This is a genomic window from Promicromonospora sp. NPDC050249 (assembly GCF_040656015.1).
In the GTDB taxonomy this organism is placed as follows: Bacteria; Actinomycetota; Actinomycetes; order Actinomycetales; family Cellulomonadaceae; genus Promicromonospora.
The window spans coordinates 1-55584 of sequence record NZ_JBFAKY010000035.1 but is presented as its reverse complement, the minus strand read 5'-3'; the positions used below and the strand labels follow the sequence as shown (position 1 = coordinate 55584).

The window sequence follows — 55584 nt, the reverse complement described above, 5'->3', positions numbered from 1 at the left end:
GCGCGGCGCCCAGCTGCCGCTGGCCGTGCCGAGGGTGCCGCTGCTGACCACGACCATCGACACCGACTTCACGTTCTGGTTCTCGAGCAACAGCGGTCTACGCACAGCAACACACCCGGCGTGGTACCTGTTTCCCTGGAGGACAGCCGTCAGAACGAGTCGACCAACGGCCCGCCCACAGCGAGCATCAGCCACGCCACGGCCGCCACATAGCCGATCACCAGGATGATGCCGCGGTTGCCGACTATCGCGTCCCGCAGGCCGGCGCCGACGGGGAGGTCACCGGACTGCACCCCCCGCACCAGCTGGAACCAGAGCAGCGGCCACATGATGGTCCACACGATCATGCAGGCCGGGCACAGCGCGACGATGACGTAGAAGCTGGTCGCCATCAGGAAGAACACGAGCGCCTGGCCCACCAGGGTCCCGACGAGCAGCGACACCCAGTACCAGCGGGGCAGTCGCGCGCCGACCAGCACCACGACACCCGTGGTGATGACGACGGGGAACGCCGCCAGACCCAGGTAGGGGTTCGGGAAGCCGAGCAGCGCGCCCTGCCACGAGTCCATGGCGGCTGTGCACGTGACGAACAGGTTGATGGTGCACGACGCCGTCCGCTCCGGCTCGACGAACGCCAGGTACTTCTCGATCGCCAGCCACATCGAGCCGGCGAACCCGATGCCGCCGAGCACCACCAGCAGCAGCCCGAGGGCCCGCCCGCTGAGCGGCGCAGGGCCTGGTACGGCAACGTCGTTCTGGTCGCTGATCGCACTGTCCGACGACGTCGTGGTCGCCCCGGTATCGGTCACGCGGCTAACGCTACCGGCCAAGTCTGGGACATTGCTGAAATCAAGGTCACTGAACTGTCTCCGCCGGCTGGTGGACGACCCGCTGCCGCCCGAACGCCAGGATCAGGGCGAGCCCGAGAACCGTGACCACTGCCCCGGCCCAGGCCGGGGCGAGGTAGCCCCAGCCCGCGTCGATCACGACGCCGCCGAGGAACGCTCCGGCGCCGTTGGCCACGTTGAGCCCGGCGTGGCACAGGGCCGCGCCGAGCGACGGTGCGCCGGGCGACAGGTCCATGAGCCGGGTCTGGAACGCGAGGCCCAGGATCTGCGACGTCACACCGAGCAGGAACAGCGAGGCCAGTGCGGGTACCACCCAGCCACCGGTCAGGGCGAACAGCACCAGCGAGGCGGCGGTCGTCGCGAAGCCGATCACTACTGCACGCAGCACACCTCGGTCGGCCAGCCGGCCGCCGATCTGCATGCCGACGGTCATCCCGACGCCGAACAGCGCGAGCACCCAGGGCACTGCCCCGCCGGGCAGGCCGGTCACGCCGGTCATCGTGGGAGCCACGTAGGTGTAGACCGCGAACATGCCGCCGAAGCCGATGGCGCCCGTCACGAACGCGAACCACAGGGGCACGTTCCGCAGCGTCGCCAGCTCGGTGCGCACCGAACGCCCGGGCCCCCCGGCGGCGGCCGGAACGAGACGCCACAGCCCGAGCAGGGTCGCGATGCCGAGCGCACCGATCAGCACGTAGGACGTGCGCCACCCGAAGGTCTGGCCGACCCAGGTGGACAGCGGGACGCCGACGATGTTCGCGATGGTCAGGCCCGTCATCATGGTCGCGACGGCACGGCCCCGCTGGGCGGGCCCCGCGACGGCGGCGCCCACCGCCGCACCGACGCCGAAGAAGGCGCCGTGCGGGAGGCCCGCGAGGAACCGGCCGACGACGAGCCAGCCGATGTCCGGTGCCGCAGCGGACAGCACGTTCGCGAGCGTGTAGGCGCCCATCAGCACGAGCAGCAGGCGCTTGCGCGACATGCGCGCCGCGGCGACGGTCAGCAGTGGCGCCCCGACGACGACGCCGAGCGCGTACGCCGTGATGGTGTGCCCCACCTGAGGGTCGGTCGCGCCGAGGTCGGCGCCGACGTCGGGCAGCAGGCCCATCGCCGCGAACTCGGTGGTACCGATGGTGAAGCCGCCGACGGCCAGCGCGACGAGCGCGGGCGCCGCGCGGCGCATCGAGCTCTTGCCGGACGTCTCGTCGGGAGCAGGCTGGGAGGGGCTGGTCGCCATGGGGTCTCCAGGAGTGTCGTATCGATTCGGGGGACCGTCGGCGACACCGGCGACGAGCAAGAGGGGGAACGGAGAGGAGACTACTCCTGCGTGACCCACACGCGGGAAGCCGCCAGCAGGCCGAGATCGGCCACCCGCTCGGACGCACCGGCCGGCTCGCCGGCCGCCTGCCACGACACGGCTACCGTGCCGGCGAACTCCCGTCGCGTCGTGACCTCGACCCGCATGTCCAGGTCCAGGCCGAGCTCTGCGAGATAGCGCAACGCCTCGGGGTCGGCGTCGGAGATGCGGGCCACCGTGCCGGCGTCACCGGCATGCATCGACGACAGGGGTACGGCGGAGGGCCGCACCACCGTGCCGTCGGCCGCCGGGATCGGGTCGCCGTGGGGATCGCGCGACGGGTTGCCCAGCCGGGCGGCCATGCGTTCGACGAAGACGTCGGAGACCGCGTGCTCTAGCACCTCTGCCTCGTCGTGCACCTCGTCCCACCCGTAACCGAGCTGGTCCACGAGGAAGGTCTCCAGGAGCCGGTGCCTGCGCACCATCACGAGGGCGAGACGGCGCCCGTCGTCGGTCAGGCGGATGGCGCCGTACCGCTCGTGCTCCAGCAGGCCCTGCCCGGACAGGCGGCGCACCGTCTCCGAGACTGTGGAGGCGCCCACACCCAGCCGGTCGGCGAGATGCTTGGTGGTCACCTTCTCGTCCGACCACTCCTGGGCAGACCACACCGCCTTCAGGTAGTCCTGGGCGACGGGCGTCAGCTCGGCCGGGTCGGTTGTGATCTCCACGCGCCAAGCCTAGTTGTCCTGGGCGGACGGCGACGGAGAGGACCCGATGCCGGACAGCACACCGCCGACGTCGTCGCCGGGAACCTCGTCGGGCAGCGGGACCGTTGGCGGGAACGGCTGCCGCTCGCCCACCACCGCCTCCCCCTCGGTGGTGACCTCGACCAGCTGCCAGTCCACGAAGTGCCGGCGCTCGGGGTCGAAACGCAGCACGGTCATCTCCGACGAGTCCCGCAGCGGCCCCACCGACGTGTTGCCCTTCGTCGCCCCGCCGGTGCTGGCGTTCACGTACCGCACGCCGTACCCCACGACGTCCGGCCCGATCCGCTTGTGCATGTGCCCGGAGATCTGGAACGGCACGCAGCCCGACTCCAGCGCCGCGTCACCCACCGCCGGCTGGTGGACCAGCAGCAGGTCGACACGGTCCTCCGCGGTGAACCCGCCGAGCCCCGGCTCCCCCGCCGCGTCGCACGCCACGTCCCGCAGGCGGTCGCCGGCCTCCTGGGGCGTCTCCTCACGCGCCATCACCGTCCCGCCACCGATCCGCGTCTCCAGCGGGTCCCGGTCGCCGAGGATGCGCACACCCTCCACTTCGACCACATCGCCGTCCAGCACGATCTGCCGGTTCGCGAGCTCCGTCGCGGTCGTCAGGCGGGAGTCGTGGTTGCCGTCCGCGACCACGAACGGGACCCCGTCGGGCACGGCGGACGCGAACGAGTCCACGCACACCGACTCCACGCTCGTACCGTTGATCGTCGTGTCCCCGGCATTCAGCATGACGTCCGGCCCCAGCCGGTCGGCCAGATCACGGATCAACGGCGTCATCCCCGTGTTGCAGTGCAGGTCCGAGACCAGCAGCAACGTCACGTAGTCGGTTCCCTCCGGAGTGGCTGACGCCGAGCCCGTCGGTACCGGACCGCCCTCCTCCGCCTCCTGCTGCTGCGCGACCCGCGCGTCCCACGCCTCGTTCAGCCGCTCCCGCGCCCCCGCGTAGAACACCTCGTTCGCCTGATATGTCTCGACCAGCTGGCCGCTGTACGTGTCGATGACGCCCGCCAGGCGGCCCGTGATGCGCGCACCCTCCAGCGCCGTCCCCGCGAACACCGGCGAAGCAGGCAGCGCGGCCCGCTCCTGGGGCCCGGCGCTCGCCGTGACGGTCGCGGCCACGAGCACCGCGACGAGCACCCCGCCGGTGATCTTCCCGGTGCGCGGTGCGAGCGTCCGGCCGAGCTCCCGGCGTCGGGCAGGCCCGAGCAGGGCCCGCAGGCCGAACCCGGCGGCGACCAGCACCACTGCCGCCACGCCCGCGCCACGGAGCGCGTCCCAGACCAGCGCCCACGTGACGGTCCGCACCGTCTGCTGCGGGCTGTCGAAGAACTGGAGATACCCGTCGAGGTCGCCCACGAGCGCGTCGAAGCTGGCGGTGTCCACCGCGGAGAGGTCGGCGGGGATCTCGTGCACGGTGATCCGCACGCCGAGCGTGAGCGGCAGCGGGGAGTCGGTGACGACGGTGCCGAGCGGACCGAGGTCCGCGACCAGTCTGTCGTCCGCTGTGACCGAGTACGTGGCCTCGTGCGGGCCGAGGCTCAGGTCTGCCTGCGCGGTGGTGATCCCGAACATGAGGGCCACCAGGGCTGCGGCTACGCCGGTCAGGGTCCAGCGCAGCCAGAGGGGCGGTTTGGTACGACTCATCGGCTCTACCTTGTCATGGGGTGCGTCCACCCGCGGCTTGCCTGGTGAACCGCTGTCCAGTGTCTCCGGCGGGTCGGTGTCTCCGGCGGGTCGGTGGCTGCGGCGGGTCGGTGGCTGCGGCGGGTCGGTGGGTCCGGCGGGTCGGTGGGTCCGGCGGGTCGGTGGGTCCGGCGGGTCGGTGGGTCCGGCGGGTCGGTGGGTCCGGCGGGTCGGTGGGTCGGTGGCGGAGGCGCCGGGCGGACTGCGGCGCCGAACCGCAAGTTGCTCGCCAATCGAGCCGTGTCCCAGCGCCGAACCGAAACTTGATGGTGTTCCCGGGCGCCGAACCGATGCGGACGAGTCACTGGGCACCCATATCGACTCAGAACCTGCGGTTCGGCATCCAACCTGACGATCAGCTTGCGGTTCGGGCATCCAACCTGACGATCAGCTTGCGGTTCGGCATCCAACCTGACGATCAGCTTGCGGTTCGGCGGCACCCGAAGGCGGCATCGACCGGCAACTTGCGGTTCGGCCGAGTTCGGCCGAGTTCGGCCGATTCCGGTGGCGGTCGGCGGCGGCCTCCACGATCAGCTTGCGGTTCGGCGGGTCGGTGACCGGTCTGCCGGGGACGGACGGCACGATGGCGCGGTGTTCACGCTCGAGTCCGTCTGGCGGCCGGCCGCACCTGTGGCACGGGTCTGGTCGGTGCTGGCCGACCCGCGGTTCACCTGGCCCGACTGGTGGCCGGGGCTCACCGCCGCGGCGACCGGACCCGTCGTCGGGCCGGACCGGCTGGCTGGGGCCGGGACATGGGCTGACCTGCGGGTTCGGAGCCCGCTCGGGTACTCGCTACAGTTTCGGCTCGATCTGAGGCAGACGGCGGCACCGTCGGACGGCGAGCCGGGTCGCGCGCTGCTCGACGTGTCCGGCGACCTCGTGGGGAGTGCCGACGTGACGGTGCGCGCCGTCGGGAACGGTTCCGGGGTCTCGACTAGCTCGACCAGCAGAGGGTCGACCAGCAGAGAGTCGACCAACGAAGGCTCGACCGAGGTCCAGCTCCTCTGGCTGGTGTCCCCGATCCCCGCATGGTTCCGGATCGCCGCACGGATCGGCCCCGCACCGCTCGCCTGGGCCCACGCCCACGTGATGCGGGCCGGCGAGCGCGGACTGGCGGAGCGGCTGCGCGGCTGACCCGGTCAGCCGGCCTTCTGGGACTTCGACCTCGACCTCGTCTTCGAGGCCGTCTTCGAGGCCGTCTTCGAGGCCGTCTTCGAGGCCGTGGTGGAGGTAGATCGTGAACCGGACTTCGACTTCGACTTCGATTCCGCGACGCTGCGCTTGAGCGCCTCCATGAGGTCGACCACCTCCGCGCCCTCGCCGTCCCCCTCGGCCGCCTCGCCGAACGTCGCCGCCGTGTCGACGGACTCGCCCGACTCGAGCTTGGCCTCGACGAGCTTGCGCAGCTGTACCTGGTACTCGTCCTCGTAGTCCTCGGGCGTGAAGTCCGCCTCGAAGCTGCTGACGAGCTGTGCCGACATCGTGAGCTCCTTCTCGGAGACCTTCGCCGGCTCGTCGAGGGCCGGGAACGCGGCCTCGCGGATCTCGTCGGCCCACAGGAGGGTCTGCAGCACGAGCACCTCGTCGCGCACGCGCAACGCTGCCAGCCTGGTGCGCTGACGGAGCGCGAACTTCACGACGGCGGTGCGGTCGGTCTCCTCCAGCGTGCGGCGCAGCAGCACGTACGCCTTCGTGGACTTGGAGTCGGGCTCGAGGTAGTACGTCCTGTCGAGCATGATCGGGTCGATCTGCTCGCTGGGCACGAACTCCACCACCGAGATCTCGCGGTCCCGTTCGGCCGGGAGATCGGCGAGGTCCTTCTTGGTGAGCACCACCGTGCGCTCACCGTCGTCGTAAGCGCGGTCGATGTGCTCGTACGGCACCACCTCACCGTCGATCTCGCACACACGCTTGTACCGGATACGTCCACCGTCGGCGTCGTGTACCTGATGCAGCGGGACGTCGTGGTCCTCGGTCGCGCTGTACAGCTTGACCGGAACGTTGACGAGGCCGAAGGTCACGGCACCCTTCCAGATCGCCCTCATCCTTCTATAGTGCGCCCCAAGCGCACCACATGCCCAGGTTTCGGTCTGGGCCGACGGTCAGAGGCCCGCGCGGTCCAGCTTCGCGCACAGCTCCGCGTTGGTGGGCTCCACGAGCTGCGAGCCGTCGGGGAACACCAGGACCGGGATGGTCTTTCGCCCGGTCAGGGCCTCGGCCTCGTCCGCGCGGGTGGGGTCGGCGACGAGGTCCACGTAGACGTACTGCACGCGGCGGACGTCGAGCACCGCCTTGCTGCGGCGGCAGTCGCGGCACCACTCGGCGCCGTAGACGGTGAGCTGCTGAGGTCGGGCGATCGAGGAGGTGTCGCCGGCAGTCGCCCGGGGCGCTGCCAGCACGTCGATCGCAAGGCTGTCCGAAATCACTCGCCGGAGCCTAACGGAGTAACGGCCGCCGTCACGACCCCCTGCGACGTGATCTCGACGACGTCATCTGCTCGTCACCTCCGCGACTCCTGGGCAAGGGAACGCGACTCGCTGCACGATGGTGGGATGGCGTCCACACAGCAGACGGTCATGGTCGAGGGGCACCGCCTGCGTCTGAGCAACCTCGACAAGGTGATGTACCCGGCGTCGGGCACCACCAAGGGCGAGGTGCTGCACTACCTGACGCAGGTCGCGCCGGTACTGCTGCCGCACGCCGCCAACCGGCCCGCGACACGCAAGCGCTGGCCCGACGGCACCGGCGGACAGATGTTCTTCCAGAAGAACCTCGACGCGTCGACCCCCGACTGGGTCAAGCGCCGGTCGATCCAGCACAAGACCTCCTCCAACGACTACGTGCTGGTCAACGACCTCGCGACCCTCACATGGCTGGGCCAGACCGCGACCCTCGAGCTGCACACCCCGCAGTGGCAGTTCGGCCGCACGGGCGCGCGCCTGGACCCCGACCGCCTCGTGCTCGACCTCGACCCCGGCCCCGGAGCGGGCCTGGCCGAGTGCGCGGAGGTAGCCCGCTGGGCGCGCGAGATCCTGCAGGGCATGGGCCTGGAGCCCTACCCCGTCACGTCCGGCTCCAAGGGCATCCACCTGTACGCGGCCCTGGGCAAGGCGCAGGACACGCGCCTCGACTCCGACGCCGTCTCCGCCGTCGCGCACGAGCTCGCGCGCTACCTCGAGGCCGAGCACCCGGACCTCGTCGTCAGCGACATGAGCAAGAAGCTGCGGTCGGGCAAGGTGCTGGTCGACTGGTCCCAGAACAACGGCAGCAAGACCACCATCGCGCCCTACTCCCTGCGCGGACGCGAGCAGCCGTGGGTCGCCGCGCCCCGCACCTGGGACGAGCTGGAGGACCCCGGCCTGGCCCAGCTCACGCCCGAGGAGGTGGTGGCGCGCATCGAGGCCGACGGCGACCTCCTCGCGCCCCTCCTCGAGGGTCACCTGTCAGCGCTGGAGCCGACGACGGAGCGGCTGGCCACCTTCGAGAAGCTGGGAACGTACCGGGCCAAGCGGGACCCCGCGAAGACGCCGGAGCCGTTCGGGCCGGAGGAGGTCTCGACAGGCTCGACCACCGAAGGGACAGGCTCGGCCACCGAGGGGCCGGACGCACCCACCTTCGTCATCCAGGAGCACCACGCCCGCCGGCTGCACTGGGACTTCCGCCTCGAGCACGACGGCGTGCTCGTCAGCTGGGCACTCCCCCGCGGCGAGCCCACCGACCCCACCAAGAACCACCTCGCCGTGCAGACCGAGGACCACCCCCTGGAGTACGGCTCCTTCGAGGGCACCATCCCGGCCGGCGAGTACGGCGCCGGGGAGGTGACCATCTGGGACTCGGGCACCTACGAGCTCGAGAAGTGGCGCGACGACGAGGTGATCGTCACCCTCCGCTCCGCCGAGCGCGGCGCCCGCCGCCTGGCCCTGATCCGCACCGGCGGCCGCGACGGCGACGCCGAGAACAACTGGCTCATCCACCTGACGAAGTCCCAGCCAGGCTCCCCCGCCCCGTCGAGCGCCCGATCCTCGTCCTCCCCCACAGGCCGGAAGGGAAAGTCCAGCACCCCGCCGGGCAAGAGCGAGCGGTCGCGGCGGCCCATGCTCGCCACCAACGCCGCGCCCGGCGAGTTCACCGAACCCGACGACTGGATGTTCGAGATGAAGTGGGACGGGTTCCGCACCCTCGCCCACGTCCAGGACCCCGACACGGTGCGCCTCATCAGCCGCTCCGGCCAGGACCTCACGGTCACCTTCCCCGAGCTGGCGGCGCTCGCGGGCCAGGTCGACCCGTCCCGGCTGCCCGTCGTGCTCGACGGCGAGATCGTCGCCCTCGACCGGGACGGCCGCCCCGACTTCCGCCGCCTCCAGCACCGCGCCAACCTCCGCAAGGAGGCCGACGTCGCACGCGCCAGGGCCCGCGTCCAGGTCGACCTCATGCTCTTCGACGTCCTTGAGGCCGACGGCGACGACGTCACCCGCGAGCCCTGGACCGAACGGCGCGAGCTGCTCGAGTCCCTCGTCACCCCGCGCGCCCCCATCCACCTCCCACCCGTGTTCGACGGCGACCTCGACGCCGCTATGCGCACCTCCCGCACCCTGCGGCTGGAGGGCGTGGTCGCCAAGCGCCGCACCTCCACCTACGCGGAACGGCGCTCGCGGGAGTGGCTCAAGCTCAAGCACAGTGCCATGCAGGAGGTGGTCATCGTGGGCTGGCGTCCGGGCCGGGCGAACGCCTCGGTGATGGGTTCACTGCTCATGGCGGTCCCCGAGCAGGGCGCGGACGGCGACGGCCTGCGCTACGTCGGCCGTGTCGGGACGGGCTTCACCGAACGCGAGCGCCGGGAGATCACCGCCGAGCTCCGGGGGATGGAGCGCAAGACGCCCGGCGCGTCCGGCGTGCCGAAGGAGGACGCGTCGGACGCGCGCTGGGTCACGCCGAGGCTGGTGGGCGAGGTGACGTACGCCGACTGGGTGGAGGGCAGCGACGGCGCGTCGGGCGAGCGGCGGATGCGGCACTCCGTGTGGCGCGGCTGGCGGCCGGACAAGTCGCCGGACGAGGTGGTGGCGGAGCTACCCGGGCAGGCGTGAGGGCGGGCCGCTTGGCACACTTTTACTGCACATTCCTATTCTTCGGCCGGCTACGGACGTACCGTGTTGCGCGACGGACGGAGGACATGGATGTTCAGCTACCCCAAGCGTCTGGCCGCCCCTACGGCCATCCTTGCCGCGATCACGCTCGCGGCCGTCCCGGCGACAGCTGTCGCCGCACCCGGAGCCACCCCCAGCGGCTCCACCGCACTGCTGCTCGCGCCGCAGCCGGCCCACGGCCTGCGCGACCCCTTTCCCCAGGTCGAGCTCCCTGACCGCATAGAGCTGCCCGACGGCTTCCAGCCCGAGGGGATCACGACGGCAGGCCCGGTCGCCTGGTTCGGCTCGCTCGCCGACGGCGACATCTACCGCGCCGATCTCCTGACCGGTGAGGGCAAGGTGATCAGCCAGGGCCCCGGTACACCGTCGGTGGGGCTGACGGTGGACGCCCGCGGACGCCTGTTCATAGCGGGCGGCCCGGGCGGCGGCGCGCGCGTCGTCGACGGACGCTCGGGCGAGGTCCTCGCGACGTACGACCTCGGCGGCGGCTTCGTGAACGACGTCGTCGTGACCCGGGACTACGCGTACTTCACCGACTCGCAGCGCGCCGTCGTCCACCGGCTGCACCTCGGGCCGCACGGCCGGCTCACGGACACGCACGACGAGCTGGCCCTGCACGGCGACTGGGAGCAGGTCGACGGGTTCAACGCCAACGGCATCACCACAGCGCCCGACGGCAAGAGCCTGCTCGTCGTGAACTCGACGACCGGCGGCCTCTTCCGGGTCCACCCGGACAACGGGCGCGCCGACCGGGTGGACCTCGGCGACGCGCTGCTCACCAACGGCGACGGTGTGCTCCGGACCGGTCGCACGCTCTACGTGGCGCAGAACACCAGCAACCAGGTGACGACGCTGCGGCTCGACCGGACGGCGTCGAAGGGCCGGGTGGTGCAGACCCGCACCAGCGACGACTTCGACACGCCCACCACCATCGCCCGCTTCGCCGGTGCGCTGTACCTGCCGAACGCCCGGTTCACCACGACGCCCGAGGACGACACCGAGTACTGGGTGACGCGCTTGCCGCTGCACTGAGCGACCGAACCCTGTACCCCAGCCCATCCGGCGGTCGCGGAATAGCCGCGTCCGTCGGGTGGGTTGTCGCTGGCATGCGAGCCATCACGTATTCGAAGTTCGGCAGTGCCGACGTCCTCGAGCTCACCGACCAGCCCGACCCGCACATCGGTCCTGACACCCTGCTCGTCCGGGTGAAGGCCGCGTCGGTGAACCCGGTCGACTGGAAGATCCGCCAGGGCTACCTGGAGGGCCTGATCGACACGGTGTTCCCGGCGGTCCCGGGCTGGGACGTCGCCGGAGTCGTCGAGCAGGTGGGCCTGGACACCCCCGAGTTCCAGGTGGGCGACGAGGTGTACGGCTACGTGCGCAAGGACACCGTGCAGGGCGGCACGTTCGCCGAGCTCGTCGCGGCGCCCGTGCGCACGCTGGCCCGCAAGCCCGCGTCGCTGAGCTTCGAGGAGGCGGCAGCGGTTCCGCTCGCGGGCCTCACCGCGTACGAGGCGATCCAGCGTGCGGGCGTCGTCGAGGGGCAGACGGTGCTGGTGCACGCCGCTGCCGGCGGCGTCGGCGCGTTCGCCGTGCAGCTCCTCAAGGCGCTGGGCGCGCACGTCATCGGCACCGCGAGCGAGGCGAACCACGAGTTCCTGCGCAAGCTCGGCGCCGAGCCCGTCACCTATGGCGACGGTCTCGCCGACCGGGTCCGCGCCGTGGCGCCCGATGGTGTCGACGTCGTCCTCGACTTCGTCGGCGGCGGGGCGGTGGCAGCGAGCGCCGGGCTCCTGGCCGACGGCGGCACGATCGCGTCGATCGCCGACCCCACCGCGCGTACCGAGCACGGCGGGCACTACGTCTGGGTGCGCCCGTCCGTAGCGGGCCTCGACGCCCTCACCGCGCTCTTCGACGCCGGCAAGCTGACCGTGGAGATCGCGCAGGTCTTCGACCTGGCGGACGCCGCGGACGCGCACCGGGCCAGCGAGACGGGCCACACGCGCGGCAAGGTGGTCGTCCGGGTCTGACGCCGGGCGCGGGCCGGCGGGAGGACCAGCCGGGTGCGGGCGGTCGGAGATCAGTCGAACACCGGCGGATAGCCGATGACACCCCGCAGCCCGGGGTCTTCCGCGTCGTAGCCGGGCAGCAGGTAGACCTGGGCCGCCTCGGGCGGGGCCCAGTCCGGCAGGCGCATGGTGATCCCGTGGTCGCGGGCCGGGAGGAAGCCGAGCGCGCCGTAGTACTTCGGGCTGCCCTCGAGCACGACGTACGGGTCGCCCGCGGCCTCCGCGCCGGCGAGGGCGGCCCGCACCAGGGCGGCACCGATGCCGCGGCGCTGGTGCTCGGGGCTGACGGCGAGCGGTGTGAGCATCGCTACCGTGCGCTCGCCGGCGCCGTTCGTGACCGTGCAGCCGTCGATCATGACGTGGCCGACGACCTCGCCGCCGGACACCGCGACCAGCGCGAGCGCCGGCCGGTAGATCCAGGACTCACGGACCCGGTCCACGCCGTCGGCGACCCGGTCCTCGCCGAAGGCCGCTACCAGCACCTTCCGGATCGCCGGGAAGTCCTCGGGCCGCTCGGGCCGGATCTCCCAGGCGCTCATGCGTCGGCCGCCTCTGTCGGCGCCGGCTGAGCCTCGGCCTCGGCCTCGGAGCGGAGGACGCAGAACTCGTTGCCCTCGGGATCGGCGAGGGTCACCCAGCCTGTGCCGGGGCCGTACTTCCCGCGGTGGTCGCCGAAAACCGTGGCGCCGTGCGCGATGAGCCGTTCGATCTCGGTGTCCCGGAGGCCCGCCCTGGGGCGCAGGTCGAGGTGGATCCGGTTCTTGACCGACTTGCCCTCCGGCACCTCGATGAACAGGACGGGCACCCCCTTGCCTGCGGGGTCGACGATCATGCACTCGTCGTGGCCCGGCAGGTTCGGGTCGCCGGGCACGTCCTCGTACCCGAGCACCGGTTTCCACCACTGGGACAGCGAGTAGGCGTCGGAACAGTCCACGGTCAGATGCGAGATGAAGGAAGTCACGCCGGGACCCTGGCACACCCATCCCGCCTCACCAACCCTTTTCCGCGCCCCGCACTGCGCCCGCGGCTCACGGCGCAACCCGGTCGCTCAGCCCGGGGAGGACCGGCCGTGCCGCCAGTAGCCGACGAAGTCCACCTGCGCCTTGGGCACACCGCGCTCGTTGACCAGGTGCCGCCGCGCGCCGGTCGCCAGCGACGACTCGCCGACCGTGAACGCGTACACGTCGGCGGCCGGCCCGGCCGGCTCGAGCTCGTGCAGCTCCGCGAGCGCGGCCCGGCCCGGGACGGCGTGGGCGTCGGACCGCACCACCCACCGGATCTCGACGCCGGACGGCGCCCGGAACTCCTGCTTGTCCCCGGCCGTCGGGACCTCGATGACGGCGGTGCCGCGGGTGTCGTCGGGAAGCGACTCGCAGATGCCCGCGACGGCGGGCAGACCGGACTCGTCGGTCACCAGGAGCGTCCAGCCGTGCGGGTGGCTCGCGTCGAAGGTGATGCCCTGGTCGAGGATGCCGACGCGCATCCCCCGGTCGGCGGCCTGGGCGAAGCCGGCCCCCGGACCCGAGGCGTGCTCGGCGTCGCCCGGGGTCTCGTCGTCCGCGGCGTGCAGCACGAAGTCGACGTCGATCTCGTTCAGGTCAGGCCGCGCGGCGCGCACGGTGTAGTTCCGCACCCACGGGCGCTGAGCCTTCGGGGTGGTGAGGTACTCCGCGTACCAGAGCCCCGAGGTGCGCTTGGGCAGGCGCAGCATGTCCTGTCCCGCGCGCGGCAGGAAGAGGCGGAACCACTGGTCGTAGCCCGCCGGCGTGAAGTGGGCGAGGTCGCCACCGCCGAGCGTCACCCGCATCATGTTCGGCGTGACCCGCTTGGTGTTGACGACCTCAGCCATCACGACGTGCGGATCGACCGCTTTGCGCCCCTTAAATGCCATGCGCTGAGGTTAGGCACACCTAAGTCGGTTTGACCAGTGTCTGGTTCGGATCTACCCCACGTGCGTTCCGGATCCCCGCCAGGGACAGCAGCCCGCCGATCACGAGCAGAGCCGCGGTCACCAGGAGCGCCCGGTGGAAGGAGGCGACGTCGAGCACGCCGCCGGTGATGATGCCCGCGAACGCCACGGTGAGCAGCCCGGCGACCCGCGAGACCGCGTTGTTCACCGCGGAGCCGATGCCGGCGTCGTGGGCCGGGACGGCGCCGAGGATGGCCGCCGTCAGGGGCGCCACCGTGATCGAGAGGCCGAGGCCGAACACGAGCTGGCCGGGCAGCACCTGGGTCGGGTAGAACGCGGTCTCGTCCATCGAGAGCATCAGGAGGAACCCTGCCGCCGCGACGATCGGGCCCAGCGTCATGAACAGCCGCGGCCCGTACCGGCCGGCGAGCGTGCCGAACCAGGCGGACAGCAGGATCATCGCGAGCGTGGTCGGCAGCTGGGCCACCCCGGACCACGTCGCGGAGTATCCGGCGACCTGCTGCAGGAACAGCGTGAGCACGAAGCCGCCCAGCGAGAGCGCGCCGTAGATCGCGAAGGTCGCGAGGTTCCCCCACGCGAAGTTGCGCGCCTCGAACAGGCGCAGCGGCAGCATCGGGTCAGCGGCCCGCCGCTGGTAGAGCACGAACGACACCAGCATCACCGCACCCGCGAGGACGGACACCAGGATGACCGGAGAGGTCCACCCGAGCCGCTCCCCCTCGATGAGCCCGAAGACCACGCCCGCGAGCCCGAACGCGGCCAGCGCGGCCCCCGGGACGTCCACCCGCCGGCCGGGCTCGCCCTCCCCCGCGGGCACCCCGCGCAGCAGCCAGAGCGTCACGGCGATGACCGGCACGTTGATCCAGAACACCCAGCGCCAGGACGCGAGGTCGACGAGCATGCCGCCGACGAACGGGCCGACGATCATGGCCGCTGTCGTCCACGACGTCCACCGGCCGATCGCACGGGCCTGCGCCTCGCCACCGAACGTCGCGACGATCAGGGCCAGCGAGCTCGGGACCAGCAGGGCGCCCGCCACCCCCTGCAGCGCGCGGGCGATGACGAGGACGGGGCCGGTAGGGGCGATCGCGCACAGCACCGAGGCGACACCGAAACCCACGAGCCCGGCCGCGAGCACCCGGCGTCGCCCGTAGACGTCGGACACCGAACCGGCGACGAGCATCAGCGCGCCGAGCGTCACCAGGTACGCGTCGACCACCCACTGCTGCAGGGCCAGGTCCTCCATGCCCTCGCCGCCGAGCTCCCCCGCGATCGCGGGCAGCGCGACGCTCACCACCGTGCCGTCGAGGAACGACACGAACGAAGCGAGGATGGCGACGAGGAGCACCCGTCTCTGGAGCGTGGTCACGAGCCACACGCTATGCCCAGCCACCGACATCCACCCCCGCCGCCCGGACACGGCTTCGCACGCGGCCGGATGTCGGGCACGATCGGGACATGGACCTGACGATCCGACCCGCCACACCCGACGACGCGGAGGCCTGCGCGGACATCTACGGCCACTACGTGCGCAACACCCACGTCAGCTTCGAGTCCGAGCCGCCGAGCACCGAGGAGATGGCGCGGCGCATCGCCGGCTGCACGGCCCGCCACGCCTGGCTCGTCGCGCAGGTCCCGGACCCAGCGGCCGGCGGGCGGGACGTCGTCGGCTTCGCCTACGGCGCGCCGTACTCGCCGCGCGAGGCCTACCGCTGGTCGGTCGAGACCAGCGTCTACCTGGAGCCCGGCCGCCGTCGGACCGGCGCGGGCCGGGCGCTCTACGAGGCCCTCTTCGAGCGGCTCACCGAACGCGGGTACCGCCGCCTGGTCGCAGGCCTGGCCCTCCCGAACGACGCCAGCCTCGGCCTGCACGTCGCGCTGGGCTTCGAGGTGGTGGGCACGCTCCGCGAGATCGGCTGGAAGCACGGCCGGTGGCACGACGTGATGCGGCTGCAGAAGGACCTGGTGCCCGGCCTCGAAGGCGCTCCGCCGTCGGGCGATCCCGCCTGATCTACCCGCTCGGCCCACGGTCGTCAAGCCCACGCTGCGATCATCGTGTCCGGCCTGTTCACGGCAGGATCCGTGCATGGACAGCATCGTCCGCGTCGCGACTCCAGACGACGCCGCAGCCTGCGCCGCCATCTACGCCCCGTTCGTCGCCGACTCGGCGGCGACCTTCGAGACCAGCCCGCCGGACTCCCGCGAGATGACGCGCCGGATCGAGCGGTTCTTCGGCCGCGAGACCTGGCTCGTGCTCGAGACGGACGGCGTCGTGGCCGGTTTCGCGTACGCCAGGCCGTTCGCGGACCGCCCGACGTTCCGGTGGACGCTCGAGACCAACGTGTACGTCGCCGCCGACCACCAGCGGCAGGGCGTCGGCAGCACCCTCTACGGCGCGCTCCTCGCGCGGCTCGCGCGCCGCGGGTACCACCGCGCCATCGCGAGCATCGTGCTGCCGAACGACCCGGCCATCGCGCTGCACGAGGCGGCGGGCTTCCACCGTGCGGGCTCGTTCGAGAAGATCGGCTGGAAGCTCGGCCAGTGGCACGACGCGGTGCTCTTCCAGCGCGACCTCGTGCCCGACGACGGCTCGGCCCCCGGGGACCGCCGGGCCGACGCGGAGCTGCCGGGGCTGCTCACGCCGGAACCGCTCGAGGTGACGCGCACGCCGCTGTTCCGGCCCCACCCCGCGGAGGAGCTGGTCACCTACTTCGGCGACTGACCGCCCGGAACTCAGCCTGGAGCCCCGCCCGGAATTCGGATGGATGCGCGAGGGCCCAGTGCCTAAGGTCGCCTCCATGAGCCTCACCGTGCGACCCGTCGAGTACGCCGACCAGCCGGACTACACGCGCCTCGGCGGGGAGGCGTTCGGCACGCCGGGCGAAGGCCGCCCGGTCCCGACGCGCGAGGAGTGGGAGGCCGCAGGCTTCCGCGAGTGGGGTGCGTTCGACGACGACGGCCTGGCCGCACGCCTGCGCGTGTACGGGTTCACGTCGTGGTTCCACGGCGCACGGGTGCCGACGGCGGGTATCGCCGGGGTCGCCGTCGAGCCCGAGCGACGCGGATCCGGCCATCTCGGCCGCCTCTTCGACGCCGCACTGGAGCAGGCACGGGAGCACGGCGAGGTGATCTCCACGCTCTACCCGACGGCGCCGGGCATCTACCGCAGACTGGGCTACGAGGTGGTCGGCTCGTTCGACGACGTCGACGTCCCCCTCCTGAACCTGAACCGCGTGCCGGCGCCCGAAGGCGTCGTCACCCGCCGCGCGGGCGTCGCCGACTTCGACGCGATCGTCGCCGTCCACCACCGGTGGGCGGCCGCCCAGAACGGGCCCGTGTCGCGGGCGGAGAAGCCGTTCTGGACCCCGCCGGAGAAGTTCTTCGCCGACTACACGGGCGTCACCCTGGCGATCGACACGAGTCAGGGCGCGGCGGGCGAGGTGATCGGCTTCGCGAGCTGGATCCGCGGTGAGGGCTACACGCCCGCCACCGCCCTCATGGAGGTCGACGACCTCATCGCCCTGACGCCCGACGCCGCCCGCGCGCTGTGGCGCACGCTCGGCAGCTTCTCGACGGTGGTCGGCACGGCGCGGGTCTCGACGTCGGGCCTCGACCCCGCCTGGCTGGTGCTGCCCGACCTGACCTCGACGGTGCACTCGGCCCACCCCTACATGCTGCGGATCCTGGACGTGGCCGGGGCGCTGGGCGGCGTCCGCTCGCCGCTGGAGGGCGCCCGCGTCCCGTTCGCGGTCCGCGGCGCGCCGGATCTCGACGGCGCGTGGACGCTCACGGTGTCCGACGGCATCACGCACCTCGAGCGCAACACCCTCGCGGTCGGGGACGCGCACCACGAGCGGCCCGTGCTCAGCCCGAACGGGCTGGCGCTGCTGTACGCGGGCGCGCAGTCCGCGGCGAACCTGCGGCTGGCGGGCCACCTCACCGGCGCCCCGGACCACGACACGACGCTGACCGCCCTGCTCCCCCAGCGCCAGCTGCACGTCCGCGACTACTTCTGACCCGGATCCCGGCCCCATCGGAGCCGGGCGAGCTGGACGGCTGTTCACCATGCACTTGCTGCCAGGGCCGGGGCATTCTTGGCAGCAGGTGCATGGTCGATCGCCGTCATACTGGGGCCGTGGAGATCTCCGTTGGCTGGTCCGTCGTACTTCTTGCCACCGCCGCCTGGAACCTGCTCATCTGGCCGCGGTTCTGGCAGCGCATCGCCGCCGACCCCCGGTCGCGCGACGCCGACGGGCGGGCGACGAAGTTCCGCACCGTGCACGGCGTCCTGATCGCGGTCTCGCTCGCGCTCGCCCTGGCGGTCGGCGTGCTGGGCGTCATCAGCCTGTTCTGACCGCCCCGTCAGACGCCCGGCTCATCCACGTGACCTGGGCGTTCGCTCCGCCATTGGTTGCGCAACATACCTGGAGGTAGGTATGGTGCGACGATGAGCACGCCGAACGCACGTGACCGCCTCATCGACGCCGCGCAGGATCTCTTCGCCGCCCAGGGGGTCGGGCCGACGAGCCCTCGCGCGGTACTGGCGGCCTCCGGCGTCGGACAGGGCAGCCTCTACCACCACTTCCCCACCAAGCACGACCTTGCCGTAGCGGCCGTCGGCGCGACCGTCGACCAGCTCCTCGCCCGGGCGATGACGACGCTGGGCAGCGACTCCCCCGCGATCCAGCGGCTCGTCGCCTACCTCGAGCGGCCGCGGGACGCCCTGGCGGGCTGCAGGATCGGCCGCCTCACCGCCGAGCAGGCAGTGCTGGACGACGACGGCCTCCGCGACGTGCTCGCCGCCTACTTCGTGCGCCTGCTCGGCACCCTCACCACGATCTTCCGCGAGACCGGGCTGCCCGACGACGTCGCCCGCGACCGGGCGCACGCCGCCCTCGCGATCATCCAGGGCGGCTACGTCCTGGCCCGCGCCACGCAGGACCCGGAAGCGCTGACCGCGGCGGTGCGCGGTTTCGTCGGCCTGCTGAGCACCAGCTGACCCACCAGCCGACGACCAGCTGACCACCAGCCGACGAACAAGGAGAACCCGTGACCTTCCGCGAGCGCCTGCGTGCCCTGCCCACCTTCGCCCGGCCGGGGCTCCCGGCCTTCGACCCGGACGCCGCTCCGCCCACGCCGCACGAGCTGTTCGTCGCCTGGATGGACGAGGCGATAGCGGCGGACCTGCTCGCCGCGCACGCCATGACGCTCTCGACGGCCGAGCCGTCGGGGCGGGTGCACGCCCGGACCGTGGCGCTCAAGGACGTGACGGCGGACGGCTGGTGGTTCGCCTCGCAGTCGTCGGGTCCCAAGGGCCGCGACCTTGCGGCGAACCCGCATGCGGCGCTGACGTTCTTCTGGCCCGAGCTGGGCCGCCAGGTCAAGGTGACGGGGAGCGCGGCGTCGGCGGGCGAGGAGGCGAGCCGCGCCGACTTCCTCGCGCGTCCCGACGCCTCGCGCGCCGCCGGGCTCGTCAACCGCCAGAGCGAGCCGCTGGCCTCCCAGGACGAGTACGTACGGGCCTTCGAGGAGGCCCTCGCCGCGGTCACCGCCGACACCGGGCTGGCCGCCCCGGACTGGACCGCGTACGTCCTCGCCCCGACGGAGGTCGAGTTCTGGCAGGCGCCCGACGACGGTCCGCACACCCGCCTGCTGTACCGGGCCGAGGCCGACGGCTGGACCCGCGGCCTGCTCTGGCCCTGACCGTCCCTCCGCACGCACCCCCTGACGCCGCCCCGACGAAGGAGCCCCACCATGAGCAGCACCGAGAACAGCACAGTGAGCAGCACCAGCACCGTCTCGCACGCCCTCGCCGACTCCGACGCGGGCCTCGGCACGCTGATCTCCGCCGTCGGGCACCTGACGGACGCTGACCTCGCCGCGCCGTCGACCCTGGAGGGGTGGACGCGCGGGCACGTGCTGTCCCACATCGCGGCGCTCGGCAATGCGCTGCGCGGTCAGGCGCAGGCCGCCGAACGCGGCGAGGTGGTCCCCGTCTACGCGAGCCAGGAGGCCCGCAACGCCGGGATCGAGGCGGGCTCGGGCCGCACGGTGTCCGAGCACCTGGCGGTCCTCGGCGCCCTGCGCAACGACCTGGCGAGCGCCTGGCCCGAGCCCGGGTCGCCGCTCTGGGCCGCCCCCAGCGGATACCGCGGCGGACCGCTCTCGGGCTGCCTGCTCGCCTGGTGGCGCGAGGTGCGGATCCACTCGGTGGACGCCCTGGCCGGCACGTCCCAGGAGGTCGGGTACGAGACGTGGGACGACGCCCTGTGCGCCCACCTGCGCGAGTTCCTGGCGGTGCGGCTGCCCGACGGCGTCTCCGTCGACGACATCGCGGGCGACCCGCGGGACGTCACGGCGTGGCTCGCCGGGCGCGTGCCTGCGTCCCCGCTGCCGGGTGCGCTGCCCGAGCTAGGGCCGTGGCCGTCCGCCGTCCCTGCCCGCTGAGCGGGAGGTGAGGCGACGGGCGCTGTGGGCGTGAGGGAGGTCACGGCAGACGGCACGTGATTCACGCCACAGCGCTCGTTCAACTTTTCACAAGCCCGCTATCGTTCCTTACGTGACTTCTTATCTCCAGACAGCCCCGCGTCCCTCCGAAGAGGTCGACGTCGCGCTGATCGGCGGGGGGATCATGAGCGCCACCCTCGGCGCGCTGCTCACGATCCTCGAGCCGACCTGGCGTATCGGAATCTACGAGCGCCTGGACGAGGTAGCGCTCGAGTCGTCGAACCCGTGGAACAACGCGGGCACCGGCCACGCCGCACTCTGCGAGCTGAACTACACGCCGGAGCGCAAGGACGGCTCCGTCGACATCTCCAAGGCGGTGAAGATCAACGAGCAGTTCCACACCTCCCGCGAGTTCTGGAACCACCTCCTGACCGCCGGCCTGATGGAGGGCACCGACTTCATCAACGTCACGCCCCACATGACGTTCGTGCGCGGCGCCGAGAACGTGGACTTCCTGCGCCGTCGCTACGAGGCGCTCAGCGCGCACCCGCTGTTCAGCGACATGGAGTTCAGCTCGGACCCCGAGGTCATCGGGCAGTGGACGCCGCTGATGACCCAGGACCGCGACGCCGACGAGCCGATCGCGGCCACGCGCTCCGCGGCGGGGACCGACGTCGACTTCGGGTCGCTGACCAAGAAGCTCGTCGAGTTCGCGACGGCGCACAACACAGAGCTGCACGTGAACCACGAGGTCCGGGGCCTGAAGAAGCTGCGGGACGGGCGCTGGCGCCTGAACCTGCACGACCGTTCCTGGAACGCGGGCACCCGTCGTCGTACCGTCCGGGCGAAGTTCGTCTTCGTCGGCGCGGGCGGTGGCGCGCTGCCGCTGCTGCAGGCTTCCGGCATCAAGGAGGCGCGCGGTTACGGCGGCTTCCCGATCTCCGGCGAGTTCCTGCGTACGGACAACCCGGCCATCGTGTCCCAGCACCAGGCCAAGGTGTACGGCAAGGCCGACGTCGGCGCCCCGCCGATGTCCGTGCCGCACCTGGACACGCGCATCGTGGACGGCAAGAGCTACCTGATGTTCGGCCCGTACGCGGGGTTCAGCCCGAACTACCTGAAGAAGGGCAAGTACCTCGGCCTGATCACGTCGCTGCGCCTGCACAACATCGGCACGATGCTCGGCGTGGCCGCGAAGAACATGGACCTCACCGCATACCTGGTCGGCCAGGTGGTCGCCGCGCCGGAGACCAAGTTCCACGAGCTGCAGCGCTTCATGCCGACCGCGCAGCCCGGCGACTGGGAGCAGATCACCGCGGGCCAGCGCGTCCAGGTGATGAAGTGGGTCAAGGGCAAGGGTGGCGTGCTGGAGTTCGGCACCGAGGTCGTCGCGGCCAAGGACGGCACCATCGCCGGCCTGCTCGGCGCGTCCCCTGGTGCATCGACCGCCGTCGCCGCGATGACCGGGCTGCTCGAGCGCTGCTTCCCCGAGCGGTACGCCGGGTGGAAGCCGCAGCTCACCTCGATGATGCCGAGCCTCGAAGGCGGCGCGGACTACGACGCCGCTGAGCTCACCGGCGGCATCGACCGGCGGGTCACCGCGGGAGCCTGACCACGGTCGCCGACGGGACGGCTAGACGCCCAGCTGTCCCGTCGGCAGCTCCCGCATCCGCGCCAGCGGCGAGAGCAGCACACCCCAGCAGGCGAGGCAGTGCACGGCCGCCATCACCAGGACCGTCTCGCGGACGCCGATCTCCCCGCCGAGCCAGCCCGCGACGACGCCGGCCGCCGGCATGGTGCCGAAGTTCACCACCTGCATCACCGTCATCACCCGGCCGCGCAGGCCGGCCGGCACGTACCGGAGGCGCCACGCGTTCCGGATCACGTTGCCCGCCACGACGAACAGGCCGGTCAGGAAGCCGCCGGCCGCACTGATCACCGCGCCCGGCCCCGGCAGGCCCGCGCCGACGAGCAGCGCGGCGGGGCCGCAGAGCACCAGCAGGGCCGTAGAGGCCCGCCCGCTCCCGAGGCTCCGGCTCACGTACGGGGCGACGACGGCGCCCACCACCCCGCCTCCGCCCGCCACCGCGAGGACAGCGCCGACCCCTGCCTCGGTCAGGCGCAGGTCGCGCACGAGGAACAGGACCAGGAGCGCCCCGTACCCCGTGAGCCCGAAGTTGGACAGCCCGCCGATGCCCACGAGCCACGGGATGTAGCGGTCGCGGCGGACCAGGTCCACACCCTCGCGGATGCGTACGAGCAGCGGTTCGGCCGGGCCGTCGAGCGCCTTCGCCGGCCGGGGCAGCCGGATGCGCCACAGGCACACGGCTGACCAGAGGAAGGTCACGGCGTCGAGCGCGATCCCGGCGGCAGCCGTGAGCCACTGGGCGAGGAGGCCGCCCAGACCGGGCCCGGCCACCTGCGCCGCGGACTCCGTGCCGAACAGCCGCGAGCTCGCGGACTCGAGCTGCTCTGCTGGCACCACCTCGGGCAGGAACACCTGGTACGCGGTCCGGAAGAACACCGTGCAGGCCCCGCCCACGAGACCCACCACCACGATGTGGGTCAGCGTAAGGACGTCGAGCGCGAACGCCAGCGGCAGGCTCCCGAACGCGGCGGCGGACACGAGGTTCGCGACGATCATCACCCGCCGAGCCGGGAGCCGGTCCACCCAGGCACCCGCCGGCAGGCCGATCACCAGCCACGGCAACCACGTCGCGGCCGCGATGAGGCCCATCCAGGCGGGCCCGGCGTCGAGCTGGGTCACGGCGAGCAGCGGCAGCAGCGCCGAGGTCGTCGCATTGCCGACGAGGCTCACACCCTCGCCCAGCCAGAGCAGGCCGAAGGCCCGGTTGCGCCCCAGGGGCCGGGCGTCCGGGGCGGTGCCGCGGGGAGGCGCTGTCGACGTCGTCATACCAACAGGCTAGACGTACAAGACTTCTTGTACAAGTACTCTTGTCTTGTTGGGACTGCCGGTCAGGGCTGGGAGGGGAACGCCCTCGCGAACAGGAAGACGTGCTCACGCCCGTCCGCGCCGTCCTGGGACTCGCCCGCCTTGCTCCGTTCCTTCCAGCGCCCCACCAGCGCATTGATCTCGTCGCCGAGCTCGGTCAGCTCATCCGGGGTGAGCCGCAGCCATGAGTCGGTGGCGAGCTCGGCCCGGCCCCACTCCTCGTTCGGCTCGGAGCGCTCCAGCCAGGCACGGGCCCGCTCGACCTGGCGCGCCAGCATGAACTCCTCTGCGGCCACCGCCTGGCGCTGGCTCTCGGCGTCCTGCGGCAGCGTCGACCGGCCCCAGGTGATCGACCGCGCCGCGCGGCGCCACCAGCGCTCGCGCCCGTCGCGCGCCAGCTCCGGCGCCTCTTCGACGAGCCGGGCGGTAGCCAGCACCCGCATGTGATGGCTGATGCTCCCGACCGCCAGCCCGGTGCGCTCGGCCAGGACCGACGCCGTGGCGGGCCCCTGCGCCGTCAGCGAGTCGAGCAGGCGGGAACGCGCGGGGTTGGCCAGGGCGGTGACGGCCCTGGCCTCGGTGAGCGTACGGACGTCGTCGGAAGCCATGTAGGCAGGGTAGGACGGCGCCAACGGCGACGTCGCCCCTGGTCTCGTCCCGGTCGACCCCTACACGATGCCCGCGACACGCCGACGACAGCGTGCACTGTGTTGGAGTCGATCCCCCGCGCGGCCTCGGCTCAGCCGCTCGCCAGCTCCGTGAGGCGCTCCGCCCAGCGGTCGAGCAGGGCGTCGATGGTCTCCACCGCGACGTCGGTGCGCGGCATGCGGGCGCGGACTGCCAGGCCGTCGTCGGTGCGGGACACCCAGACCTGCAGGTCGTCGGCCCGGGTCGCCGCCGAGACGTGGTGCGCCCGCCGCCCGTTGGCCGCCGCGTGGCCGGGCAGCCGGCGGTAGTCCAGGTAGGACACCTGGAAGATGTCTCGCCGCGGGAACCGTAGAGGGTGCGGCAGCGTCTCGACCAGCTGGTCGAGCGGCACCGCGGACAGCTCCCGCGCGGCCCGCAGCGCCTTGCCGGTGGCGGCGATCGCCGTGTCGGTGACGATGCCGGTGACGGCGCCGGCCCCCGCTCCGGCCGGCGCGGGGACGTCCACCTCGATACGCAGCGGCACCGTGGTCGTGTGCCAGCCGACGGCCCGATGGGCCGGTTCGTCGGCGCGGGTGTGCACCGGCAGGAGCGTCTCCAGCACGGTGGGACCGCCGAGGTCGTGAACGGCCAGGGCGAAGGTGGCCAGCACGGCGGCCGACGTCGACGCACCAGCCCCTGCGGCGCGGCCTGCGACGGCGTCTGCCGTCGCGGAGTCGGCCAGGGAGCGGACCACCGTGCGCTGCGGTGCCCGCTCTCCGTCGGGCACGCCGAGCGGGAGCGGGAAGGTGGGCAGCGCCCAGCCGCGTGCGCGGAGGAATCCGTGCCAGGCCGCGAGCCGCGGGTCGTCGACACCGACGTACGCCGGGCCGACCGCTGGAAGGGCCGTCGCCGCTTCCACCGTCGGGCGGACGACGACCGTCGGGCGGGCCGCGGCCAGGGTTCCGGCGCCGCTCGCCGCCACCGCTCCAGCCAGAGCGAGGACCGGCGCCGCCGTGTGCCGGATATGCTCAGCGTAAGCAGCCGCCAGCTCGTCGATGACGACGGTGGTGGACCAGGCGTCGGTGTGCAGGTGATCCATACCGAGCACGATGGTGGACCGGTCGGGGCGGCTGATCGCCGCGGGCAGGAAGGCCGGGTAGCCGAACGGCGCGCAGCGTCGGCCGAGCTCTGCGACCAGGTACTCCCGGGTCGCCGCGACGGTACGGGTGACCGGTCCGTCGGCGCGCTGCCAGACGAGGGTGCCGGGATCGTGCCGCACCAGGCCGACGGCGCCTGCGTGCTCGAGGGGCCGGCGGACCGCCCCCACCTGGAGTCCGGGGTGCCGGGCGACGAGGTCCCGGAAGGCTTCCTCCAGCGCGACGAGGTCGACGGGGCCTGCGACGTCGAACGCGGCGGTGATCCATACGCTCGGCTCACCGTGCGCCGTCCCGAGCAGATGGTTGCGCTGGTTGAAGGTGATCGGCGCGGGTTCGGGCGCCGGGCCGGCGCCTGGCGTGACGTCCCAGGTGAGCACCCGGCCGGGTGCCGGCTCCCAGAGGTCAGCCGATACGACCCGCACCGGTCGCCTCCAGGCGCTCGTCCCGGGCTACCTCGTCGTCGGCCTCCACCGGCACGCCGACCGGCGCGCCCCCATCGACCGCCGCCTCGAACGTGGCGGTCAGCTCGGCGATGTACCGGTCGACGGCGGCCTGCGCCGCAGGAGCGTCCGGACTCTGCGTGACGAGATACAGCCGCTCGTGGTCCCGGTTCACCCACAGGGACGCGTTCGCGGTCCGGCCCTCCCCCGTGAAGTGCAGGCCGTTGTCGTAGGCCGGTCGCCCGGCGCCCGGGAACCGGCGCAGGTCCAGGTAGCTGATCAGCTGGGGGCTGCCGAGGGAGGCGGGGTCGAGCACGCCGTCGGCCAGCATGACGCCGAGCGCGGCGTGCACCGGGACTTTCGCCACCTTCCTGGCCTGCCGGAACGCCGCGTCGGCAGCGGGCAGGACGGCGGTGAAGGACGCCGGGACGCCGCCGTCGGCCACGGGGAACGTGACCGGGGCGAAGTTGCACAGCCAGCCCTGCGTGGTCTCGAACCCGGGCCCGCGGGTCCCGACCACCGTGACGCCGAACCAGTCGGCGGCGCCGGTGAGCCGGGCGTCGGTGAGCGCGATGCCCGCGAACACCGCACCCGTGAAGCGGGCGCCGTGGGCGGCGACGAGCTCGTCCAGGCGGGCGACGCCGTCGGCGTCGAGCAGGGTCGCGGAGCGGATCCGCACCGGGGCGGTCTCGCCGGGCGGCAGGCCGAGGTCCAGCGCGAAGCCGGGCAGGCGGCCGTCGTGCGCGGTCACGGCGTCGGCCCAGGCCCGGATCTCGGGGGCATCGGCGGGAGTAGCGGCGGCGAGGGCGTGCTCGGCCTCGGCATGGGCGAGGAAGGAGCCTGCGGTGTCGGGGTCGGGGCCCGACAGGCTCGGCCCACCGGGATCGGTCGACGAGCGGGACGGGTCCAGCTCTTCCGCGTACAGCTCCTCGAGCTCGCTGAGCACCATGAGCTGCGACGCCCCGTCGGTGAACGCGTGGTCGCACCCCCAGAACAGGCCGAACCCGTCCTCGGCGACCACGGCACCGAGGGCGAACGGCGCCCAGGAGTCGGGGCGGCAGGCGGCGTCGAACGTCTCGGTGAGGTGCGTGGTCACCCAGCCGTCCCACGAGCCGCCCGGCCGCGGCGAGAACACGGGCACCGCGACCGGCTCGAAGGCGACGGTGTCCGCCGGCACCAGGTGCCGCACGGGCGTACCGCCGGCGGCAGACGCATCGACGTCGAACCAGGTGCGCAGGCCCTCGTGCCGCCGGACCAGCCGGGTCAGCGCGCGGGCCAGCGCCGCGCCGTCGAACGCGCCGTCGAGGTGGGAGGCCGTGCCGGTCCAGGCGCGGTGCCGGCCGCCGGACGCCCGGCGCGCCGCGTAGGCGCGCAGGTGGTCGCCCTGCAGGAACGACGGCGGCCCGGGGTGCACCGGGGCCGATGCCGCAGCGGCGCGCGCCTCGGCCGTCGGCCGAACGTGCCACACCTGTCCGGGCCGCGTGGTCCACGTGCCCATCGCGCCGAGGATCATGCGACCGCCTCCCGCATGCTCACCGTGCCGAAGGCCCTGAAACAGTCACGAAGCTCCGCGACCAGCGCGTCCATCGCGGCGTGCGCCTCGGGAGTGTCCGGGTACCGGGTCGAGACGTTGAGCCCGTCGTGGGTGCGCAGGAACCACAGGTAGAGCTCGTCGGTGCCGTACGCGGGGCTGCGCAGGGTCCTCGCCTCCCAGGTGCTCCAGCGTTCGGCGCCCGGCACGAACCGGGTGTCGACGTACGACACGGCGAAGTGCAGGCCGTCGGTGATGCCGCCGAGCTCGGCGATGCGCGCGAACGAGTACCGCACCAGGGGTTTGCCCGCGGAGACCGCCGCGTACACGCGCTCGATGGTCGCGGTCAGCGCGTCGCCGTCGACGACGGGGGTCTGCTCGCCCTGGCCCACGTCGACCGTCCGCAGCACCGGGTCCACCCCCGCGAGGTCGAGGTCCACGGGGCACAGGCCCACGTACCAGCCGACGGCGGCCGCGTGCTGCGGCGCGTAGCGGGTGTGCATCGGCAGGACGAACCGCAGCCGGTCGGGTCCGTGCACCCGCCGCGCGGCCTGCGCGAACGCGGCGAGCACGCCGGACTGGGCGGAGGCGCCGCGGGCGCGGCTGCGGGCGCTGAGGTCGTCGGTCTGGTCGGCGGTGGCGAGCCAGTACGACCGGGACGCCTGCGGGCGGGCCGCCTCGGCATCGTCGACGGCCGGACGGGTGATCCCCGTGCCGTAGCGGGGAAAGGTCGCCTCGGGGCCGAGGAAGTCGAGCCACCGGCGCACCGGCTCGCCGTCGGCGGCCAGCGTCATGGCGAGCTTGCGGTCCTCGGCGGAGAAGTCCACGTGGGAACCGACCTCGAGGGCGCGCAGGTCGGCGTCGGGCACACCCTGGCGGGCGGCGTCGTACAGGGAGACGATCTCCTCGAACCACAGGAGCTGGGAGTACGCGTCCATCACCGAGTGGTCGGCGCCGAACGCGAGCACGAAGTGGTCGGCGCGCTCCGGCCCTGAGTCCGGGTCCGGGGCCGCCGGGACGACGCTCGCCAGGACGCAGTGCGGCCAGGCGGTCGGCGAGACGTCGGCGAGCAGGCTCGGCAGCAGCGCGGTCACCTGGTCGGCGGTCAGGTCGCCGACCACCAGGTCCCGGATCGCGACGGCCTCCGCGGGGGCGGTCACCCGGCGCCAGCCGTGGCCGGCGTCGCGCGTGACGGTGGTCCGGAGCACCTCGTGGCGGCTCATCCACGCGTGGATCGCGCGGCGCAGCGGCTCGGCCTCGTACGGGCCGGGCACCCGCAGCACCGACCCGATCCACGAACCCGGCTCGGAGTCGCGCAGGTGTGCCTCGTGCCCCGGGGACAGCTCCCTCGGGTCCTGCAGCCAGCGGCCGGCGTCGGCGCGCGGCGTCCAGGACGTCACGGTCCCGGCCGGCAGGTCGTAGGCCGAAAGCTCGGTGTATTCCATGCGTGCGGATCCCTAGATCGTTATGTGGGCACGGCCAGCACGACGTCGGACGAGTTCCGCGGACCCCTTGCGGCGACAGTTATACCGGATATAGCGGGTGAAAGTCAGCCTCATGGGTATGGTTCACCCGAACTACGACGGTTACCCCGAAGTGGGACCGGCCCGAGACGGAGGACGAGCGTGCCGAACCAGGCGTCCGCGCTACGGCTGCAGTTTGCCGACGACATGTTCCTGCGCAGGCACGACGGCGAGGCCAGTCCCGCCGTCAACCAGGTGCTGTGGCGCCTCGACGGCCCGTACGACGCTGACCGCCTCCGCGAGCTGGCCGAGGGCCTCGCCGCCGGGTCCCTGCACCGCCGGGTGGTGCGCGCTCGGGTGCCGGGCGCGCGGCACCGGTGGGCGCCCGCTGGCACGCTGCCCGTGCTCGACCTGCAGACGGCGGCCGTCGCCGAGAGCGCCGTCGGAACCTGGGCACAGGCGCAGGCCGACCTTCCCCTCGACCCGGCCCGCGGCCGGTCCTGGCGGCTCGCGGCGGCGGACGTGGTGGCGGACGCTGGGGTGGGGGCCGGGATGGACGACGGAGGCTCCGTTGTCGGCGGCATCGTGTCCCTGACCTGCGCACATGCGGTCGCGGACGGCGCAGCGCTGATCGACGCCCTGGTGCGCGCCTCGACGCATGCGGACCCGATAGTGGTCCCGGCGCCCGAGCGCGGGACCCGAGCGCTGCTCGCGGATGCCGCCGACGCCGCCGCACAGGCAGCGGCCGTCGCACGGTGGGCGCGGGCGAGGGCGCGGCAGTCCGCACGCGGACGCCGGACGCCGCCCGCGACCCTGCTGATCGAGGCAGCCCCCACCCCCGCCGCGCCACCTGCCGAGCCCGGTGCGCCGCTGGTCGAGCCTGTCGAGACCTCGGTCACCCCGTCGGCCGAGCCTGTCGAGACCTCCGGCGTATCGGTCTCGGCCGGCGAAGCCGGAGACCGCTGGCGGGCCCCCGTGCTGCATCTCGAGCTTCCGGCCGGCCGGGTGGCGCAGGTCGCCGCCGAGCACGGCGGGACGCCCAACACATGGTTCGTCGCGTTCCTCGCCCGCCTGGTGCATGCCACGGGCCGGTTTCCGGGCGAGCCGGTACCCGTCGCGCTCCCGGTGTCCACCCGCGGCGAGGACGACCCGCGCGCGAACTCCACCAAGATCGCCCGGGTCACGATCCCTGCCGACGTGCTCGCCATGCGCGACCTCGGCTGGGTGCGGGCGGCGACCAAGGAGGCGTACACCGCCGTCGGCCGGGCGGAGCCCGGCGTGTCGCCGGTACCGCTCGAGCTGGTCCAGATGCTGCCCGACACCGTCGTGAGCAAGCTGCCGCAGCCGTCCGTCGCCGCCGCGCTGGCGTCCAACCTCGGTACGCCACCCGAGGGTTACACGCACGCGCCCGGCGGCGCGGTCCGTGCGGTGGCCACGCTGTCGCACTACCAGGGTGCCACCGCGGCCGAGCTGCGGGCCGCCGGCGGCGGGCTGGTCGCCTTCTGCACGACGGCGGGCCACGCGACAGTGCTCAGCGTCGCCGGCCTCGACCCCGACCGCGTGGCCGACGCCGACACGCTGCGCGACCTCGTGCTGGCCGAGGCGGACGTCTGGCAGATCCCGGCGGAGCCGTGGTGACGGTGCGCCGCGCCGCAGCCTCAGCCTCAGCCTCAGCCGGAGAGCGTGCCGGAGAGGACACCGGAGACAGCGTCGGCGGCCGCGGCGACCGCCCGGTCGGCGGGCACGAGCTGCGCGCCGAGCGCGACGGCCCGGGCCGCGGTGGCGTCGTCGAGCACCTCGGCCAGGGCCCCGGTGAGCACGCCGGGCTGTGTGAGCGTGCTCGCGCGGCGTGCGACCCCGACCCCTGCGCCCCGCAGCAGGTCGCCCCACATGGGCTGGTCGGCCGAGTACCAGCCGACGACTGCGGGCAGCCCCGCCCGCAGCACCGCACCGGTGGTGCCCGCACCGCCGTGGTGCACCGCCGCGCGGCAGCGGGGCAGCACCGCCGCGTGGTCGACGGCGCCGACCACCCGCACCCGGTTCTCGTCCACGCCGGAACCGGGGACGCCGCCGCCGGCGGCCGAGAAGTCGTTCCACCCGGCGCTGACCAGCGCCCGCACCCCGAACTCCGCGCACGCGGCGTCGACGGCGGAGAGCAGCGCGGGCGGGTCCGCGACGGGCATCGAGCCGAACCCGACGTAGACGGGCGGGTCGCCGTCGTCCAGCCAGGCCGCGAGGCCCTCCTCGAGGCCGGCACCGGAGCCGGCCTCCCCGAGACGGGCGCGGGCGTCGTCGTCCAGCGCGAGGAAGCCGGTCAGCGGACGGCGCGGACCCCACTCGTCCGCGAGCCCGGGGACGAGCGCCGGGTCGTACGCCTGGACCTCCACGACTCCGGCGTCGCGCAGCCTGGTGGGCAGGTGCACGCAGGCCCTGCCGAGGCCGAGCTCGCCGCGCTGGTCGTTCTCGGCGCGCCGGGTCAGGTCCCAGCGCACCCGCTCCCCCAGCGCCCAGGCGGCGCGCGTGGCGCCCGGCCCGCGCAGCCCGCTCACGGGCGACACGACCCGGTTGGCCCGGACCGGGCAGTAGTGCAGGGCGGCCATGCCGAGCCCGCGTCGCTCGGCGACGGCGGCCGCGACCTCCTGGCCGAGCAGGCCGGTCACCACCGTGTCGGCCTGGCCGACGTCGTCCAGCAGGGCCAGCAGTCCCGTGCGCAGCTCGTCCCAGCCCGCCGCCGCGACGGCGCGCAGCGCCCGCACGCGCCGCACGGGATGGGGCGAGCGCATGTCGCGCCGCACCAGGTCGGAGCCCAGCAGGGCCGCCGAGTCGATGCCGAGCGGCACCGGGTCGAGGCCCAGGCGTTCGGCGAGCGGCACGAGGTTGGGCGCGACGCCCGTGACCACCTCGTGCCCGCGACGGCGCAGCTCCAGGCCTACCGCGAGGGCCGGCTGGACATCTCCTCGGCTGCCCACAAGGGCCAGGACGTGACGCACGCGCGCACTCTACTCACCCGCCACCCACCGGAGGCCCCGTGACCAGCCAAGCGACCACCACCGACCCGGCGGCCAGCAACCGCCTCACCTACGACGACGACCTCTTCCTCCGCACCCGCCGCGTGCTCGGGGTGGCGGTGGTGAACCAGACGGTCTGGCGCCTGCCCGCGCCGCTGGACGCCGCCGCCGTGCGCGTCCTGCACAGCGGCCTGGCGGACGGACCGCTGCAGCGGGTGGTCCGGCCCGGCCGTCTCCCCGGCGCCCGCGCACGCTGGTCGGCCTCCACCGTGTCGCTGGACCCGGCGATCGAGTCCACCCCCGTGCCCGACGACGCCGTGCTCACCTGGGCGGACCGGCAGGCGCAGGCGAACCTTGACCCCGAGCACGGTCCCACCTGGGCCCTCGCGGCGGCGCCGACGGCGAGCGGCGGGAGCGTGCTCAGCTACGTCACGTCGCACGTGGTCGCCGACGGCGGGATGCACATCGGCGCGTTCCAGGCAGCGGTAGCGGCCGCGACGGTCGCCGCAGGCAGGGCCGCGATCGGCCGGGCGGCCCCCGACGCGCGGCCAGCGGAAGTCGCCGGCGCGACCGGGTCGCCGTCCGCCCGCAGGCTGCCCAAGGAGGGCGAGCGCATCCGGACCGGTCTCGTGGCCGACCTGCGCGACGCCACCGGGCAGGCGCGGGCGGCGGTGGACGGTCTGCGGCAGGCCGCCAGGCAGGGCCCGGTGCCGCCGGTGCTGGCGCAGCAGTCGGCGGACCGGCCGCGCCCCGAACCGCGCACCGACGACGCGCAGCCCGCCAACCCGCCGGTGGTCGTCGTCGACACCGATGCCTCGACCTGGCACCGCACCGCGCACGCGGCCGGCGGGACGGCGAACAGCCTGCTCATCGCCGTCTGCACGGAGATCCTGCTCGCGGCCGGTGCCGCGACCGCGGGCATGCCGGTGCGTGTCTCGGTGCCCGTCAGCCTGCGCGGCAAGGACGACCTGCGCTCCAACGCGACGTCCGGCGTCTCGATCGCCGTCGACACCACGGTGACCCCAGCACCCGAGCGAGCCGGGGTGGTGACCGACATGGCGCGGATCCGCGCGAGCGCCGCCGCCGAGTTCCGGGCCCTGACCTCCGGCACGCGGGTGGACACGCTGGGCCCGCTGAAGCCGCTCATGCAGATGGTGCCCGACGCCGTCGCGCGGCGCGCCGCGCGCGACGCCACCGCGCCGCTGTGCCTGGCCTCGAACCTGGGCCGGCTGCCCGCGACGTTCGCCGCCCCGCTGGGCACCTCGGCGACCAGCGTGCTCATGCGCGGGGTCACGCAGGGCCTGACCCGCGGTCGCCTGCGCCAGATGCGCGGCGGCCTGGACTCCTGGTGGTCAGAGCACGACGGCGTGGCAACCCTGGTGGTCCTGGGCCTGGACGACGAACATCTGGGAGAACCGTCCCAGATCCATGCGGCGATAGAGAGCGTCTACGCCCGCCACGGCCTGCCCACCCGCTTCTGGTGACGGTGGTCGTCCGGACACCTCGGAGGGGAACCGACGACGTCACGCCGCCATGTGGACCGGGGGGTGACCGTTGGTTCGCGGTACCGGGGTGGACTCGGTGTTCGGGCTGCGGCGGAGCGTCACCAGGACGCCGGCCGACGCCGCCGCGAACACGAGCACGCCGAACCCCGTAGCCCAGGCGTCGAGGTCGACGGTCAGCGTGAAGGAGACGATCGCCGCGACGGGGGCGACCAGGCCGATGAGCACCGCGTACCGGGCATGAAGGAGCACCCGCGCCGTCCGCGCGACGAACCAGCTCACGACCGCCCAGGTGAGCAGCGTGAGCGTCGTGCCGACCACCGACGCGAACACCTCGCCGGCGTTGTGGGCCCCAGCGGGTGGCCCGAAGTAGAAGAGCTCAGTGGTCGCGACAAGCACCAGGAACCCCACGATCGCGACCGTTCCGGTCACGAGAGAGCGTTTCAACACGCGGCCTCCGCACTGAGGATCTGCACCGGACTCTCCTGGCGCGCCCTTTATACCAAGTCGTTGCCGCGCGATGTCAGCGCGTCACCGTCAATTCACCCACAGAAGACCACAGGAATGCAAAAGGCGCGTGGTGGCGAGCCCTGGCGCTGTGCGTCAGACAATCGTACATTTGCGCCATGTCGGATGAGTCGGAACACCTCCCCGGTCCTGCACCTTCCGTCGAACCCTCGGCAGCCGGCGGGCTCTCCCGCCGGGGTGTCCTGCGCGCGGCAGCCGCGGGAGCGTTGAGCATCCCGTTCGCGGCCGCCCTGGCGTCCCCGGCCACCGCCGTCACCATCCCGGCCGCCACCGCCGCCGGCGTCCCCAGCGCCGCGCCCGAGCTTCCGGCCGGGCTCATGCCCTACCGCTCCCCCTACATCAACTGGGCCGGCGAGATCACCCACGGCGGGCTGTGGGCCTGCGCGCCCCGCACCGGACAGGACCTCGCCCGCCTCGCCAACTGGGCACGCGCCAACGGCTGGCGGCTCCGCGCCCGGGGCAAGTCGCACACCTGGTCACCCCTGACCATCACCCAGGCCACCGAGCCGGACGCGCGGATCCTCCTGCTGGACACCACGGTGCACCTGACGCACATGGAGCTCGCAGCCCCGCCCGCCGGTGCTCCCGGCGCCGTCCGGGCGCAGCCTGGGGTGACCATCGAGACGCTGATGGCCTTCCTGGCCGACCACGGGCTGGGGGTCACCAACACTCCCGCACCGGGTGAGCTGACCCTTGGCGGCACGCTCGCCATCGACGCCCACGGCACCAGCGTCCCGGCCGACGGCGAGCCCTCCCGGCCGGGCCACACCTACGGCAGCCTCAGCAACCTCGTCCTGGCCCTCACCGTCGTCGTCTGGGACCCCGACCACGACGCCTATGTGCTGCGGACCTTCCACCGAGGGACCGACGAGGAGTGCGAGGCGCTGGCGACCCACCTCGGGCGCGGCCTCGTCGCCGAGGTGGTGCTCCAGGCCGGCGAGGAGGTCCCGCTGCGCTGCCAGAGCCGCGTCGACCTCACCGCCGACGAGCTGTTCGCCGCCCCGGGCAGTGCGCTCGCCGCGCGGGGGAACACCTTCGCCGACTTCATGGCCGAGTCCGGGCGGGTGGAGACGATCTGGTTCGCCTTCACGGACAAGCCCTGGCTCAAGGTGTGGAGCCTCAGCCCCGAGCGGCCCCTCACGTCCCGGCGGGTGTACGCCCCGTACAACTATCCGTTCAGCGACGTCATCCCGACGCCGGTGTCCCGCCTGGTCGGGCTCATCGTCGGCGGCTCCTGGCACCTCGCACCCGTGCTCGGCGCCACGCAGTACACGGTGGCGGCGACCGGGCTGACCGCGACCCTCGCGACGGACCTCTGGGGTCCCGCCTACATGCTCCAGTTCTACCTACGCCCCACCACGCTGCGCGAGACCGCCAACGGGTACGGGATCCTCACCAGCCGAGCCGACGTCCAGCGCGTGGTCTCCGAGTTCGCCGCCTACTACAAGCAGCGGCTGGCGGCCTGGGCCGCCGACGGCCGGTTCCCGGTCAACGGGCAGGTGGAGATCCGGGTCAGCGGCCTCGACCAGCCCGGCGACTCCGCGGCGCCGGGCGCACGTCCGCCGCTGCTGTCCGTCGTCCGGCCGCATCCCGACCACCCGGAGTTCGACTGCGCGGTGTGGGTCGACGTGCTGACCCAGCCGACGTCTCCCGGAGCCCACGAGTTCTACCGTGAGCTCGAACAGTTCCTGCTGAGCACCTTCGACGGCGGCTACGCGCTCGCGCGCGTCGAGTGGTCGAAGGGCTGGGCCTACACGGAGACCGCCGCCTGGGCCGATGACGAGGTCATCGAGTCGGCGATACCCGCTTCGTACGGCGCCGGGCAGTGGTCGGAGGCCGTCGCCGTCCTGGACCGGCTGGATCCGCACGGGGTGCTCGGCAACGAGTTCACGGACCGGCTGGTGCGCTGAGCGACCTCGTCCCTCGGTCCGGACCGGGCGCCGCCTGTCGTCAGAGCGCGGCCACGATCAGCTCCACCTGGTCCTTCGCGTCCCCGAAGAGCATCGCGGTGTTCTCCCGGAAGAACAGGGGGTTCTGCACGCCGGCGTACCCCGTCGCCATGGAGCGCTTGAACACGACCACCTCGCGCGCCCGCCACACCTCGAGCACCGGCATGCCCGCGATGGGCGACGCCGGGTCGTCCTGCGCGGCCGGGTTCACCGTGTCGTTGGCGCCGATCACCAGCACCACGTCGGTCTTCGGGAAGTCGTCGTTGATCTCGTCCATGCCGAGCACCTGGTCGTAGGGCACCTTCGCCTCGGCCAGCAGCACGTTCATGTGGCCGGGCAGCCGGCCGGCCACCGGGTGGATCCCGAACCGCACCGTGATGCCCCGGGCGGCGAGGCGGGCCACCAGGTCGGCGACCGGGTACTGGGCCTTCGCCACCGCCATGCCGTAGCCCGGCACGACGATCACCGAGCGGGCGGCGGTCAGGCGGTCGGCGACCTCGAGCGCCGTCGTCTCCCGGTAGGAACCCGGTTCGACGGCGCCGTCCTCGACGACGGCGCCAGGCTCCGCGCCGAACCCGCCGAGGATCACGCTGACGAACGACCGGTTCATCGCCCGGCACATCAGGTAGCTGAGGATCGCACCCGAGGAGCCGACGAGCGCACCCGTGATGATGAGCAGGTCGTTGCCCAGCATGAACCCGGCAGCCGCAGCCGCCCACCCGGAGTAGGAGTTCAGCATCGAGACGACGACGGGCATGTCGCCCCCGCCGATCGCCGCCACCAGGTGCCAGCCCAGTGCCAGCGCCACCACGGTCATGAGCAGCAGCGGGACGAGGCCCGACCTGCCCGCGGCGAGGAACCACCACAGCAGCGCGCCGCACGCGACGACGGCGGCCAGGTTGAGCCAGTTGCGACCCGGCAGCATCAGCGGCGACGACCGCAGCCGCGCCGACAGTTTCCCGAACGCCACCACGGAGCCGGTGAACGTCACGGCCCCGATCAGCACGCCGAGGAACACCTCGACGTGGTGCACGGTGGTACCTGCGCCGGTCGTGCGGGGCTCGGTCAGGTAGGACCCGTAGCCGACGAGCACCGCAGCGGCACCGACGAAGGAGTGCAGCAGCGCGATGAGCTCGGGCATCTGCGTCATCTCGACGGTCCGTGCCCGCCAGGTGCCGACGGCCGCGCCCACGAGGAGCACGAGGAGGATCAGTCCGGCGGTCACGCCGACGGGCCGTTCGGACCGGTCGAGCGCGAGCGCCACGGTCGCCGCCAGGGCGAGCCCCATGCCGGTCATCCCGAGCAGGACGCCGCGCCGCGCGGTCTCCTGCTTCGACAGGCCGGCCAGGGACAGCACGAACAGCACGGCCGCCACGAGGTAGCCGGCCTGGACCACTGACTCGACGGTCATCGCCTGCTCCCCTCGGTGGTGTCGCCCCTGCGGAACATCCCGAGCATGCGATGGGTCACGAGGAACCCGCCGAAGATGTTGATGCTCGCGACCGCGGACGCGAGCACGGCCAGCGTCGTCACGATCACGTTCGCCGAGCCGATCTGCAGCATCCCGCCGACGAGGATGATCCCGGAGATGGCGTTGGTCTGGGACATGAGCGGGGTGTGCAGGGCGTGGCTGACGTGCGAGATCACGTAGAACCCCACGACGACGGCGAGCGCCAGCACCGTGAAGTGCGCCGCCTGGTCGGCGGGTGACGCCGCCACGGCGAGCGCGGCGAGCGCCGCGGCGAGGCCGATCAGCACTGCCCGCACGGCGGGGTGGGCCTGCTTCCCCTGTGGTCGAGCGTATCGAGACCCTCGCGAGGTCTCGACGGGCTCGACCAACGGTGCCCCCGCGACCGACTGCGGAGCCGACACCGCCACCGGTGGTGGCGGCCACAGCACCTCGCCGCCGGCGGCGACGGTCATGCCGCGCACGACGACGTCCTCCGGGTCGAGCGCGAGGCGGCCGTCGCGCTCCGGCGTGCCGAGCTGGACCAGGTTGGCGACCGCCGTGCCGAGCAGCTCGGAGGTGTGCCGGGGCATGCGGTCGGGCAGGTCGGTCCAGCCGAGGATCACCACGCCGTTGTCGCTGACCACCCGCTTGCCCGGGACCGTCAGCTCGCAGTTGCCGCCGCCCGGCGCCGCGAGGTCGACGATGACGCTGCCCGGCCGCATGTTCGCGACCATCTCGGCGGTGATGGTCGTGGGGGCGGTGCCGCGCACGAGCGCCGTCGTGATGACGATGTCCGCGGCGGCCGTCTCGACGGCGTACGCGCGCTGCGCCGCTGCCTCCTGGCCTGCGGTGAGCGACGAGGCGTAACCGTCGGTGCTGACCTGCTGCGCGGCGTCGTCGGCCTGGACGACCGTCGCGCCCATGGACTCGATCTGCTCCGCGACCTCCGGCCGGACGTCGAAGGCGCGCACCTGCGCACCCAGGCTGCCTGCCGCGCCGATGGCAGCGAGCCCGGCCACGCCCGCCCCGATGACGAAGACGTTCGCCGGCGGAGTGGTACCCGCAGCGGTGACCTGGCCCGAGAACATGCCGCCGAACTCGGCGGCCGCCTCCACCACCGCCCGGTATCCCGCGACGTTCGACAGCGCGCTGAGCACGTCGAGCGACTGCGCCCGGGAGATGCGCGGCACGGCGTCCAGGGCGAGGGCCGTGACGCCGCGGTTGGCGAGCGCGCGCACCAGGTCGGGGCGGGCGGCGGGAGCGATCTGGGCGATCAGCACCGCGCCGATCCTGAGCCCGTCCGGGCCTCGCGCGCCCGGTCGCAGCCCGGCAGGGCCGGGTGTGGCCAGCGCGTCGGGCGCCCGCGTGACCGCCACGACGTCGGACGCCCACGCCTCGGCGTCGGACACGACCGCAGCACCCGCCGCCTCGTACGCCGCGTCGGGGAAGCCGGCGCCCGCTCCGGCGCCTGCCGAGACCGCCACGTCGTAACCGAGACCGACCAGCCGGGCGGTCGTCGCCGGGGTGGCGGGCACGAGCGGCCCGCCGTCGTCCGGGATACCGATGCGCATGTGACCCTCCTCGCTCACGTGCGCAACCTACCGCCTACCGCCGACACACCTGTTATGCCGAGTTCACCGGCGGCTTGAACGTGACCGGAAGACTCACCGGCTGGCGGATCCACAGGGTCTGGTCCCAGGCGACGTCGGCGGCGGGGATCCGCAGGACGACGTCGAGCCTGCGCAGGATCGTCTCGACGGCGATCCGCGCGACGACCCGCGCCGTGCGGGGCGCCGGGCACGCGTGCGGGCCCGTGCCGAACGACACGTGGGCGCGGCTGCCCACGTGGTCCCAGGGGTCCCCGGTATCCATCCGCGGGTCCGTGTTCGCGGCGTAGATCGCGAGGACGATCGGGTCGCCGGCGGCGACGAGCTTGCCGTCCAGCACGACGTCCTGCCTGGCGAACCGGGGCAGGGTGTTGATGGTCGGCGTGGAGCGCCACAGCACCTCGTCCATGGCGTTGTCCAGGTCGATGCGGCCGCCGTGCAACCGGCCGGAGAACCGGGAGTCGGCGAGGGTCAGCAGAAGGGTCTGCGCCACCCACGCCGTCAGGGTCAGGTTGCCCGCAAAGGCGACGGTCAGCAGGGTGTGGGTCACCTCGACGTCTTCCCGCATGTTGGGGTGCGCCACGAGGGAGCTGGCGAGGTCCCGCTGCGGGAGCCTCCGGCGGGCCGCGACGAGGTCGCCGAGCATCCGGTCGACCTCGGCCACCGCGGGTGCGGCATCGGTCCCGCCGCCGGCGACCCGGCGCGTCAGGTCGAACAGGCGCTGCCCGTCCTCCGGGTCGAACCCGATCATGTCGGCGACGACGAGGAACGGGATCACCGACGCGTACTCGAGCATGAGGTCCGCGCGGCCACGGTCCTCGAAGCGGTCGATGAGCAGGTTGCACAGGGAGCGCGTCTTCGAGGCGGTGATGCCCTCCGAGAGCTGCTCGAACGCGTCGTCGAGGGGTTCGCGCAGGCGCTGCCGCAGCGCACCGTCGGTATGGTTCGCGGCGAAGCGCTGGTGCGACGTGAGGATCGGGCGCAGGCCCGACGTCACGGGGAGGCCGCCACGAGCGTGCCCGTTCCAGGTCTGCGGGTTGGTCGCGAAGACGTGCTCGTTGCGCATGATGTCGTAGACGAGCCGCTGTCCCATGACGAGCCAGGCGGGTACGCCGGGCTCCAGCTCCACGGGGGCGACCTCGCCCCACTCGCGCTCGAGCTCGTCGTAGAACACCCGCGGCTCCGGCATGCCCGACGCGTGGACCAGGGGCTTCAGGTTCGCGATCTCGCTGAGCCGGACGGGCCTGGTGCCCCGCCAGGGACGGTCCTGCGTGCTGCGCATGTCATCGAGCAAAGGGGCCGGCCCTCTCGTGGTGGGACTCAAGGTGGGAGGCTGACCCGAACCGACGGGCCGAACACCCGAGGGTACTTGCCGGATTTGATCCAGTTCAGGTAAATTCATGGATTCGCCCGTATCTGTGCAGTCGTCGTTGATCGCCCAGGGTGATCCCGCCCGTGTTCCCACCATGCATCGTGACCTCGGCCACGCCCGTGGCTACGATGTCTGCGAGGGCGTACACACTGTTGCACCCTCGATCGACCCTGTCGAGACCCATCCGGACGGGACCAGCAGTCGAACCAACCGTCGGCATCCCCACCGACGAGCAAGGGGGGCACGTGGCACTCGACGCCGACCGGGAACGCCCGGACGACCTGGTACAGAGCGTGGCGCGCGCCTTCCGCGTCCTGGAGGTCGTCACCCGGACCCCGGGCCTGCCGGTCAAGGCGATCGCACGCCGCAGCGGACTCAACCTCTCCACCACGTACCACCTGGTGCGCACGCTCGCGTACAAGGGCTACGTCACCCGCCTGAAGGACGGCACGTACGACGTCGGCGACCAGGTGAGCCAGCGGTTCTACGAGCAGCTCGGCTCGCTCGGCCGCGGACCCGGCACCCGTGAGGTGCTGCGCCACCTCGCCCAGACCACGGGCTACAGCGCATACCTCGGCCGCATCAGCGCCGGCCGGGTCGTCGTCGTCGACTACTCGGAGGCCCCCGGTTCCCCGTACCTCGAGGACCTGGAGCGCGGGCTCGACGTGTCCGCGCACGCCACCGCGCTGGGCAAGGCCCTGCTGCTCGGCATCACCCGCCGGGAGCGCTACGACCTGGTGCTCGAGGCCGGGATGCGCAAGTTCACCGCGCGTACCGCCTCCGACATCACGGCGCTCGACGCACAGCTCGCGCGCATGCGGCCGGACAACGTTGTCGAAGAGCACGGCGAGTTCCGCGACGACCTCACCTGCGCCGCCCACCTCGTCCCCCGCCGAGCGGGCGACGACGTCACCTGGGCCGTCGGGCTCAGCATCCGGGGCGAGGTCGTTCCGCAGCAGGCCCGCCGCGAGCTGAGCCTGGTCGCCGGAGACCTCGCGACGATCTGACCTGCCGCTCGTCCCCGTCGAGTGCGTGACATCCGCCCTCTCGACGGCCGTCCGAGGGCGAACGTCACGCACTCAACGGGGTGGGTGGGGGACGCACAAGGTGAGGGACTCACGGTTCGTTGACAGCGTGAGCGGGAGGGAGCCTGCCGGCTCGCCGTCCGCGTAGGCGACCAGGCCCGCCGGGGACTCCAGCCGGATCACTGGTGCACGCAGCGTGGTGACGTCGGGCCGCCCGACGTGCTTGCCCGCCTTGATGAGCGCGTCGAACGCGAGGACCTTGAACCGGCCGACGGCGTGCACCAGGGTCACGTCCAGCAGCCCGTCCGCCGGGTCGGCGTCCGGGCAGATCGGCACGCCGCCGCCGTAGTACCGGGTCAGGCCGACCGCGAGCATGTACCCGTCCTGCTCCAGAGCGGGCGCGCCCGCCAGGCGCAGCCGGTAGCCGAACGTCCGCAGCCGCAGCCACTCCAGGTAGACGGCGACCTTGTAGCGCGCTGGGCCCGTCGGCCAGGTCATCCGGTTGGTGCGCTCGTTGGTCAGCGAGTCCAGCCCCGCGCACAGCACCGTGACGAAGTGGCGCACCGTGCCGTCGTCGGCGGTGACGGTGCCCGTGTCGACCCGGCGGCGGGCGCCGTCGAGCGCGAGGTCGGCGGCGGCCGCGGCGTCGTCCAACGGGATGCCGTGCTCTCGGGCGAGGTCGTTGCCCGTGCCGCCGGGGATCACCGCCAGCGGGACGCCGGACTCCAGCACTGGCGCCAGCACCGACGAGACGGTGCCGTCGCCGCCGACGACCACGAGCACGTCGGGGCCCTCGTCGACCGCCCGCCTGCCGAGCGCGGCCGTCTCCTCCTCGCTGGCGCCCTGGTGGACCCGGACGTCGACGCCCCTGGCCCGCAGCCGCTCGATCGCGACCTGCCCGCTGTCTGCGCCGACACCGTGCCCCGAGGCGGGGTTCACGAGCACCGCGATGTGCCCGGCCCTGCCGACCTGCTCCGTCATGGCCGAAACCTACCGGAGCCGACGATCGACGAGGGCTCCCGGGTTCATGATCCCGGCGGGGTCGAGCTCCGCCTGCACCGCGCGGAGCATGCGGAGGCCCGCCGAGCCGATCTCGTGCTCCAGCCACGGCGCATGGTCCGCGCCGACGCCGTGGTGGTGGCTGATGGTGCCGCCCGCCGCCATGATCGCGTCGTTCACCCGGGACTTCACCCGCTCCCACGCTTCGAGCGGCTCGATGCCGAGCCCGGCGATCACCGTGAAGTAGAGCGACGCGCCCGTCGGGTACACGTGCGAGATATGGCAGAGGATGCGGTTCCGCGCCCGCTCCCCCGCGAACCCCTCGGTGAGCGCCGCGGTGACCGCTGTCTTGAGCGTGTGCAGGTTCGACCAGGTGGTGGCCGTCTCCAGCGTCTCGCAGAACACGCCGTGGGCCAGCAGCGCGTCGCGGAGGTACGGCGCCTTGAACCGGCCGTGGTCCCAGGACGCGGCGAGCCGGGGATCGGCCGGCTCACCGCCGGCGGCCCGCAGCACCCGTCCGGTCGCCTCGCGGCGGCCCGCCGCCAGCTCGGCGGGCCCCTCGTGCAGGACGACGGCGGTGCAACCCTTGGCCAGCGCCTTCCCGATGTTGCCGACCTGGGCCAGGGAGACCGCCGTCTCGTCCTCGTCGGACAGCCGGATCACGGTGGGCCCGGTGCCGAGCTGCGCGACGCCGCGCAGCGCGTCCGCACCGGCGGCGAAGCTGCCGAAGGTCCAGGCGTCGAACAGCCGCGCCTCGGGGGTCGGGTGGACGGTGAGCCGTACCTGGGTGATCACGCCGAAGGTGCCCTCGGAGCCGAGGAACCAGCGCGTCAGGTCCGGTCCGGCCGCCGAGCCCGGAGCCCTGCCCAGGTCGAGCGTGCCCGTCGGCGTGACCACCCGTAGCCCGGTGACCATCGTGTCGAACCGCCCGTAGCCCGCGGAGTTCTGCCCGGAGGACCGCATGGCGGCGAACCCGCCGAGCGTCGCGAACTCGAAGCTCTGCGGAAAGTGGCCGAGCTCGAAGCCGCGCTCCGCCAGGAGGGTCTCGGCGACGGGCGCGGTCGTGCCGGCCAGGAAGGTCGCCTCGTGGGCTACCCCGTCGAGCGCCACCAGCCCCGAGAGCCTGTGCAGGTCCAGGCTGACCACGCCCCGGTGCGGCCCGGCGACGGGCGTCAGACCGCCTGTCACCGCCGTGCCGCCGCCGAACGGCACCACCGCGAGGCCACGCTCGCCCGCGACGGCCAGCACCGCCGCCACCTCGCCCTCGGTGGCGGGCAGCACGACGGCGCCCGGCGCCACCTGCACCGCCTGCCGGCGCCGGAGCAGGTCGGGCGTGGACTTGCCGCCCGCGTGCAGCAGCCGTACGTCGTGGCCGGCGTCGACGTGGTCGTCACCGACCGCCTTGGCCAGCGCCGCCAGGTCGTCGCCGGCCAGGGGCGGGGTGCTGATCGTGACCTCGGCGAGGCGCGGCGCGGACGGCGCCTTCGGCAGGCGGCCGAGCACCGCGGCGAGCAGCAGCTTCACGCCGTTCGGGAGAGCGCGCGCACGGGCAGGGTCACCCCAGCCGTCCCAGCGCATGTAGGTGCGCTCGCGCTCCGGGCTCTCATTGCCCGGCTGCTTGCCCGGCTGCTTGTCCGGCTGCGTGCTGTCCGGCAGCGTGCTCACGCGTCCTCCGTGTGGTGTGGGTGTGGCCTACCATCCTGACGCGCGTTACAGTTTGACACAAGATGACAATTCGTAACGATCACCCGGACGGCGGTACCGACCGCACGGAGGAGCGCCTGCTGCACCACGCGGCCGAGATCGTCGCGGCCCGCGGTATGCGCGGCCTGTCGATCACCGAGCTCGCCCGCGCCGCCGGTGTCTCACGCCCCACGGTCTACCGCCGCTGGGAGTCCGCCGACGAGGTCCTGCGCGCCCTCATCGCCCACCGGATGCAGCTCGTGATCAACACCGTCGGCCCGCAGGCGGCAGACCGCGCGGCGATCGTCGGCAAGGTGGTCCGGTTCGGGGACCTGTTCCATGCGGACCCCCTGTTCGGGCGGCTCCTGAGCAACGAGCCGGAGGTCTTCACCCGCTACGCGTTCCAGCGGATCGGCCGGTCGCAGCGGGTGGTCCTCGAATGGCTCGCCGCCGCCATCGCGGCCGGCCAGCAGGGGGGCACCGTCCGGGCCGGGTCGGCGACGGACCTGGCGGTGATGGTCCTGCTCATCTCCCAGTCCGTGGTGCTCTCGCACAAGACGGTCAGCACGGTCATCGACGACGACGCCCTGCGCACCGAGCTCGCGCACGCCCTCGACGGGTACCTCCGTCCCTGACCCGGAAGCAGGACCGATGCAGAGCACCGCGCTCACCGCCCGGCGCCGCCGGCGCGAGCTGGACGAGCTCACCGCCGAGACCGTCGACCTGCTCGTCGTCGGCGGCGGGGTGACGGGCACAGGGGTCGCGCTGGACGCCGCGGCGCGCGGCCTGTCGGTGGCCCTCGTCGAGGCGCACGACCTCGCCTGGGGCACCTCCCGGTGGAGCTCCAAGCTGGCGCACGGCGGGCTGCGGTACCTGGCGACCGGCGACGTCGGCGTGGCCCGCGAGAGCGCGCGCGAACGGCACGTGCTGATGACCCGCACCGCGCCGCACCTGGTGCGGGCGCTGCCGCAGGTGCTCCCGCTGACCCCTGGCACGGGGCGCCGGCGCGGCCTCACCGTCGGCATCGGGTTCGGTCTCGGCGACCTGCTGCGCCGCGACGCCGGGACATCGTCCCTCGTGCTGCCCGGACCGCGCCTCGCCCGGCCGGGCGAGGTCGCCCGGCTCGTGCCCGCCGTCGCGCGCGAGCGCCTGCACGGCGCGTGGATAGCGCACGACGGTCAGCTGGTCGACGACGCCCGGCTCGTCGTCGCGCTCGCCCGCACCGCGGCGGGGCGCGGGGCGAAGATCCTGACGCGGGTGCGGGCCGTCGACCTGCGCGCGGACGGTGCGACGCTCGAGGACGCCCTCACCGGTGCGACCCTCACCGTTCGAGCCCGCGTGGTGGTGAACGCGACGGGCGTCTGGGCCGGCACCGTCGACCCGTCGGTGCGGCTCCGGCCGAGCCGCGGGACGCACGTGGTCGTCCCCGCTGCCCGGCTCGGCAGCCCGACGGGCGCCCTCATGGTGCCGGTGCCCGGCTCAGGCTCGCGGTACGTGTTCGCGCTGCCCGGCCAGCTCGGGCGGGTGGTCATCGGCCTCACCGACGAGGAGGCGCCCGGCCCCGTCCCGGACGTCCCGGTGGCCACGCAGGCCGAGATCGACTTCCTGCTGGAGACGGTGTCCGGCGTCCTGGCCCGCCCACTGCTGCCCGACGACGTGGTGGGCACCTTCGCGGGGCTGCGGCCCCTCGTCGACACCGCCGGGTCGAGCGACGGCCCCTCCGCCGACGTCTCGCGCAAGCACCTCGTGGAGGTGTCGCCGTCGACCGGCGCGGTGAACGTGCTGGGCGGCAAGCTCACCACCTACCGGACGATGGCCGAGGACGCGGTGGACCTGGCGGTCAAGCACGCCGGGCTCACCGCAGGGCCGTGCTGGACGACGGCGCTGCCGCTGGTCGGCGCGCCGCCGCTGGTGGGGCCTGGCGGGACGGGTGTCTCGACAAGCTCGACCAGCGGAACGGGCTCGACCAGCGGAACGGGTGGCGGGCTGCCGGACTCCCTCGTCGCCCGGTACGGCAACGAGGCCGCGGAGGTGCTGGCCGCCGCCGTGCTGCCGGGTTCGGCGTCCGCCGTCGGGCAGGGCATCGCCGGTACCGCACACCTGGACATCACCCGTGCGGAGATCGAGTGGGCGGCGACGCACGAGGGTGCGCTGGACGCCGACGACGTGCTGGACCGGCGCACGCGCATCGGGCTGGTCCCCGCGGACCGCGCGGCGGTGCGCGACGTCGTCGAGGAGCTGGTCGCGGACGCCCTGAAGTGGCTCTAGCTCGGCGGCGCGGGGAGGCGTTCGCTGCGGCGGCGCGGGGAGCGGAGCACCGACAGCGACACCATGCAGGCGATGAACCCGAGCAGCCACCCGCCCGGGATGTCGCTCAGCCAGTGGTAGTCCAGCCACGACATGAGACCGCCGGCGATCGCGACGATGACGCCGATCACCGGGATCATCTTGCGCAGCCTGCTGACGCTCGGCCGCAGGCCGCCGTGGGCGTACAGCAGGCAGAGGATGAAGAAGCCGGTGAAGAACGTGTTCGACGCATGCCCGGACGGGAACGCCTGACCGCCGGCGTGCAGCACGTCCATGTTGTGGTGCGGACCGGTGCGGCCCAGGCCGAACTTGGTGCCGTAACCGATCAGCGCGATGGTCACGAGGCCGGCCAGCACGGCGAGCACCGGGCGCCGGGTGGCGAGCTTCCAGAACGAGCCGGGGCCACCCTGCTTCCAGGCGACGTAGAACGCGGTGCCGCCCACCATGGGGATGGTGAACAGGCGGTCGCCGGTGATGTTCGCGACGACGTCGAGAAAGATCTTCTCCCAGCCCGTCGGGTGGTGCGCGTCCACGTAGTAGTGGAACTGCCAGTCCCAGGCGATGAACGGGCCGCGCACGACCACCTGCCAGATGAGGAAGGCGAAGACCACCGCCGCGATGCCTGCCGCGACCATCGAGCTGCGCCAGGTGGGAAGGGTCGACGGGTCGAGCGGAGCCTCGGTTGACGGTGACTCCACGCGCGTCCCACCCCTGCCTTCTGATTGCGCCATCGTGCCGATCCTACGGGTTTCAGGGTGAATGTTCGGTGCCGGCAAGGTGTCCAGCAGGCACTGTGCGTAACGATCGCTGCACGTTCACACCTGCCCCTGGACGACCGTATACCGCTCGCCCACGGTGGTGTCCCAGGCCAGACGCATGCGGCCGGACGGCGCCGACGTGACGGGGAGCGTCGCGACGGGCGTTCCCGACGCGTCCAGCACCTCGACGGACGTGCCCAGCGTCACGTCGAGGATCACCCGGTGGCCGCCCGCCGTGACCGTCGCGTCGGTCAGCACGCCGTCCCGCCAGGCGACGTCGACCACGTGCCCGCCGCGGCAGCGCAGCCCGCGCGCGTGGCCCGCGGACCAGGACGGCGGGAGCGTCGGCAGCAGGCTCACGGCGTCGTCGTGCCCCTGGACCAGGAGCTCGGCCATGCCTGCGGTGCCGCCGAGGTTGCCGTCGATCTGGAACACCCAGCCCTCGGGCAGCCATTCGGCCGGGTGCAGGTCCAGCAGCGACGCCGAGCTGAGGTCCTCGATCAGGATCGCGAGCGACCGCTCCGCGAGCGCCGGGTCCCGCAGGCGTGCGGCGAGGCACAGGATCCAGGCCTGGCTCCAGCCCGTGTAGCCCGAACCCTGGTCGAGCCGGAGCGTCAGCGCCTTGCGTGCGGCCTCGAAGTGCTCGGGCGTGCGGGTCTCGGTGATGCGGGTGCCCGGGTACAGGCCGTACAGGTGCGACAGGTGGCGGTGACCGGGCTCGCCCGGTATCCGCTCCGTCATGTACTCGAGCAGGTCCCCGCCCGGCCCCACCTGGACCGGGCGCAGCCGGTCCAGGGCAGCGCGCGCCCGGTCGGCGAGGTCGTCGTCCGACGGCCGGCCAGGCTCCGCGGGGGCGCCGTGCTTGACGAGGGCCAGGTATCGGCCGAGCACCTCGGCGGCGAGCTCCTGGTCCATGGCGCAGCCCGCGTCGACCGCGTACTCCTGCCCGTCGAGGACGAACGTGTGCTCGGGGGACGACGACGGGCTCACGACGAGAGCGCCCTCGTCGTCGGCGACCAGCATGTCGAGCGTGTGCTCGACGGCCGCGCGGTGCACCGGGAGAGCCGCCGCGACGTCGGCCTGCGGGTGCGGGCCCGCGCCGAAGTCCAGGTGGTCGCCGAGGTGCGCGGCGAGCCAGGGCAGCGCGGACGGCCAGCTCGACCACTTGGGCTCGCCGGCGACGGGCGCGGTGAACTGCCACAGGTCGGTGTTGTGGTGCACCGCAGACCCGCGCGTGCCGTAGAAGTCGCGCGCGGTGCGCCGTCCGGCGTCGGCGAGATCCGTGACCAGGCCGAACAGGGGTGCCGCGAGGTCGGCCAGGCCGGTGGGCTCTGCGGGCCAGTAGGCCATGGGCAGGTTGACGTTGGTGGTCCAGTCGCAGCTCCAGGGCGGCGTCGGGTCGGCGTTCCAGATGCCCTGCAGGTTCAGGGGCTGCGTGCCCGGCCGGGAGCCCGCGATCATCAGGTACCGCCCCAGGTGGAAGTACCGCTCGGCCGCCGCGGCGGCCGGGTCGCCCGAGGCCGAGAGGTCGAGGTCCGCCCGGTCGTAGTAGGACCGGTGGTCGAGCTCGTGCTCGGCACGCAGGTCGGCGGTGGTGCGTCGCCGCGCAGCCTCGACGCGGACACCGGCCACGGCGGCCAGCGAGCGGACGTCGGCGCTCGGCCGCTCCGCGGGTCCACGGAAGCCGGACTCCGCGGCGACGATCAGGCGGGCGCCGTCGTCGGTCTGCTCGACGCAGGCCACGAGGGCGAACCCCATCCCCGCGGGCACCGTCCCCGCGGCGTCCGGGGTGTCGTCGGGGTACCGCACCACCTCGTCGGGCCCGGGGGTGACGAGCACGGGCACGCGACCGGTCACGACGGTCCACGACGCGCCGTCCCGCACCTCCCGCTCGACCACCAAAGGATGCGCCCCCTCGACCTCGACCGCTGAGTGCTGGGTATCTGCGCCCTCAAGGGCCTCCTCAGGGGCGAATATCCCGCACTCGACGGCGGTGGCGACCAGGACCGCGGACGGGGCCGAGACGAAGACGTCCAGGCCCGACTGCGGGTCGGCGGCAGCGCCGCCCGCGATAGCGCCGTCAGCCGCCGCATAGCGCACCGATGCCACGGCGCGGCGCAGGTCCAGGGTGCGCCGGTAGTCGGTGACGCGCTCAGGAACCGGGCCGTACGCCCAGGTCAGGCGGGCGAGCGGCTGGTACGACTGGACCCAGCGGTCCGACAGGTTCGCGCGCGCCAGCCGGTCGGCCTCCGCGTGGTCGCCCGCCGCGATCGCCTCGCGCAGCAGCACCACGGTCTCGGGGTCGGGCGGGTCGACGACGGCGGTGGCTGGCCCCCCTGACCACAGGGTGTCCAGGTTGAGGTCGAACACCTCGGAGCCGACGCCGCCCCGCAGCGCGGCCCCGAGCGTGCCGTTGCCCACGAGAAAGCTGTCGATGAACGTGCCGGAGGGCTCGTCCAGCTCAACCAGGTGCCGCCCGACGGGGTCGTCGCTGCTCATGTCGGCAGATCATGCCAGGTCGAACTTGCCAGGTCGCCCGTCCGTCCGGCCTACGCCGGCGGGGGCGCCGTGCTCTGCCGCACCAGGAGCGACACGGGGACCACCTCGTGCAGGTCCTCGGCGTCGGCGTCGTCCTCGATCTCCCCGGACCGCACCTGCTGCAGCAGCCGTGCCACGAGCCGCGTACCGATCTCGTCGAAGTCCTGCGCCACCGTCGTCAGGGGCGGCCAGAGGTAGCCGGCCAGCAGGACGTCGTCGAACCCGACCACCGAGACGTCACCCGGCACGGCGCGCCCGGCCTCGTGCAGCGCCCGGAGCACACCTGCGGCCATCTCGTCGTTCGCGCAGAACACCGCGGTGACCTCCGGGTCGGCGGCGAGCCGGCGTCCGGCGTCGTACCCGGAGGCCGCCGTCCAGTCCCCCTCCACGAGCTCGGGAACCGGGCTGCCCGCTGCCACCAGCGCGTCCCGCCACGCCTCGGCACGCAGCTGGGCGGGTATCGAGTCCGCCGGCCCCGCGACGTGGTGCACGGTGCGATGGCCCAGGTCCAGCAGGTGCTGCGTGGCACTGCGGGCGCCGTCGCCCTGGTCCGCGCCGACGGCGGGGTGATGGCCGACGAACCGCGAGTCCGACACGACGACAGGCAGCCGCGGCGGTAGCGCCAGCGTGTCCGGCGTCGCGGTCTCGGCGCGGATGATCACCAGGCCGTCGATGGCCTGGTGCGAGAGCCGGGTCGCCGCGGCGGAGACGACGTCGGACGACGGGCTCTCGACGTCGATCAGCGTCACCGTGTAGCCCTCCCTGCGCGCCGCCTCGACGACCGCCTCGACCGTCCGCGACTCACCCGTCCGAGCGAGCCGGTGGGCGATCACGCCGATCGTCCGGAAGCTGCCGTACCGCAGCGCACGCGCCGCGGTGTTGGGCGCGTAGCCGAGCTGCGCCATCGCCGCCAGCACCTTGTCGCGCGTGACGGGGCGCACGTTGTCCAGACCCATCGACACGCGTGAAACGGTCTGCGTCGACACACCCGCCAGCGCGGCTACATCGGCCAGGGACGGACCTCTGCCCTCCACGGCATCCACCTCCTCGTGACGCACCGGCACAGCGGCACGCATTTGACACCTCGGTAACTCACGAGCACCCTAGTCCGGGTCACCATGTTTACGTCAACACGACGCCATGCTGACCCCACTCGTGAAGGAGCGACTTCTCTTGACCACGCTCGCATCGCCTCCGGCCGTGCCCAAGAACGTGCCCAGGACCATGGGACGGATGCGACACCGCAACCGCTGGACCGGCTGGGGCTTCGTCGGTCCGTTCATGATCGTGTTCGCCCTGGTGTTCCTGGCGCCGATCGTCTACTCCCTGTACCTGAGCCTGTTCCAGACCAAGCTGGTGGGCGGCACGTCGTTCGTCGGGCTCGACAACTACGCCCGGGCGCTCGGTGACCCGCAGTTCTGGGACGGCGTCGGCCGCGTCACGCTGTTCCTCGCGGTCCAGGTGCCCGTGATGCTCGGCATCTCGCTGCTCGTCGCCCTCGCGATCGACAGCGGCCGCCTCTACGGACGCGACTTCTTCCGGCTCACGATCTTCCTGCCGTACGCGGTGCCCGGCGTCGTGGCTGCCCTGATGTGGGGCTTCATGTACGGCGACCGCTTCGGCCTGGTCGGCAACGTCAACGACCTGCTCGGCACCAGCATCCCGGACCCGCTCGCCTCCGTCCTGGTGCTCCCCGCGATCGGCAACATCGTGACCTGGGAGTTCGTCGGCTACAACATGCTCATCTTCTACTCGGCGCTGCGCGTCGTGCCGGCCTCCCTCTACGAGGCGGCGGAGATCGACGGCGCGGGCCCGTGGCGGGTGATCTCCGCGATCAAGCTCCCCGCGATCCGCGGCGCCCTCGTCGTGGCGACCATCTTCTCGATCATCGGCTCCTTCCAGCTCTTCAACGAGCCGAGCATCCTGCAGGCGCTGTCGCCCAACTACATCTCGACGCACTACACCCCCAACCTGTACGCCTACTCGCTGTCCTTCTCCGGCCAGCAGTACAACTACTCGGCCACGGTGGCGATCATCATGGGCGTGCTCACGATGCTCGTGGCCTACGTGGTGCAGCTGCGCGGCATGCGCAAGGAGGCCTGAGCCATGAGCACCAACACCCTGCTGACCGCGCCCACCGTGCGGAAGCCCCGGCCGCGCCCGCGCATCAGGAGCCGCCGCAGCTCGCACGCCCGGCCGACGCGCAGCATCCTGCTCACCGTGCTGACCGCGCTCGTCGGCATCTACGCCCTGATCCCGCTGGTCTGGCTGCTGATCAACGCGACGAAGACGCAGCCGGACCTGTTCAGCTCGTTCGGCCTGTGGTTCAGCGGCGACTTCGCGCTCTGGGACAACCTGGTGGGCGTCGTCACGTACGACGACGGCGTGTTCGGCCGCTGGTTCCTCAACACCCTGATGTACGTGGTGCTGGGTGCCGGCGGCGCAACGCTGCTGGCCCTGCTCGGCGGCTACGGCCTCGCCAAGTTCAACTTCCCGGGCAAGCGCGCGGTGTTCGCGACAGTGATCGGCGCAGTGGCCGTGCCGGGCACCGCCCTTGCCGTGCCCACGTTCCTCATGTTCGCGAACATGGGCCTGACCAACACGCCCTGGTCCGTGATCATCCCGTCGCTCATCTCGCCGTTCGGCCTCTACCTCATGTGGACGTTCGCCGCCGACGCGGTGCCGGACGAGATCATGGAGGCCGCCCGGATCGACGGCGCCAGCGAGGCCCGCACGTTCTTCCAGGTGGCGCTGCCGATGCTCGCGCCAGGCATCGTGACGGTGCTGCTGTTCACCGTCGTCGCGACGTGGAACAACTACTTCCTCCCGCTGATCATGCTGCGCAACCCGGACTGGTACCCCCTGACCCTGGGCCTGAACGCGTGGAACCAGCAGGCGACCACGGCGGGCGGCGAGGCCATCTTCAACCTCGTCATCGCCGGCTCGCTCCTCACGATCCTGCCGCTCATCGCGGTCTTCCTGCTCCTGCAGCGCTACTGGCAGTCGGGTCTCGCCGCCGGCAGCGTCAAGGAGTGAGCATCCCCCGCACGGCCATCCCGCAAGACCACTGAGACTCCGTTCGACTGACGATGATGTGAGAGGAACCACCATGACCATCCGCCACCACCGCGCAGCAGGTGCGCTCGCCGCCGCGAGCGCCCTGGCGCTCACCCTTACCGCGTGCGGTTCAGGGTCCGCCGGCGGCGACGCCCCCGCGGAGGAGGTGTCCGCTTCAGACATCTCTGCGGCGCTCGAGGAGGGCGGCGACCTGCTGGTCTGGGCGTGGGAGCCCACGCTGGACAAGGTCGTCGAGGACTTCGAGGCCAAGTACCCCAACGTGAACGTCGAGATGGCGAACGTCGGAACGGGCAACGACCACTACGTCGCCCTGCAGAACGCGATCAGCGCAGGGTCCGGCGTCCCCGACGTCACGCAGATGGAGTACTACGCGCTGCCGCAGTTCTCCATCGGCGAGTCGCTGGCCGACCTCGCGCCCTTCGGCGCGAACGACCTGGAGAGCTCCTACTCCCCCGGTCCGTGGGGCGCGGTGACCAGCGATGACGCCGTGTACGGCCTGCCGATGGACTCGGGCCCGATGGCGCTGTTCTACAACGCGAAGACGTTCGAGGCGGCCGGCGTCGAGGTGCCGGCCACGTGGGACGAGTTCGCCGACGCCGCGAAGAAGATCCACGACTACGACCCGAACACGTACATCACGTCGGACAGCGGCGACGCCGGCTTCGCGACGTCGATGATCTGGCAGGCGGGCGGTCACCCGTTCAAGGTGGACGGCACGAACGTCACGGTCGACCTCGCCGACGAGGGCTCGGCCAAGTGGGCAGACACGTGGCAGGGGCTCATCGACGACGGCCTCCTCTCCGACGTCCCCGGCTGGTCCGACGAGTGGTTCCAGGGCCTGGGCAACGGCGAGATCGCCGCGCTCGTGACGGGTGCCTGGATGCCCGCGAACCTCGAGTCCGCCGCCGCACCGGCGTCGGGTGACTGGCGCGTGGCGCCCATGCCGCAGTGGACCGCCGGCGAGAACGCGACCGCCGAGAACGGCGGCTCCGCGCTGTCGGTCACGGAGGCGAGCGAGAAGAAGGCGCTGGCCTACGGCTTCCTGGAGTACGCGAACGCGGGCGACGGCGTCGCCACGCGTCTCGAGGGCGGCAACTTCCCCGCGACGGTCGCGGACCTGAACGACCCGGAGTTCCTCGCCGTGGAGTCCGAGTACTTCGGCGGGCAGAAGATCAACGAGGTGCTCTCCGCCTCGGCCCAGGGTGTCGTGCCCGGCTGGCAGTACCTGCCGTACCAGGTCTACGCGAACAGCGTGTTCCCGGACACGGCCGGCCAGGCCTACACCGGCTCGACGTCGCTGGCCGACGGCCTGAACGCCTGGCAGAAGTCGATCGTCAGCTACGGCAACGAGCAGGGCTTCACCGTCAGCGAGTGATCCACCCGGCAAGCAACCGGTGACGACGGCGGGGGCCTCCCCCGCCGTCGTCACCGTTTTCCCCAGTCACGACAGCACCCGAGGAAACCACACATGCCCACGTTCGAGATCGGACCCGAGGACTTCCTGCTCGACGGCGAGCGGATGCAGGTCGTCAGTGGCGCACTGCACTACTTCCGCGTCCACCCCGACCAGTGGGCCGACCGCATCCACAAGGCCCGGCTGATGGGCCTGAACACCATCGAGACGTACGTCCCCTGGAACTTCCACGCGCCGGTACCCGGGGTCTTCGACCTGGACGGCCGGCGCGACCTGGGCCGGTTCCTCGACCTGGTGGCCGCCGAGGGCCTGCACGCGATAGTGCGCCCCGGCCCCTACATCTGCGCGGAGTGGGACGGCGGCGGCCTACCGGCCTGGCTGCTGGCGGACCCCGCCGTCGGCGTGCGCCGTCACGAGCCGGGCTTCCTCGACGCGATCGGCAAGTACTACGCGAGCCTGCTGCCGCTGGTCGCCGAGCGGCAGGTGACGCGCGGCGGACCGGTACTCATGGTGCAGGTCGAGAACGAGTACGGCGCCTACGGCGACGACCCGCTCCCGGAGCGGCAGAAGTACCTGCGCGCCCTGGTCGACCTGGTGCGCGAGCAGGACATCGAGGTCCCGCTGTTCACCTGTGACCAGGCGAACGACGAGATGCTGGAGCGCGGCGGCCTGCCCGAGCTGCACAGGACCGCGACGTTCGGGTCGCGCACCACCGAGCGGCTCGAGGTGCTGCGCAGGCACCAGCCCACCGGGCCGCTGATGTGCATGGAGTTCTGGAACGGCTGGTTCGACTCCTGGGGGCTGGAGCACCACCTGGCGCCCGCCGAGGCGAACGCCGCCGACCTGGACGACCTGCTCACAGCGGGCGGCTCCGTCAACCTGTACATGTTCCACGGCGGCACCAACTTCGGGCTCACGAGCGGCGCCAACGACAAGGGCATCTACCGGCCCATCGCGACGTCGTACGACTACGACGCCCCCCTCGCGGAGGACGGCACCCCCACCGCGAAGTACTGGGCGATGCGCGACGTGATCGCGCGGCACCTGCCCGTGGCGTCGGCCGAGGAGCTCGACCGGGGCGCGGACGCCGCGCCGGCGCCGGTGCTCGACGTAGCGCTCACCGCGCACGTGACGCTCCCCGACGCCCTGCCCGGTCTGCTCCGCGAGGAGCCCCGCCGGTTCCCGCACGTGCCGAGCACCGACGACCTGGAGCTGTGGTCGGGCTTCGCCGTCTACCGCACCGACCTGCGGGCCGACGACGCGGTGCTGAGCGTCGGCGAGATACGCGACCGCGCGGTCGTGCTGGTCGACGGCGAGCAGGTGGGCGTGCTCGACCGCGGGTCGCACACGTTCGCCGTCGCGCTCCCTGCGGGCGCGGGCGAGCTCACGCTGCTGGTCGAGGATCAGGGGCGGGTCAACTACGGGCCGCGGATCGGCGAGCCCAAGGGGATCATCGGGCCGGTACGGACCGCCGTACGGACCTTGGACGAGTGGCAGGCGGCCGCGCTGCGCGTCGAGGACGCCCCGGAGCTGCTGCGGGCAGCCCTGGACACCGCGGCGGACGGCGGGACCGACGGCGCCGCGGTAGCGGGCCTGCACCGGGGCACGTTCGACTCGGTCGCCGGGGCGGACCACTTCCTGCGCCTCGACGGCTGGACCAAGGGCCTGGCCTGGGTCAACGGCGAGCTGCTCGGCCGCTACTGGAGCCTCGGCCCGACGCACACGCTGTACGTGCCGGGGCCGCTGGTCCGCGAGTCGGGCAACGAGCTGGTCCTCCTGGAGCTGCACGGCGCGGCGATCAGGCGCGCGTCGTTCGTGGCGGCCCCAGACCTGGGCATCACGGAGCAGTAGAGACCGGCGTCGAGGTCCGCGAGGTAGAGCGCTTGTCCGGGTCTCCCCGGTGCCGCCATGGGCGGTCAGCGCCCCGGCGCCGACCCGCAGCGAGCAGTCGACGTCCAGGCACACCTGGATGGGGCGGGCACTCGCCGAGCCGCTCGCACCGGC

The 55584-nt window shown here is 72.8% G+C and carries 47 protein-coding genes; 22 read left to right on the top strand and 25 right to left on the bottom strand.

Annotation, left to right across the window (positions count from 1 at the left end; genetic code table 11):
- Positions 1-149: 149 nt before the first annotated feature.
- The 4 genes from AB0I32_RS22655 to AB0I32_RS22640 all read right to left on the bottom strand — a co-directional run bounded on the left by AB0I32_RS22655 (position 150) and on the right by AB0I32_RS22640 (position 4562).
- Positions 150-809, bottom strand: a complete 660-nt coding sequence (locus AB0I32_RS22655; protein WP_357510161.1) for a vitamin K epoxide reductase family protein — start codon at positions 807-809, stop codon at positions 150-152.
- Between the two features lie 46 nt (positions 810-855).
- A complete protein-coding gene (locus AB0I32_RS22650; protein WP_357510159.1) occupies positions 856-2085 on the bottom strand; it encodes an MFS transporter in 1230 nt (409 codons plus the stop codon).
- Between the two features lie 80 nt (positions 2086-2165).
- Positions 2166-2873, bottom strand: a complete 708-nt coding sequence (locus AB0I32_RS22645; RefSeq protein WP_357510157.1) for a metal-dependent transcriptional regulator — start codon at positions 2871-2873, stop codon at positions 2166-2168.
- Positions 2874-2882: 9 nt separating this feature from the next.
- Positions 2883-4562 carry a metallophosphoesterase gene (locus AB0I32_RS22640; RefSeq protein WP_357510155.1) on the bottom strand — a complete coding sequence of 560 codons (1680 nt, stop codon included), beginning with the start codon at positions 4560-4562 and terminating at the stop codon, positions 2883-2885.
- Between the two features lie 630 nt (positions 4563-5192).
- Here AB0I32_RS22640 and AB0I32_RS22635 point away from each other — a divergent pair.
- Positions 5193-5735, top strand: coding sequence for a hypothetical protein (locus tag AB0I32_RS22635; protein ID WP_357510153.1), 543 nt, complete (start codon positions 5193-5195; stop codon positions 5733-5735).
- Positions 5736-5740: 5 nt separating this feature from the next.
- Here AB0I32_RS22635 and AB0I32_RS22630 read toward each other — a convergent pair whose 3' ends face one another.
- Positions 5741-6646: a Ku protein gene (locus AB0I32_RS22630; protein WP_357510151.1), complete on the bottom strand. Its 906-nt coding sequence runs from the start codon at positions 6644-6646 to the stop codon at positions 5741-5743.
- Between the two features lie 57 nt (positions 6647-6703).
- The gene (locus AB0I32_RS22625; protein ID WP_357510149.1) at positions 6704-7027 is read right to left on the bottom strand and encodes a glutaredoxin domain-containing protein; all 324 of its coding nucleotides are present in this window, start codon (positions 7025-7027) and stop codon (positions 6704-6706) included.
- A gap of 126 nt (positions 7028-7153) precedes the next feature.
- Between AB0I32_RS22625 and AB0I32_RS22620 the strand changes: the two genes are divergently transcribed.
- From AB0I32_RS22620 to AB0I32_RS22610, 3 genes are all read left to right on the top strand, one after another.
- Positions 7154-9685, top strand: a complete 2532-nt coding sequence (locus AB0I32_RS22620) for an ATP-dependent DNA ligase (protein ID WP_357510147.1) — start codon at positions 7154-7156, stop codon at positions 9683-9685.
- A gap of 90 nt (positions 9686-9775) precedes the next feature.
- Positions 9776-10777, top strand: a complete 1002-nt coding sequence (locus tag AB0I32_RS22615; RefSeq protein ID WP_357510145.1) for a hypothetical protein — start codon at positions 9776-9778, stop codon at positions 10775-10777.
- Between the two features lie 74 nt (positions 10778-10851).
- Positions 10852-11775 carry an NADP-dependent oxidoreductase gene (locus tag AB0I32_RS22610; protein ID WP_357510143.1) on the top strand — a complete coding sequence of 308 codons (924 nt, stop codon included), beginning with the start codon at positions 10852-10854 and terminating at the stop codon, positions 11773-11775.
- A gap of 50 nt (positions 11776-11825) precedes the next feature.
- On the opposite strand, the gene AB0I32_RS22605 is transcribed toward AB0I32_RS22610, so the two are convergent.
- From AB0I32_RS22605 to AB0I32_RS22590, 4 genes are all read right to left on the bottom strand, one after another.
- Positions 11826-12353 (bottom strand): N-acetyltransferase, encoded by a 528-nt coding sequence (locus AB0I32_RS22605; RefSeq protein ID WP_357510142.1) that lies wholly within the window; start codon positions 12351-12353, stop codon positions 11826-11828.
- A complete protein-coding gene (locus AB0I32_RS22600; protein WP_357510140.1) occupies positions 12350-12775 on the bottom strand; it encodes a VOC family protein in 426 nt (141 codons plus the stop codon). Before AB0I32_RS22600 ends, AB0I32_RS22605 begins: the two co-directional genes overlap by 4 nt.
- 87 nt (positions 12776-12862) lie before the next feature.
- Positions 12863-13705: a siderophore-interacting protein gene (locus tag AB0I32_RS22595; RefSeq protein ID WP_357510138.1), complete on the bottom strand. Its 843-nt coding sequence runs from the start codon at positions 13703-13705 to the stop codon at positions 12863-12865.
- Between the two features lie 19 nt (positions 13706-13724).
- Complete coding sequence (locus AB0I32_RS22590) at positions 13725-15113, bottom strand: MFS transporter (protein ID WP_357510136.1); 1389 nt, start codon at positions 15111-15113, stop codon at positions 13725-13727.
- 89 nt (positions 15114-15202) lie between these two features.
- Here AB0I32_RS22590 and AB0I32_RS22585 point away from each other — a divergent pair, with 89 nt between their 5' ends.
- From AB0I32_RS22585 to mqo, 8 genes are all read left to right on the top strand, one after another.
- A complete protein-coding gene (locus tag AB0I32_RS22585) occupies positions 15203-15754 on the top strand; it encodes an N-acetyltransferase family protein (RefSeq protein WP_357510134.1) in 552 nt (183 codons plus the stop codon).
- A 76-nt stretch (positions 15755-15830) separates the two neighbouring features.
- Entirely contained in the window at positions 15831-16466 is a 636-nt protein-coding gene (locus tag AB0I32_RS22580; protein ID WP_357510132.1) for an N-acetyltransferase family protein, read from the top strand.
- A 76-nt stretch (positions 16467-16542) separates the two neighbouring features.
- Complete coding sequence (locus AB0I32_RS22575) at positions 16543-17760, top strand: GNAT family N-acetyltransferase (RefSeq protein WP_357510130.1); 1218 nt, start codon at positions 16543-16545, stop codon at positions 17758-17760.
- Positions 17761-17879: 119 nt separating this feature from the next.
- Positions 17880-18098, top strand: coding sequence for a hypothetical protein (locus AB0I32_RS22570; RefSeq protein ID WP_357510128.1), 219 nt, complete (start codon positions 17880-17882; stop codon positions 18096-18098).
- A 93-nt stretch (positions 18099-18191) separates the two neighbouring features.
- Complete coding sequence (locus tag AB0I32_RS22565; RefSeq protein WP_357510126.1) at positions 18192-18743, top strand: TetR/AcrR family transcriptional regulator; 552 nt, start codon at positions 18192-18194, stop codon at positions 18741-18743.
- A gap of 50 nt (positions 18744-18793) precedes the next feature.
- Entirely contained in the window at positions 18794-19447 is a 654-nt protein-coding gene (locus AB0I32_RS22560) for a pyridoxal 5'-phosphate synthase (RefSeq protein ID WP_357510124.1), read from the top strand.
- A gap of 51 nt (positions 19448-19498) precedes the next feature.
- Positions 19499-20191: a maleylpyruvate isomerase family mycothiol-dependent enzyme gene (locus AB0I32_RS22555; protein ID WP_357510122.1), complete on the top strand. Its 693-nt coding sequence runs from the start codon at positions 19499-19501 to the stop codon at positions 20189-20191.
- Between the two features lie 112 nt (positions 20192-20303).
- Positions 20304-21803 (top strand): malate dehydrogenase (quinone), encoded by a 1500-nt coding sequence (gene mqo, locus AB0I32_RS22550; protein ID WP_357510120.1) that lies wholly within the window; start codon positions 20304-20306, stop codon positions 21801-21803.
- 21 nt (positions 21804-21824) lie between these two features.
- On the opposite strand, the gene AB0I32_RS22545 is transcribed toward mqo, so the two are convergent.
- From AB0I32_RS22545 to AB0I32_RS22525, 5 genes are all read right to left on the bottom strand, one after another.
- The gene (locus AB0I32_RS22545) at positions 21825-23105 is read right to left on the bottom strand and encodes an MFS transporter (protein WP_357510118.1); all 1281 of its coding nucleotides are present in this window, start codon (positions 23103-23105) and stop codon (positions 21825-21827) included.
- A 62-nt stretch (positions 23106-23167) separates the two neighbouring features.
- A complete protein-coding gene (locus AB0I32_RS22540) occupies positions 23168-23752 on the bottom strand; it encodes a helix-turn-helix domain-containing protein (protein WP_357510116.1) in 585 nt (194 codons plus the stop codon).
- Between the two features lie 131 nt (positions 23753-23883).
- The gene (locus AB0I32_RS22535) at positions 23884-25350 is read right to left on the bottom strand and encodes a hypothetical protein (RefSeq protein WP_357510114.1); all 1467 of its coding nucleotides are present in this window, start codon (positions 25348-25350) and stop codon (positions 23884-23886) included.
- Positions 25331-26881: a hypothetical protein gene (locus AB0I32_RS22530; protein WP_357510112.1), complete on the bottom strand. Its 1551-nt coding sequence runs from the start codon at positions 26879-26881 to the stop codon at positions 25331-25333. Before AB0I32_RS22530 ends, AB0I32_RS22535 begins: the two co-directional genes overlap by 20 nt.
- Positions 26878-28344, bottom strand: a complete 1467-nt coding sequence (locus AB0I32_RS22525; RefSeq protein WP_357510110.1) for a condensation domain-containing protein — start codon at positions 28342-28344, stop codon at positions 26878-26880. Before AB0I32_RS22525 ends, AB0I32_RS22530 begins: the two co-directional genes overlap by 4 nt.
- A 180-nt stretch (positions 28345-28524) precedes the next feature.
- On the opposite strand from AB0I32_RS22525, the gene AB0I32_RS22520 reads away from it, so the two are divergent.
- Positions 28525-30000, top strand: coding sequence for a hypothetical protein (locus AB0I32_RS22520; protein ID WP_357510108.1), 1476 nt, complete (start codon positions 28525-28527; stop codon positions 29998-30000).
- Between the two features lie 32 nt (positions 30001-30032).
- On the opposite strand, the gene AB0I32_RS22515 is transcribed toward AB0I32_RS22520, so the two are convergent.
- Entirely contained in the window at positions 30033-31352 is a 1320-nt protein-coding gene (locus AB0I32_RS22515) for a glycosyltransferase (RefSeq protein WP_357510106.1), read from the bottom strand.
- A gap of 38 nt (positions 31353-31390) precedes the next feature.
- Between AB0I32_RS22515 and AB0I32_RS22510 the strand changes: the two genes are divergently transcribed.
- Entirely contained in the window at positions 31391-32854 is a 1464-nt protein-coding gene (locus AB0I32_RS22510; RefSeq protein WP_357510104.1) for a hypothetical protein, read from the top strand.
- A gap of 39 nt (positions 32855-32893) precedes the next feature.
- Here the strand turns inward: AB0I32_RS22510 and AB0I32_RS22505 are convergent, their stop codons facing one another.
- The gene (locus tag AB0I32_RS22505; protein WP_357510102.1) at positions 32894-33322 is read right to left on the bottom strand and encodes a hypothetical protein; all 429 of its coding nucleotides are present in this window, start codon (positions 33320-33322) and stop codon (positions 32894-32896) included.
- Positions 33323-33498: 176 nt separating this feature from the next.
- Here AB0I32_RS22505 and AB0I32_RS22500 point away from each other — a divergent pair, with 176 nt between their 5' ends.
- Positions 33499-35310, top strand: a complete 1812-nt coding sequence (locus AB0I32_RS22500) for a cholesterol oxidase substrate-binding domain-containing protein (protein ID WP_357510100.1) — start codon at positions 33499-33501, stop codon at positions 35308-35310.
- A gap of 40 nt (positions 35311-35350) precedes the next feature.
- Here AB0I32_RS22500 and pntB read toward each other — a convergent pair whose 3' ends face one another.
- The 3 genes from pntB to AB0I32_RS22485 are packed head-to-tail and all read right to left on the bottom strand — an operon-like array spanning position 35351 to position 39688.
- On the bottom strand, positions 35351-36760 hold the full coding sequence (gene pntB / locus AB0I32_RS22495) for a Re/Si-specific NAD(P)(+) transhydrogenase subunit beta (protein ID WP_357510098.1): 1410 nt from the start codon (positions 36758-36760) through the stop codon (positions 35351-35353).
- Complete coding sequence (locus AB0I32_RS22490; protein WP_357510165.1) at positions 36757-38370, bottom strand: Re/Si-specific NAD(P)(+) transhydrogenase subunit alpha; 1614 nt, start codon at positions 38368-38370, stop codon at positions 36757-36759. The genes pntB and AB0I32_RS22490 overlap by 4 nt, the downstream gene beginning before the upstream one ends.
- Positions 38371-38422: 52 nt before the next feature.
- The gene (locus AB0I32_RS22485) at positions 38423-39688 is read right to left on the bottom strand and encodes a cytochrome P450 (protein WP_357510096.1); all 1266 of its coding nucleotides are present in this window, start codon (positions 39686-39688) and stop codon (positions 38423-38425) included.
- A gap of 335 nt (positions 39689-40023) precedes the next feature.
- Between AB0I32_RS22485 and AB0I32_RS22480 the strand changes: the two genes are divergently transcribed.
- A complete protein-coding gene (locus tag AB0I32_RS22480) occupies positions 40024-40785 on the top strand; it encodes a helix-turn-helix domain-containing protein (protein WP_357510094.1) in 762 nt (253 codons plus the stop codon).
- A gap of 72 nt (positions 40786-40857) precedes the next feature.
- Here the strand turns inward: AB0I32_RS22480 and AB0I32_RS22475 are convergent, their stop codons facing one another.
- Together AB0I32_RS22475 and AB0I32_RS22470 are read right to left on the bottom strand one after the other, a co-directional pair.
- Positions 40858-41784 (bottom strand): diacylglycerol kinase family protein, encoded by a 927-nt coding sequence (locus tag AB0I32_RS22475; protein ID WP_357510092.1) that lies wholly within the window; start codon positions 41782-41784, stop codon positions 40858-40860.
- Positions 41785-41793: 9 nt separating this feature from the next.
- Complete coding sequence (locus AB0I32_RS22470; RefSeq protein ID WP_357510090.1) at positions 41794-43467, bottom strand: FAD-binding oxidoreductase; 1674 nt, start codon at positions 43465-43467, stop codon at positions 41794-41796.
- Positions 43468-43529: 62 nt separating this feature from the next.
- Here AB0I32_RS22470 and AB0I32_RS22465 point away from each other — a divergent pair, with 62 nt between their 5' ends.
- Together AB0I32_RS22465 and AB0I32_RS22460 are read left to right on the top strand one after the other, a co-directional pair.
- Positions 43530-44120, top strand: a complete 591-nt coding sequence (locus AB0I32_RS22465) for a TetR/AcrR family transcriptional regulator (RefSeq protein WP_357510088.1) — start codon at positions 43530-43532, stop codon at positions 44118-44120.
- A 16-nt stretch (positions 44121-44136) separates the two neighbouring features.
- Positions 44137-45753, top strand: coding sequence for a glycerol-3-phosphate dehydrogenase/oxidase (locus tag AB0I32_RS22460; protein WP_357510086.1), 1617 nt, complete (start codon positions 44137-44139; stop codon positions 45751-45753).
- Here the strand turns inward: AB0I32_RS22460 and AB0I32_RS22455 are convergent.
- From AB0I32_RS22455 to AB0I32_RS22445, 3 genes are all read right to left on the bottom strand, one after another.
- Positions 45750-46490 (bottom strand): phosphatase PAP2 family protein, encoded by a 741-nt coding sequence (locus tag AB0I32_RS22455; protein WP_357510084.1) that lies wholly within the window; start codon positions 46488-46490, stop codon positions 45750-45752. The genes AB0I32_RS22460 and AB0I32_RS22455 overlap by 4 nt on opposite strands.
- Before the next feature lie 117 nt (positions 46491-46607).
- Positions 46608-49049 carry a glycoside hydrolase N-terminal domain-containing protein gene (locus AB0I32_RS22450; protein ID WP_357510082.1) on the bottom strand — a complete coding sequence of 814 codons (2442 nt, stop codon included), beginning with the start codon at positions 49047-49049 and terminating at the stop codon, positions 46608-46610.
- Between the two features lie 50 nt (positions 49050-49099).
- Positions 49100-50131 carry a LacI family DNA-binding transcriptional regulator gene (locus tag AB0I32_RS22445; protein ID WP_357510163.1) on the bottom strand — a complete coding sequence of 344 codons (1032 nt, stop codon included), beginning with the start codon at positions 50129-50131 and terminating at the stop codon, positions 49100-49102.
- Positions 50132-50321: 190 nt separating this feature from the next.
- Here AB0I32_RS22445 and AB0I32_RS22440 point away from each other — a divergent pair, with 190 nt between their 5' ends.
- The 4 genes from AB0I32_RS22440 to AB0I32_RS22425 all read left to right on the top strand — a co-directional run bounded on the left by AB0I32_RS22440 (position 50322) and on the right by AB0I32_RS22425 (position 55431).
- Complete coding sequence (locus AB0I32_RS22440; protein WP_357510080.1) at positions 50322-51191, top strand: sugar ABC transporter permease; 870 nt, start codon at positions 50322-50324, stop codon at positions 51189-51191.
- Between the two features lie 3 nt (positions 51192-51194).
- Entirely contained in the window at positions 51195-52124 is a 930-nt protein-coding gene (locus AB0I32_RS22435) for a carbohydrate ABC transporter permease (RefSeq protein WP_357510078.1), read from the top strand.
- A 73-nt stretch (positions 52125-52197) separates the two neighbouring features.
- Entirely contained in the window at positions 52198-53541 is a 1344-nt protein-coding gene (locus AB0I32_RS22430) for a sugar ABC transporter substrate-binding protein (protein WP_357510076.1), read from the top strand.
- 93 nt (positions 53542-53634) lie between these two features.
- The gene (locus AB0I32_RS22425; RefSeq protein WP_357510074.1) at positions 53635-55431 is read left to right on the top strand and encodes a beta-galactosidase family protein; all 1797 of its coding nucleotides are present in this window, start codon (positions 53635-53637) and stop codon (positions 55429-55431) included.
- Positions 55432-55584 lie beyond the last annotated feature (153 nt).

What these genes read in the sequence shown, in the direction of transcription:
- AB0I32_RS22650 (WP_357510159.1), bottom strand. Translation starts at nt 2,085, where the DNA reads ATGGCGACCAGCCCCTCCCAGCCTGCTCCCGACGAGACGTCCGGCAAG.
- AB0I32_RS22640 (WP_357510155.1), bottom strand. Translation starts at nt 4,562, where the DNA reads ATGAGTCGTACCAAACCGCCCCTCTGGCTGCGCTGGACCCTGACCGGC.
- AB0I32_RS22630 (WP_357510151.1), bottom strand. Translation starts at nt 6,646, where the DNA reads ATGAGGGCGATCTGGAAGGGTGCCGTGACCTTCGGCCTCGTCAACGTT.
- AB0I32_RS22620 (WP_357510147.1), top strand. Translation starts at nt 7,154, where the DNA reads ATGGCGTCCACACAGCAGACGGTCATGGTCGAGGGGCACCGCCTGCGT.
- AB0I32_RS22615 (WP_357510145.1), top strand. Translation starts at nt 9,776, where the DNA reads ATGTTCAGCTACCCCAAGCGTCTGGCCGCCCCTACGGCCATCCTTGCC.
- AB0I32_RS22610 (WP_357510143.1), top strand. Translation starts at nt 10,852, where the DNA reads ATGCGAGCCATCACGTATTCGAAGTTCGGCAGTGCCGACGTCCTCGAG.
- AB0I32_RS22605 (WP_357510142.1), bottom strand. Translation starts at nt 12,353, where the DNA reads ATGAGCGCCTGGGAGATCCGGCCCGAGCGGCCCGAGGACTTCCCGGCG.
- AB0I32_RS22595 (WP_357510138.1), bottom strand. Translation starts at nt 13,705, where the DNA reads ATGGCATTTAAGGGGCGCAAAGCGGTCGATCCGCACGTCGTGATGGCT.
- AB0I32_RS22585 (WP_357510134.1), top strand. Translation starts at nt 15,203, where the DNA reads ATGGACCTGACGATCCGACCCGCCACACCCGACGACGCGGAGGCCTGC.
- AB0I32_RS22580 (WP_357510132.1), top strand. Translation starts at nt 15,831, where the DNA reads ATGGACAGCATCGTCCGCGTCGCGACTCCAGACGACGCCGCAGCCTGC.
- AB0I32_RS22575 (WP_357510130.1), top strand. Translation starts at nt 16,543, where the DNA reads ATGAGCCTCACCGTGCGACCCGTCGAGTACGCCGACCAGCCGGACTAC.
- AB0I32_RS22565 (WP_357510126.1), top strand. Translation starts at nt 18,192, where the DNA reads ATGAGCACGCCGAACGCACGTGACCGCCTCATCGACGCCGCGCAGGAT.
- AB0I32_RS22555 (WP_357510122.1), top strand. Translation starts at nt 19,499, where the DNA reads ATGAGCAGCACCGAGAACAGCACAGTGAGCAGCACCAGCACCGTCTCG.
- AB0I32_RS22545 (WP_357510118.1), bottom strand. Translation starts at nt 23,105, where the DNA reads ATGACGACGTCGACAGCGCCTCCCCGCGGCACCGCCCCGGACGCCCGG.
- AB0I32_RS22540 (WP_357510116.1), bottom strand. Translation starts at nt 23,752, where the DNA reads ATGGCTTCCGACGACGTCCGTACGCTCACCGAGGCCAGGGCCGTCACC.
- AB0I32_RS22530 (WP_357510112.1), bottom strand. Translation starts at nt 26,881, where the DNA reads ATGATCCTCGGCGCGATGGGCACGTGGACCACGCGGCCCGGACAGGTG.
- AB0I32_RS22525 (WP_357510110.1), bottom strand. Translation starts at nt 28,344, where the DNA reads ATGGAATACACCGAGCTTTCGGCCTACGACCTGCCGGCCGGGACCGTG.
- AB0I32_RS22500 (WP_357510100.1), top strand. Translation starts at nt 33,499, where the DNA reads ATGTCGGATGAGTCGGAACACCTCCCCGGTCCTGCACCTTCCGTCGAA.
- pntB (WP_357510098.1), bottom strand. Translation starts at nt 36,760, where the DNA reads ATGACCGTCGAGTCAGTGGTCCAGGCCGGCTACCTCGTGGCGGCCGTG.
- AB0I32_RS22490 (WP_357510165.1), bottom strand. Translation starts at nt 38,370, where the DNA reads ATGCGCATCGGTATCCCGGACGACGGCGGGCCGCTCGTGCCCGCCACC.
- AB0I32_RS22485 (WP_357510096.1), bottom strand. Translation starts at nt 39,688, where the DNA reads ATGCGCAGCACGCAGGACCGTCCCTGGCGGGGCACCAGGCCCGTCCGG.
- AB0I32_RS22475 (WP_357510092.1), bottom strand. Translation starts at nt 41,784, where the DNA reads ATGACGGAGCAGGTCGGCAGGGCCGGGCACATCGCGGTGCTCGTGAAC.
- AB0I32_RS22465 (WP_357510088.1), top strand. Translation starts at nt 43,530, where the DNA reads ATGACAATTCGTAACGATCACCCGGACGGCGGTACCGACCGCACGGAG.
- AB0I32_RS22460 (WP_357510086.1), top strand. Translation starts at nt 44,137, where the DNA reads ATGCAGAGCACCGCGCTCACCGCCCGGCGCCGCCGGCGCGAGCTGGAC.
- AB0I32_RS22450 (WP_357510082.1), bottom strand. Translation starts at nt 49,049, where the DNA reads ATGAGCAGCGACGACCCCGTCGGGCGGCACCTGGTTGAGCTGGACGAG.
- AB0I32_RS22440 (WP_357510080.1), top strand. Translation starts at nt 50,322, where the DNA reads ATGCGACACCGCAACCGCTGGACCGGCTGGGGCTTCGTCGGTCCGTTC.
- AB0I32_RS22435 (WP_357510078.1), top strand. Translation starts at nt 51,195, where the DNA reads ATGAGCACCAACACCCTGCTGACCGCGCCCACCGTGCGGAAGCCCCGG.
- AB0I32_RS22430 (WP_357510076.1), top strand. Translation starts at nt 52,198, where the DNA reads ATGACCATCCGCCACCACCGCGCAGCAGGTGCGCTCGCCGCCGCGAGC.
- AB0I32_RS22425 (WP_357510074.1), top strand. Translation starts at nt 53,635, where the DNA reads ATGCCCACGTTCGAGATCGGACCCGAGGACTTCCTGCTCGACGGCGAG.